This window comes from Vibrio sp. TH_r3, from assembly GCF_033101115.1.
Lineage (GTDB): Bacteria > Pseudomonadota > Gammaproteobacteria > Enterobacterales > Vibrionaceae > Vibrio.
On the sequence record NZ_JAWMPW010000028.1, the window covers coordinates 1 to 41,499 of the forward strand.

At 39.9% G+C, this 41,499-nt stretch carries 32 protein-coding genes and 6 pseudogenes; 20 read left to right on the forward strand and 18 right to left on the reverse strand.

Features of this window, described 5'->3' with window-relative positions:
• Nucleotides 1-96: 96 nt before the first annotated feature.
• From R3X26_RS16475 to R3X26_RS16495, 5 genes are all read right to left on the reverse strand, one after another.
• A complete protein-coding gene (locus R3X26_RS16475; protein ID WP_317718429.1) occupies nucleotides 97-702 on the reverse strand; it encodes a hypothetical protein in 606 nt (201 codons plus the stop codon).
• Entirely contained in the window at nucleotides 699-1,862 is a 1,164-nt protein-coding gene (locus R3X26_RS16480; protein WP_317718430.1) for a tyrosine-type recombinase/integrase, read from the reverse strand. Before R3X26_RS16480 ends, R3X26_RS16475 begins: the two co-directional genes overlap by 4 nt.
• Nucleotides 1,863-3,204: 1,342 nt before the next feature.
• Nucleotides 3,205-4,551, reverse strand: a complete 1,347-nt coding sequence (locus R3X26_RS16485; protein ID WP_317718431.1) for a hypothetical protein — start codon at nucleotides 4,549-4,551, stop codon at nucleotides 3,205-3,207.
• Between the two features lie 59 nt (nucleotides 4,552-4,610).
• Entirely contained in the window at nucleotides 4,611-7,685 is a 3,075-nt protein-coding gene (locus tag R3X26_RS16490; RefSeq protein WP_317718432.1) for a hypothetical protein, read from the reverse strand.
• The gene (locus tag R3X26_RS16495) at nucleotides 7,675-9,294 is read right to left on the reverse strand and encodes a hypothetical protein (protein ID WP_317718433.1); all 1,620 of its coding nucleotides are present in this window, start codon (nucleotides 9,292-9,294) and stop codon (nucleotides 7,675-7,677) included. Before R3X26_RS16495 ends, R3X26_RS16490 begins: the two co-directional genes overlap by 11 nt.
• A 696-nt stretch (nucleotides 9,295-9,990) precedes the next feature.
• On the opposite strand from R3X26_RS16495, the pseudogene R3X26_RS16500 reads away from it, so the two are divergent.
• The 3 genes and pseudogenes from R3X26_RS16500 to R3X26_RS16510 form a co-directional block, all read left to right on the forward strand.
• Nucleotides 9,991-10,374 (forward strand): annotated as a pseudogene (locus R3X26_RS16500) (IS66 family transposase); the annotation flags it as partial.
• Between the two features lie 818 nt (nucleotides 10,375-11,192).
• On the forward strand, nucleotides 11,193-15,563 hold the full coding sequence (locus tag R3X26_RS16505) for a hypothetical protein (protein WP_317718434.1): 4,371 nt from the start codon (nucleotides 11,193-11,195) through the stop codon (nucleotides 15,561-15,563).
• A 538-nt stretch (nucleotides 15,564-16,101) separates the two neighbouring features.
• Nucleotides 16,102-16,300 (forward strand): annotated as a pseudogene (locus tag R3X26_RS16510) (DNA-binding protein).
• A 193-nt stretch (nucleotides 16,301-16,493) separates the two neighbouring features.
• Here the strand turns inward: R3X26_RS16510 and R3X26_RS16515 are convergent.
• From R3X26_RS16515 to R3X26_RS16525, 3 genes are all read right to left on the reverse strand, one after another.
• A complete protein-coding gene (locus R3X26_RS16515; protein WP_317718435.1) occupies nucleotides 16,494-17,849 on the reverse strand; it encodes a Fic family protein in 1,356 nt (451 codons plus the stop codon).
• 1,024 nt (nucleotides 17,850-18,873) lie between these two features.
• Nucleotides 18,874-19,170, reverse strand: coding sequence for a type II toxin-antitoxin system RelE/ParE family toxin (locus tag R3X26_RS16520; RefSeq protein WP_317718436.1), 297 nt, complete (start codon nucleotides 19,168-19,170; stop codon nucleotides 18,874-18,876).
• Nucleotides 19,163-19,384 (reverse strand): TA system antitoxin ParD family protein, encoded by a 222-nt coding sequence (locus R3X26_RS16525; RefSeq protein WP_317718437.1) that lies wholly within the window; start codon nucleotides 19,382-19,384, stop codon nucleotides 19,163-19,165. The genes R3X26_RS16520 and R3X26_RS16525 overlap by 8 nt, the downstream gene beginning before the upstream one ends.
• Before the next feature lie 138 nt (nucleotides 19,385-19,522).
• Between R3X26_RS16525 and R3X26_RS16530 the strand changes: the two genes are divergently transcribed.
• Both R3X26_RS16530 and R3X26_RS16535 read left to right on the forward strand, forming a co-directional pair.
• Entirely contained in the window at nucleotides 19,523-19,846 is a 324-nt protein-coding gene (locus R3X26_RS16530) for a hypothetical protein (RefSeq protein WP_411572429.1), read from the forward strand.
• 299 nt (nucleotides 19,847-20,145) lie between these two features.
• Nucleotides 20,146-20,595, forward strand: coding sequence for a transposase (locus R3X26_RS16535; protein ID WP_317718438.1), 450 nt, complete (start codon nucleotides 20,146-20,148; stop codon nucleotides 20,593-20,595).
• Between the two features lie 146 nt (nucleotides 20,596-20,741).
• Here the strand turns inward: R3X26_RS16535 and R3X26_RS16540 are convergent, their stop codons facing one another.
• A complete protein-coding gene (locus tag R3X26_RS16540) occupies nucleotides 20,742-21,545 on the reverse strand; it encodes a helix-turn-helix domain-containing protein (RefSeq protein WP_317718439.1) in 804 nt (267 codons plus the stop codon).
• Nucleotides 21,546-21,899: 354 nt separating this feature from the next.
• Between R3X26_RS16540 and R3X26_RS16545 the strand changes: the two genes are divergently transcribed.
• From R3X26_RS16545 to R3X26_RS16580, 8 genes are all read left to right on the forward strand, one after another.
• Complete coding sequence (locus R3X26_RS16545) at nucleotides 21,900-23,630, forward strand: nucleoside transporter (protein WP_317718440.1); 1,731 nt, start codon at nucleotides 21,900-21,902, stop codon at nucleotides 23,628-23,630.
• Between the two features lie 12 nt (nucleotides 23,631-23,642).
• Nucleotides 23,643-23,966, forward strand: coding sequence for an L-rhamnose mutarotase (rhaM, locus tag R3X26_RS16550; protein WP_317718441.1), 324 nt, complete (start codon nucleotides 23,643-23,645; stop codon nucleotides 23,964-23,966).
• Between the two features lie 353 nt (nucleotides 23,967-24,319).
• Nucleotides 24,320-25,765, forward strand: a complete 1,446-nt coding sequence (gene rhaB, locus R3X26_RS16555; protein ID WP_317718442.1) for a rhamnulokinase — start codon at nucleotides 24,320-24,322, stop codon at nucleotides 25,763-25,765.
• A gap of 11 nt (nucleotides 25,766-25,776) precedes the next feature.
• Nucleotides 25,777-27,036, forward strand: a complete 1,260-nt coding sequence (locus R3X26_RS16560) for an L-rhamnose isomerase (RefSeq protein WP_317718443.1) — start codon at nucleotides 25,777-25,779, stop codon at nucleotides 27,034-27,036.
• A 77-nt stretch (nucleotides 27,037-27,113) separates the two neighbouring features.
• Entirely contained in the window at nucleotides 27,114-27,914 is an 801-nt protein-coding gene (rhaD, locus tag R3X26_RS16565; RefSeq protein ID WP_317718444.1) for a rhamnulose-1-phosphate aldolase, read from the forward strand.
• A gap of 10 nt (nucleotides 27,915-27,924) precedes the next feature.
• Nucleotides 27,925-29,067, forward strand: coding sequence for an iron-containing alcohol dehydrogenase (locus tag R3X26_RS16570; protein ID WP_317718445.1), 1,143 nt, complete (start codon nucleotides 27,925-27,927; stop codon nucleotides 29,065-29,067).
• Nucleotides 29,068-29,347: 280 nt separating this feature from the next.
• Complete coding sequence (locus tag R3X26_RS16575) at nucleotides 29,348-29,587, forward strand: CopG family ribbon-helix-helix protein (protein ID WP_317718446.1); 240 nt, start codon at nucleotides 29,348-29,350, stop codon at nucleotides 29,585-29,587.
• Entirely contained in the window at nucleotides 29,577-29,861 is a 285-nt protein-coding gene (locus tag R3X26_RS16580) for a type II toxin-antitoxin system RelE/ParE family toxin (RefSeq protein ID WP_317718447.1), read from the forward strand. Before R3X26_RS16575 ends, R3X26_RS16580 begins: the two co-directional genes overlap by 11 nt.
• Before the next feature lie 88 nt (nucleotides 29,862-29,949).
• Here the strand turns inward: R3X26_RS16580 and map are convergent, their stop codons facing one another.
• From map to tnpA, 4 genes and pseudogenes are all read right to left on the reverse strand, one after another.
• Entirely contained in the window at nucleotides 29,950-30,735 is a 786-nt protein-coding gene (gene map, locus R3X26_RS16585) for a type I methionyl aminopeptidase (protein WP_317718448.1), read from the reverse strand.
• Nucleotides 30,728-30,952: a ParD-like family protein gene (locus R3X26_RS16590; protein WP_317718449.1), complete on the reverse strand. Its 225-nt coding sequence runs from the start codon at nucleotides 30,950-30,952 to the stop codon at nucleotides 30,728-30,730. Before R3X26_RS16590 ends, map begins: the two co-directional genes overlap by 8 nt.
• A gap of 359 nt (nucleotides 30,953-31,311) precedes the next feature.
• The gene (locus R3X26_RS16595) at nucleotides 31,312-31,581 is read right to left on the reverse strand and encodes a helix-turn-helix domain-containing protein (protein ID WP_317718450.1); all 270 of its coding nucleotides are present in this window, start codon (nucleotides 31,579-31,581) and stop codon (nucleotides 31,312-31,314) included.
• Between the two features lie 249 nt (nucleotides 31,582-31,830).
• A pseudogene (gene tnpA / locus R3X26_RS16600) lies at nucleotides 31,831-32,130 on the reverse strand (IS200/IS605 family transposase); the annotation flags it as partial.
• 80 nt (nucleotides 32,131-32,210) lie between these two features.
• Here tnpA and R3X26_RS16605 point away from each other — a divergent pair.
• On the forward strand, nucleotides 32,211-33,419 hold the full coding sequence (locus R3X26_RS16605) for a MalY/PatB family protein (protein ID WP_317718451.1): 1,209 nt from the start codon (nucleotides 32,211-32,213) through the stop codon (nucleotides 33,417-33,419).
• Between the two features lie 46 nt (nucleotides 33,420-33,465).
• Here R3X26_RS16605 and R3X26_RS16610 read toward each other — a convergent pair.
• The 3 genes and pseudogenes from R3X26_RS16610 to R3X26_RS16620 all read right to left on the reverse strand — a co-directional run.
• Nucleotides 33,466-33,660 (reverse strand): annotated as a pseudogene (locus R3X26_RS16610) (transposase domain-containing protein); the annotation flags it as partial.
• A gap of 122 nt (nucleotides 33,661-33,782) precedes the next feature.
• Nucleotides 33,783-34,939 (reverse strand): IS3 family transposase gene (locus R3X26_RS16615; protein ID WP_317718452.1). Its coding sequence is split into 2 segments (ribosomal slippage): nucleotides 33,783-34,678 and nucleotides 34,678-34,939, totalling 1,158 coding nucleotides; the frame shifts between segments, so codons are not numbered across the junction.
• A gap of 33 nt (nucleotides 34,940-34,972) precedes the next feature.
• Nucleotides 34,973-36,175 carry a YbfB/YjiJ family MFS transporter gene (locus R3X26_RS16620; RefSeq protein ID WP_317718453.1) on the reverse strand — a complete coding sequence of 401 codons (1,203 nt, stop codon included), beginning with the start codon at nucleotides 36,173-36,175 and terminating at the stop codon, nucleotides 34,973-34,975.
• Nucleotides 36,176-36,277: 102 nt separating this feature from the next.
• Here R3X26_RS16620 and R3X26_RS16625 point away from each other — a divergent pair, with 102 nt between their 5' ends.
• The gene (locus R3X26_RS16625) at nucleotides 36,278-37,117 is read left to right on the forward strand and encodes a LysR family transcriptional regulator (protein ID WP_317718454.1); all 840 of its coding nucleotides are present in this window, start codon (nucleotides 36,278-36,280) and stop codon (nucleotides 37,115-37,117) included.
• 279 nt (nucleotides 37,118-37,396) lie between these two features.
• Here R3X26_RS16625 and R3X26_RS16630 read toward each other — a convergent pair whose 3' ends face one another.
• Nucleotides 37,397-37,546 (reverse strand): DUF6444 domain-containing protein, encoded by a 150-nt coding sequence (locus tag R3X26_RS16630; protein WP_317718455.1) that lies wholly within the window; start codon nucleotides 37,544-37,546, stop codon nucleotides 37,397-37,399.
• Between the two features lie 563 nt (nucleotides 37,547-38,109).
• Between R3X26_RS16630 and R3X26_RS16635 the strand changes: the two genes are divergently transcribed.
• The 4 genes and pseudogenes from R3X26_RS16635 to R3X26_RS16650 form a co-directional block, all read left to right on the forward strand.
• Nucleotides 38,110-38,730, forward strand: coding sequence for a DUF4326 domain-containing protein (locus R3X26_RS16635; RefSeq protein WP_317718457.1), 621 nt, complete (start codon nucleotides 38,110-38,112; stop codon nucleotides 38,728-38,730).
• Nucleotides 38,731-39,331: 601 nt separating this feature from the next.
• Nucleotides 39,332-39,565, forward strand: coding sequence for a 2-thiouracil desulfurase family protein (locus R3X26_RS16640; protein ID WP_317718458.1), 234 nt, complete (start codon nucleotides 39,332-39,334; stop codon nucleotides 39,563-39,565).
• A gap of 99 nt (nucleotides 39,566-39,664) precedes the next feature.
• Nucleotides 39,665-40,246, forward strand: a complete 582-nt coding sequence (locus R3X26_RS16645; protein WP_317718459.1) for a cytochrome b — start codon at nucleotides 39,665-39,667, stop codon at nucleotides 40,244-40,246.
• A gap of 204 nt (nucleotides 40,247-40,450) precedes the next feature.
• Nucleotides 40,451-40,528 (forward strand): annotated as a pseudogene (locus R3X26_RS16650) (integrase); the annotation flags it as partial.
• Here R3X26_RS16650 and R3X26_RS16655 read toward each other — a convergent pair.
• Nucleotides 40,521-41,177: a transposase gene (locus tag R3X26_RS16655; RefSeq protein WP_317718460.1), complete on the reverse strand. Its 657-nt coding sequence runs from the start codon at nucleotides 41,175-41,177 to the stop codon at nucleotides 40,521-40,523. The pseudogene R3X26_RS16650 and the gene R3X26_RS16655 sit on opposite strands and share 8 nt — an antisense overlap.
• Before the next feature lie 130 nt (nucleotides 41,178-41,307).
• On the opposite strand from R3X26_RS16655, the pseudogene R3X26_RS16660 reads away from it, so the two are divergent.
• Nucleotides 41,308-41,469 (forward strand): annotated as a pseudogene (locus tag R3X26_RS16660) (integrase); the annotation flags it as partial.
• Between the last annotated feature and the right edge of the window lie 30 nt (nucleotides 41,470-41,499).

Below are 41,499 nucleotides of genomic sequence, written 5' to 3' on the forward strand. Positions count from 1 at the left end.
ACTTTTGTTGCCATACCAGCCCATCAGCGCCCTGTTTTTACCTATCAAGAGCTAGAAATGCTAGCTCTTGTAAGTGCGCTTTCTAGTTAAAACTCTCTAGGACGACTGGCCTAGTGAGTCATCCCACTGCCAAGGTAGTTGACGATACTGATATCGGTTGAGCTGAAACGATACTGGCTTTTTGATGGTTGTGTAGCTGTAACATTGCCTATCATGCGGTTTGTCGATAATGACGGTTTTTTCGCCATAACAAATATCGCTGCGTGGATCTTGGTAATGTTCATATAAAGCGACAGATAACGCTTGGCACCATTGAAGATGCTTTTCCCACACTATTGATCTATCGATAACTCCCTTCGTTTGTTTAAGGGCGCCATAGTATTTTGCTAGCGTCAATCCTGGAGATTGGGCGTGTACGCGCACGTCGTGAAACATGACTGTATTAGATTGCTTCATACTGCGTGCATACCCATTTAATACGTATTTTAGCTTCTGCTTGTCCATTACACGCTCATAGCATTGCTTGGCAATCGCTTCTAAACGGCGTTGCTGATTTAATGAATTCAACGCCATGTCTTGGTTCTTGCTAATAAGCTTATAAACCGCAGGCAGCTCAGCGCCTAATGCAAAGGCGCGCAGTTGATGATTATCCATTAAGTTTTGATGAAAATATTGGGCGCGATTAAAGGTGTCTCTCATCATGCTGCGCCTCCTGACATCATGTCGTTGAAGGCCAGTCCATCTTGGCGAGACGCATTGGCCACATACGGCGCGTACACGTCAAACAGCAATTTGGTGTCGCTGTGTCCTAGTTTGTGCGAGATATAGAGCGGGTTCTCATGCGCGGCAATGTGCAGGACCGCAGCGGTATGGCGGGTTTCGTACGCGCGACGAGGTGTCAGCCCGGCTTTTTTCAACGTTGGGTGCCAAATATGCTTACTGATGTAGTGCGTATCGAGTCCTTTTCCGGCTTTTGATGCAAAGACAAAGGGACTGTTGTCATCTCGTTTTTCCCACTGGCGCTTGAGCGCGGCGTATAACGTGTCGCACATCTGCAAATCACGACGTGATTTTGGCGTCTTCACATCACCAATCTCTCCATTCACGTAATTTTGTCTCACATGAATCAATCGGTGGTCAAAATCTATGTGTTCCCAATGCAGTCCATGCACTTCACAGCTTCGCATGCCCGTCCAAAAACGCAGTAAAAAGTAATCATGCCACTGCTCATCGCAGCAGTTTAAGAAAGTCCGGACTTCTTCCATCGTCATTGGTTTTGAATCGGCCTTTTCTTCTTTTAGTGATTTGTAGCGGCGAAATGGGTAATCAAAGTGATGCTCTTCCGCTGCAAGGCTAATAATCGCAATCAGTGGCCATAAAATACTATTGATGCGTTTGTTGGTGAGTTTGCGCGCCCCATTGTGTTTTTGAATCTCTTGCAGCGTTTGGCGAAAAAACTCCACTTGCGACAATGACACCTCAGAAACGAGCGTATTGCCAAAGTGCGCAATGAGATAGTGATCGAGGATGTTCCTCACTGTGTGTTGATAACTGGTTTTCCAGTTGCCTTTTTGACGCTCAAACCACTGGTTCGCAAAGTCATTGAAAAAAGGATACAGGTGGTCGGGGTATTTATCGCGCTGCAAGCGTTCAAATAACGCCACTTTTTTACTCTCTGGAAAGTAATCACGGTATTGAAAGGTGCCAAGGTCAATCTCGGCGTTCATCTGTTTGAGTGTGGCTTGAGCCAGCCTTACATTTTTGGGGGTCGCCATTTGTTTGGTGCCTTCGCGAAAGCGTTGGCCATACAAATGAAGATCGAACTGAATGCGCCCGTTAGGACGGATGCGAATATGAGCCATAGTGGCCTCCATTGATGTCAGATCTTAAATAGATCTGTCCCTCACCAATGGAATTCGTTAGAATCGAGCCATCGGCTGGGTTCGGTTTAAGTGCTCGCAGCCGGTACGGGGTAGGGAGGTTGCCGCCTTCCTATCCCAACTGCATGTTTTCTTCGCTCCAATCTGTTTTTCATTGAACAAAGAATCATCAATCACTGTAAAACACTGCTGTTTTTATGTCCAGTACTTTTTTGAATTGATGACTCGTTTTATCCCATTTTTTATGAGCATCAACGTTTTGTCGATAATTCGTCATGTGTCACTCACTACCGGTATGTTTTTGACTGGTTATTACTGTGACCCAATCAACTTGATCGCATTATACTTGAGCTTCTTTTTGCTCTCGTGTGTAACGAGATTGAGGGATGAGGTGATGTCATCGTGAGTGAACGGCGCTCCATAGGCGTCATGTCTGTCCATCGTTGTAGACGTTGTGACTTAGATTGGCGACTATCGAATCTCATCATTCACTGTATAATAAAGCTCTGCACTTGAAGGTAAACCCTACCGCAAGTCTGGCGATATCCTAACCCTTCAAAAGAACATCAAGCCACGGCTTGTGACAATCAAAAAATCACGAAAATAGCACGGATTGAAACCGTATGATCCAAGCGCTTTGCAGCAGTCTGTGATGAATCTTCACCGAGCTTTCGATAACTTTTTTTATCTCACGATCAAAGCCCGATATCGCCCGTTTACGCACTGGCTTAGCAAGTAATCCGATGGTTACAGTGAAAAGCATCACTGTAAGTCTGAGCAAAACAGTGGAAAGACTATTGGTGATTTGAGTGAAGTGATACATTTGGCGACTAAGTCTTTGTATTTAGATGATAATCCCCAAAACATGACCAGTTTCCCCAAACTTTCTAACATTTTAGAGACATTATGGGACAACAAGTCTCCACAAAACCATCTCTTATCTTTTATGTTACTTTTTTTTGTGCATTCTTTTTTCGCTCCACTTCATTAACTGTGGGGAATAAAGCGTCAGTACACCAATTGCGAGTGCGATAACTGATACGAATAATACGAAGCCCATAACCATCACCCTAGTGGTTGTTTTTATCAGTATAAGCTTTTTTAAGTGCTGTCGCTAATGTTTGAAATAGCACACTAAGAAAGCGATAAACAAACGGTAATCTAAGAGGGAAGTCGTATTCCACTTAGTATCAAGATGCCATTATCGTTCTCATGCTGATAGAAACGACCTAATTGGGCACATATTGACCTAACACAAGAGCAAGCTGAGTGTTTAATCGCTCAGCTTGGTATCGTGCGCTTTAGGTAAAACAAAGCTCGGCACTTAAAACATCGCTTCTAAATCTAAGGTGTGGTTCTCTCCTGTTTTTTCTAGTTTAATTAAGCCGTTATCTTTGCGGTACTCTTCCAGTTTTTTATTGATTTCTCGTATTTTCTGCGCATTGTTGATCGGTTCGACAGAAAGGGATTGGGTCGGGATCTGTTTTCTGGCCTCGTCAAAGAACCCCATATACGTTTCAAGGCGGTTGGTTTTATAGATGCTGACTTTCATCTCTTTCATTTCCGTCAGGTTAGCGATTTTAAGGTCGAGAAACTCTTTTAAATGAAATTGTACAATGAGTTGCTCGCTGCTTTTCATGGATAGACTCGAGACTAAAATCGGTTTGGTATGATTTTCTTCTTCAACTTGCGCCACTAAGAACGAGTCTTCTTTTTGAATCACAAAATACCCAATGTCATGAGAGCGAATCTTTTGAAACTCTTGCAAACCTCTAATTTCCGCATTGAACGGCTTGATATCGATAGTAAAAATGGATAATACGTTAGGCGTATCGGCCTTTTTTTGCTTAAAATCATCAAGACTCTCGAGCGACATTTGCCAGCATTGTTCTGATGTTTTGATGATAAGTCGGTTGTTTTCTTGTCGCATAAGGATGTCATTATCCACTGTGTGTTTGATGACGTGCTCAAGAAGATCGACACCATGCTCAGATGAGGTGAACGAATGCCCGAGATCGATATTAAGGTTGGTTTGGCTGATGTCGATTTTGTCATCACGCATGATTTTGAGCTCTTTCGTTTCTGGGTCAAATTCAATCATTTGAAAGGGGACATGCGGTTTTATTTCATGGATAAGACGTTGGCAAGTCGACTTGATGATAGTCTGATAGTCACGTTGAGTATCTGAATGAATAAACTGAACGTGCGCGTCAAGAGGGTCATGGGTCTTAATTTGACGGCGACATGCGCGCGCGAGGATGGCTTGGGTATCATGATTTTCCTTGTTCACAAGCGAGACCTTCCTGGTATCGTAGATAATGATAAAAGGGGGCGATGCTTTTGAATGGCATTCAATGTGCAGTGTCATGAACGCGTCGTCAGTAAGGCGTTGAAGGTCGATGGCCGATTGAAGCCAGTTTTTAAACACATCACCTGAGAGTGAAAATGATCCTAGTGTGTTGACTGCTTTGATATCGTCATTTAAATCCAGTGCGATAAATGAATATTCAGGCGCATGACCTCCCACTATTTTGCATTGGTTTTTTTTAAAATCAAAACAAAAGCTGACACAAAAATCGTCACTTTTATTAATAAGTTGAGCTTGAAGGCGCTGTAAGCTTTTTTGAGCAACTTTGGCGTTGATACGAAGTGGCACTATTCTTGTTTTCATTTAATGTTCCTTTCTAGGCTGATGGCGTACTCACTGGCAATAGGCGGCGCTTTGTCATGTTATGCATGACGCTTACGGTGTGTATGGGTCTGAAAATAGGCCAAATACTCATAGATATGATGCACCGTTTGTTTGGCAAGTGTGATGGTTTCTAAAGGAGACAGTGTGATATGAAGCTCTGTCCCCCCTTTGTTTTTTTTCGTGATAATGATGGTGTCTTTTTTATCGGCAAAGTGTTGTCGGATGTTGGTTTCTTGTCGGCTCGGGTCGGTCTTTCCATTCACCACGAGGGTAAAGGTTGCATGAAAAAACTGAAGTTCGGGAATTTTAAAGGCGTGTCTAAATAGCGTGCCATCCCTTTGATTGGTCGTCATTTTGATTAAAATATGGGGCGTTTCATTGTCGTCAACCCATTCCATGTTGGTGACTTTACGTATGGCTTTCTCCCATTTCTCGCGTGAAACCGCACGCTTATGCTTGTTTGAATACGCCCAAATGGTACTGATGTCTGAAAAGAGGAAGTGATCTTGATTGTCATTGAACTGCTGACAAAACAGCGTTTTGAGTAAATCGTGTTGAACGTTTGGAAAAGGATGACAATCGGGTTGATTTGCTCTTAGCGCTTTATCTGATAATAGCTCCGTTAACAGTGTGGTTAAGTGCGAGGTGTTGACAGCTGAGGATGTAGGACGACGCTTTTGAGGAAACATATCCTTGAGAAGGGCCTCTTCTGAGAATGACAGAGGGTAATGCTTCTTTTCTTCTGTTGAAAGCTGCGCGTAGTAGGGGTCTAATTTTGCGATGCGCCGAGAGAGATCGTTTGATCCTTTCTTTAATCCTAATACCCAACAGAGCTTGGCTCGAGTGTAGCATTGGCTTACTTTTGGGTTGCCTGCTTTTCGATAAAATGGATAAAGCCAATCAATGCCGTGGACATAGTGTTTACGTGTTGTAGCGTAGTGTTTGTGCCCAATCTCACGAGTAATTTCTTCAAACAACAAATTGTCATTGAGGCTTAGTGTGTCTTGCTGTTCTAACCAGTGCTGAAACTGCATTTTTAATGTGTCTTGGGTCATTAAGGCTTGCAGTTTGGTGGGGAGTCCAATGTCGATATCACTGGCATGAGACATAAAATGCAGACCTTGAAGGAGGTAGACAAAGGCGCCAGAATGCCTCAAATGATGAAAGCGGGCATTGTCGCCACACATCGCTTTAATTGCTTTTGTGGCGGGTAACAAGTAATGCAGTTGTCTTGAGTTCGGGCTTTCATTTTCAAAACCAATGAGTGGGGTTTGTGAGGAACGACTGACAATGCCACCACGAGTCGACAGCTTGGGTTTAATTTTTACACACATACGGATGAGCTTGGCAAACTCAGGAGGAAGGTAGACGTGTACCAACCGTGATTGCTTGCTTTTGGGTCTTCCTTCGTTGGTTTGAGTAATATGCAGCGTAAAATATTGATTGTCATCTTGACCATCATGCGAGGGGGTTTTCTTAGCCGCCCAGATATCTTTAATTCGCAGCCTCACGATTTCACCGCGCCTGAGTTTGCCAAAATACGCGAGAATGACCGCCGATGCGCAAAATAAACGCTGAAAAAAATGGCCTGTGGCATTGCTCAGTAAGGCATGAACAATCTGGTGCAACGCATCAATAGAGATGAAATTGGCGTCGACATTGACAGGGACGGTAGGGTTCTGCAGTTCGTTTAAATTGATGTGATCGGTTAAATCTTGCGTCGTTAAAAATTTAAAAAATCGATGGAGTGTTTGCTGGGCGCTGAGTGTGGTGAGCGGGGCATAGGTGCGATGCGCCCAAGCCATGAGTTCATCATGGTTCTGGCTGGCTTCAAAGCTTAATGGGGACGACGCCAGTATCCTCGTAAGTCCGGAGTATTTAGTCAGCGTAGAGTCGCTAAGATGGAGAACTCGTTCCCCACCGTATAAGATAAGGTGTTTCACAAACAAACCCGCAAGTTGCGGCAGGACATTATCCATTTGCCATGTTGTCACCTCGTAGTCGGTTGGTTTGGTTCGGTTTTTCTTATAGTCATTTAATAGCCTCTGGTGAGGCCATTTTTCTTTTTTTCCTGGTTCGATTTTTTCATACCACTTGTCATCCCAAGTTTGGGTATAGATGGCATCGAGCTGTTTTTTTTGATTGGTAATGCACACGCGTTGCAGTTCATAGGCGACGTGTCTTGCCGGGTATGCGATATCTTTTAACAGCGTCGGCACCACGTCGTCTCGGTAATACCAAATGGCTTGAAAGAGAAAATGCAAGTGTGTTTTGGGACAGCAGTAAGTGGCCCTGCTCGTCATTGGCGATGGCCCAGCACTACAGATCAGTTGGTCAACTAAGGCTTGGAGTCGGTTGCTCAGTGTTTTGAGTCTCATGGAGGAATGGGAAAGCGCGGCCGATTTCTGCTCATAAAACGAGCGTAAGGCGCGGTAAACCCAGAGCGGTAAGTGATAACGAGTAAACGAGGCATTGTCTGCGTCTTTATCTTGCTGGCCTTTGATGTGTATTAGCCTTAGATAAAGATGGTTATCAACAATTTCAATACACTCTGGCGAGGTGAGTATGTGATGGAGATACTCAAGCGGCAAAGGGGCGACTTCTAATGCCACCATTAAGGCGACCTGCTCTTGGTTAAGCGGCGTTCTTTCTTTATAAAAAACCTCTAATGACGCGTTGTATCCTTCAAGCAAGCGATAAGCGGTGTGCGCGTGAGAGGTGATGTTCTCAAAAAGCTTGGCATCATGATCGATCAGCTTTCTTTCTTCCGTTTGTGGTATGTCCCACCCAAGCACATGGTAGAGATACAGCAAAATGGCGGTGAGTGCGCTTTGGTAATTCGATTTGAGTTTCGCAGGTTGGTATGCCCATCGTTGTCTGATGGTACTTAATGTTGCCTCCGTTACCTGGCGATGGGTGTCTTGACTGTTTGGCCAGCGGTTTATGACCCACTGGATGAGATCTTCTGAGAGCGTCAATGCGTGGTTTTGCTGCGCGTAATGCACAATGTTGCTAATCGATATTGTGCGTAGTAGAGAAGAGGCGCCCTTTATGTCGGATTCATCGTTGTTGCGATAAACTAAAGGCGTGCTGCCTGATGGGTTATCTGACATAGCACACCTTTTGTAAGTTGAAGTTCGATGCAATGCTATTGATGTGGTGAACGAGCTGTTGACGGTGGAGAGGGAAGAGATGGTCGTTACCAAGATTTTCCCCGATAGTCGCGTGCCCCATAAGCCTATCGATTTGAGCATTACTTAAAGAAAAAGGATGAATCTGTTCGAGCGCGTATTGAGCAAAAGCATGTCGTATCGAGTAGGCGACAAAAGTGGCCCCTTGTTGTTTTAAAAACTGGCGCAAGAGATGGGCCGACACATACTGCGCTTCTTTATTGTCATCAATTAGATACCACAAGACATCTTTCTCTAAGCGCAAGGCCTGAGTGGGTAAAAGCGATGCGAGTTTCTTTTGTAAAATTTGATGTTGAGCGATCTGCTGCGCAAGGTAATCACTGATGAATATTTCACGATAATGCCCCTTATCATACACACTGGCGTTTTTTCCTGGAAAGTAACGCCCAGATTCGATGCTGATGTGGTGAGTTGGACGCGTACCCGTACAAATTAAAAAACATAAAGTGAGGTGATAGGTGCACAGATTGTAATAGGTGAGAAAGGCGTCAAGAGAGTAATGATCGTCAAGTGCTCTAAACTGGGTGAGGATCGCTTTTTCTACTTGGCGAAATAAAGTGGCTAAGGTCACCACATCAATACTACGCTGGCTCCCGACCAAGATAGGGGGGAGCGTTGAACTTGGCTTGGATTTGTCTTTGTGATAGTGAAGCTGTCCAATACTATGGGTTGTTAATGCTGCCGGGACGGTTTGTATTAATGTGGTATCCACCAAGTAAACGCGTTCCGTCCCCGAGCGGTTTTTTGTGCGCCTTTCTACGGTAAATTTCTCTTCAAAATTTAACGCTCTTATCTCAAAAATCAAACGTTCAAGATAACGTTCATGCGCTCGAAATATTTTGGCTCGTATTCGGTCGCTGGTTTCTTGTTGATAGTGCCGAGCATGTTTGTGATGGATGCCATGGTATTGATGTGCCAAGACATGTCGGGGCAATGCGGAGAGGTTATTGTCTTTTTGAATGCAAAGATTGAAATAGTTAATGAGGTTGTCTTTTCTGCCGACCGATCGCTCCAACTCATCTAATCCATGTTGTTTCCAACGTCGCTCTATCATGGTTTTGAGTGCCGCTTTTTCTTGTTGACTTAAAAAGGGGCGTTGGTAGCTACGCTGAGAAATAAACCGCTGAAAAAAAGGATTGAGTCGAGAAGGAACCGGCTGCCATAAATAGACGATGTCATTTTTTATTGGGTAGGCGATAGCGTATTCAACCCAAGAGGTCGATTCGTGCATGACGGTTCGAAACGCATTTTTTTGACACGATTGGTAAGCCGGCTGACGAAAAAGATCAGGCAATGTGTAGTTTGAGATCTTAGCGCTATTATCTTGTTTTCTTAACGAAGCCAGCTCCCCTGTGAGCCACAGATAAATGAAAACAAAAAAGTATTTCTCTCGTTTTTTGAGCGAGATCTGGCTGCGATTTAAATCTTTGAAAATTCGGGCAAGGGACGTGACGGTGAGTTTGGCTTCAGGATAAGGAGCGCCACTTTGTTTGTTTCGATTTTTTCTTTTTTCGTTTGTAATGTAGCTCAATAACTGCCTCGTACCATAATCTTACAGTATGATTTTATATAATATAATACATTTAAATTACTAATGATTAAATAAAACAGGCGATGTATTTTAAGTCAAGAGAAAAAGTTGATTGGCGGAACTTTGTTTTATAAGTGTGAACTAGTACCCATAAAATAAGAGAGGATATCGAGTGAAATGGAGGCCATCGGTGGTATCAAAGAATTTCCCGAGCACTTGATTACTTGAGTAGTTGTATTTGGTGCCCTTGAGGTTCTGTCATGATTTGTTTACCGTGAATCTTTAACGTGTCTCTATTGACGAACGTAAAGAAGACCCAATGTATCGTTGGTTTTGATTGTCAAATACATAGAATAATATGCGCACTAGCTAGCAGGTAATTTTATTTTAAGTTTGATTTTAAATTTGTTTAATTGGCTCAAAATAAGGTATTCCGTTGAGTGTTTATTAGGTTAACTTTCATTACGTTTCCCCTCCCCGCTACTCACTTTCGGATCTTATCGCCCTGAGTCTGGGGGGCTAAATCATACCCAATTGCTGGTTTTTCTTGAGAAAGAACGTGTTATGTTTTGGATTGAGTCAAATTCGACTGGGCGGTTGTCTTTGCTGATGAAGCGGCGTTAGTCTCGAGACTATCGAGCAACAAGTCAGGGAACTCGGGCTGACGCAACGCAACGGCTAGCCTGGCATAAAAAAGCGTCACTTCTTGTAATGAAACCGATCCACGATGGGGGTGAAGCTAAGCTGGCCAATCATAACGTAGAAGAAAACAGTGGACCGGGTAAAGCGGTTAGCAACTTCAACAAACACGATGAAGGGCTGACCGCTTTCTGCCGCCTGGAAGGAGCACAACTCGATAATAACCGGGAGGAGCCGGCGCTAAAACTGATCGCGCGTAACCAAAAAAATGCCATGTTTCACAAAACTGCAAGAGTCGCTGGTGTATTTGAAGGTCTTCGTGATGCTTTTATAGAAGTTTTTCGAGAAAGAGGTGTGGATCACTACACGTTTATAGCGACAGGTTATCACAACAATTTTTATACATCGTGCGACTTGTCTTTTGACATCAAGGTTCAATAGTATGCCGTAATTTCAATGCCATTTACAAACACAAACGCACTCTGATTATCGGGATAAAGATTAAATTAAACTTTCACCAAAACCTAAGACAAAGTTCCCATCCGCATCATAGCCAACCATAGTGTGGCTATGATAGAACTTCATTGCTAGTTTGTTTTTGAGAACTAGTAACCGAGTTGTAGATCTACACTGTCAAGACTGGATATCAAGTTAAGTTACTTTCCATACTCTTAGTCATTCATAAATTTATATTTAGGGAAAGCACAGACACACTTTTGACCAATATTTAGCTAAACGACGCAACATTTCATGCAAAGAGAGCTACGTAAAGATTAATTCTATCTATAATTGCTCGATTAGCGTGTTAATCAATGTCTAGCTCATTCTCAGGATCACCCTTATAAGTGAAACATCAATTTCATTAGTTTCCACTGGATGTCTTTCTTTAACTAACTCTGTTACGAGCTCACTAGCATCCATCATATCAACGAGTAGATAAGCTCGGTGCTTTACTCGAGTTAGCGCAACATAGAACAAACGACGCTCTTCGACATGCTCAAACTTATCTCCTTACGGTAACAGTGTATCCACCGTAGGGCAGACCTTATATCCTTGGTATAATCTACCCAAAGCATAATTGTATGATATTTGAGCGAAATGATCATTTAGTACCAATTAATCGTCCAATTAATGATCTAAATCATAGGTGAGACTATTCAATAGACAAACTAATATGGAGCAACTTGTTTTATATATTTCGCATGTTAATTTAAAGTTTTTAGTCTATTTAATAGAAATATAGTGAGCGTAAGAAGATAATGGTTAATATATTAAAAACGATAAGATGGTTGGCTCTATCCTTAACGCTTACTAGTTTTCATGTCATGTCAGCAAGTGATGATACAATAACATTCTCTAGCCAAGATACGTATGATTGCTACGGATTGCGGGCCACGGTCGGTATCCTGAAGCCTTCGGGTACAGATTTTTCTTGGTCTAATTACCCGGACTCGTACCATTGTAATATTGGTAAGCTTCCCCTCTTCCTAGATGGTTCAGTCGTAATAGATGGCAAACAAATTCAAACAGAAGGTCAGAGCATAACCATAGAGGGCGATCTAACTATTCAAAATGGTGCGACTATCGATCTTGACGGTGGCAACTTAAATGTGACAGGCAATGTCATTCAAAATGGTGGGGCTATTTACTTTAACGGCGGTTCCCTAGTTGTAGGCGCTAACTATCATGTGCATGAACAAATGGGAATTGGGAATGAACTGTATATGCGTGATCAAGAGGACTATTTTAAAGTTGATGGTGATTTTACATTAGACCTTGATTTTATAAATAATTCAAGACTCTTATTACTAGAAGGGACAATAGAAATTCAAGGTAACCTTAATGATGGACATTCTAGAATCTACACTGCGAGTAACCACAAAATATTGTTGTCTGGCACCCAAGGTCAACGTGTATATCATGAAGACACGAGGCGCTCATATTCAATACTTTCTCATCTCGAGATAACAAACACGTCGAGCCAAGGAGTACAGTTTGAAGCCCCTATTAACATTGAACACTCCGTTAGTGCATCTGACGAATCAGTCATTGTGGGCTCCAAAAACATATGGTTGACTCAACAAGCGGTTATTGAGAGCGATTGGCATTATGATATTTCATCATTTGGTTGGGTTTTACAAAATGATCAAACGATAGAAGGTAGCTTTCATATCCAATCAGGAGCGGATATTAATGGACATAGCCTTAACGTCGGTAAAGATTTAATTTTTGAACCTTTTGCCGATGGAGCTTTAAAATTAAGCCAAGGTGAAGTGTTGGTTGCTGGTAACTATAATGTTTTAACTATTGATGATGATGAAACATATTGCAGTATACTAATGTCTACCTCAGACGATTATTTGTTTATTAATGGTAATTTATTAATAAATGGAACTCATCGTTTTCAAATGGGAAATGGGCTACTTGAATTAAAAGGCGATCTTGTTGTTAATAGTGAATTCTCTGCACCTTATATGGGCAAAGTGCTTCTATCAGGAGAAACCAAACAACATATTACAGCCTCTAATTTAAATGGTCGATGGAACGGCATACATACAAGAGTAGGTTACTTAAACACTAAGGACTATGAGTTTGGACTTGAAATTAAAGAATTAATGATAACCAACACTTCTGTCGATGGTGTGTCTGTTGATACCCCTATCGGTGTTAAAGTACTCCACTCTTCAGACACCCCCTTTGTTAACGCAGAGAATATAGCAATACGACAGCTGTTAGAGGCGTCTTGGTCACAAGACCTTAGCATTTCTAAAGGGATGGATCTCATTCAAGACACAACTATAAATGGGAATCTTTACATGCTAGGTGGAGTACTAGATTTAGCCGGCCATAATCTAGTTGTAGAGGGTAACCTGATCCATTCTGGTGGTGACTTAACAATTGAGAGCGGAACACTCGTTGTTAAATCTGACTACCGTATACAGACCGTGGATGAGACTTCAGAAACAGGGTATGGTAAAAGTTCTGGTCGGATTGTTATGTTTGGCTCGGAATCAGATTATATTCTCGTAGAAGGAAACTTCATTACAGATTCCGAAGAATCTCTCAAGTTTTGGGATACTTCTTATCTGTTTAGTGGTGTATTGGAAGTAAAAGGGGATTTCACTAAGTTAAATAATGAGCCCTATAGTTTTTTTAACAATATTACAATACGACTGTCAGGTGATACTCAGCAGCAAGTACTATTTGAAGGAACCAGTGAACAACACTCTTCCTTTTATGTGCTGGAACTTGATAATACATCTGAAACGGGGGTGCTGTTTGATTCAAATATAGAAGTAGATTCTCAATTTATATCTAATCAAACCTCTTTTCAGTTATTAGGTGATGCTAATATCTTCCCCGATTTTGATCAAGATGGTGTTACCGATGAAATTGATGTTTTTCCCAGCGACCAAACAGAATATTTAGATACTGATAACGACTATATTGGTAACAATGCTGATTTGGATGATGACAACGATGGTGTGCCTGACATCATTGATCTATTTCCACTGGATGCTAGCGAATCCTTAGATACTGATTTAGATGGTTTGGGGAACGGTATCGACGATGATGATGATAATGATGGTGTAGCTGATCAAGATGATGCATTTCCCATAGATCCTAATGAGCAATTAGACTCGGATGGTGACGGTATAGGTAATAATTCCGATCCAGATGATGATAATGATGGTGTAGCTGATCATACTGACACAGATCCATTAGAGCCTACAATTGGCGATACACTGGCGCCAATTTTTGGAGAGATAATAGATGTAGTGATAGAAGCCTCAGGAGAGTTTACCTCTGTAGAACTATCACCACCAGCGGTATCAGATAATTCTGGAATTGTTTCTGAGGTAGTACATATGGATAACCTAACAGAACTTTCCGTGGGCTCACATCAAGTTATTTGGTATGCGACAGATAATCAAGGTAACGTAGCTACCGCCATACAAAATATTATTGTCCAAGATACGATGGCTCCTGAACTCTTGGTCTCTAATAAAACGGAAATTCAAGCGGTTGACCGTTTAACTCCAATTGACAGCTCTATGTTTGGTAGTGCGGAAGACTCGGTTGATGGCACATTAGCTTTAAACTTTAATGGAGAACCTGAACTACCCTCAGGCACTCACAATATCATTGTATGGGCACAAGACTCGACCGGTAATATGGCAGAGAAAGAAATACAATTGGATATTCTGCCGTTAATTCAAATTAGTTACCCACCAGTAATTCAACCAAATCAAGAAATCAAATTGTCTTTCGCTTTACTGGGTGATGCCCCGGCTTACCCAGTGACTTTCTCATATAATTTGGATACAGACTTAATACAGCCAAACAGCGGTCAAATAAGCATTGATAACGACCAAAATCGACAAGCAGAGTTAAGCTTGACGGTTGATAACAGCGTTCTAGACAATGCCAGCTATGATTTGATTTTGTCTGATCTGGTAAATGCGGTGCGTGATGAAGCTAATAATGTTACATTTTCAGTCGACATACCCACCACAAACTCTCCGCCGTTAGTTGATGTAGAAATCATTCAAGGTGGCAAGCAAGTACCCGTTGTGTTTAATAGTGAAGGAGAAGTTACAATAAGAGCTATTGTGAAAGACAACAACTCGATGGATACTCACAATGTGACTTGGTATAAGCTTAGTGGTGATGGAGTATACGATACACAGAGCGATAGTGATGATACAACTTTCACCTATATTCCTAATGATTCAACGGGACTTATTGCTTTAACTGTATATGTGAACGAAAACAATACCAGTGAGAAATTCTCAGTAGAACGAACCATTTATGTTCCTGTCGCAAACATGGCTCCTGTATTTGTCTTTGAACAAGACAGCGATGGTGATGGATACACAGATGAACAAGAAGGATATCAAGATAGTGACGGAGACGGTATAGCAGACTACCTAGATAACGATACCCGGAGCTATGTTTTACCTGCTGGAGACAATAACACTTCTATTCGAGTTAGTAATAACCAAAAAATAATGCTTGGTTCCATTGCTCGATCGACCAGTTTGGGGGTTGCAACCAATAGTACTATATCTTTAGACGATATAATAAAGTTTACAGCAGATAATGAGCAACCTATTGAAAATGTACAAGATGAAGGTTTTGATTACATAACGCCAATCTACAATATGGTGGTTACGGATATAGAAAATCAAGGTGACAGTATTAGTATCTTGATTGAGCTTGATTCCGAACTGCCGCCAAATGCTATTGTACGGAAGTATCATTTAGATTTGGGTTGGTATGATTTTGTAGAAGACTCAACTAATAGCATTTATTCATCTGCACTGATTAAAGGAGAGTGCCCGTCAATTGTATTCGATAATTACCAATCAGGTCTTATCGAGGGTTCTAAATGCCTCTTGCTTACTATTGAAGATGGGGGCCCAAATGATTTTGATAGCAAGGTAAATGGTATAGTTGAAGATCCAGTAGTATTGGCTCAAATAACAGATACTGATAATTCCGCTGTAGAAGATGAAGAGATAGTTACCCATAGTTCAAGTAGTGGTGGTTCACTGTCTTTCTATCAACTATTGTTTTTATGTATGCTGATAGGTAGTCGACGCTATCGACACGTAATCAATGATTGATTTTTTCTATTTTTACAACATGATAATTGTGTCGTTCTAAAATACGTTGACGATTTTTGATAAAAGGTCAGAAGGCTTTTTGCTCTGGCTTTTTTTCGCGACGCCGGAGATATAACGAGATTTCGCAGTTAATTTAGGAATAACATTCCTCTATCCAGCGTTTCAACAGGAAGCCCTTGACTAACGTCGCCGTAAGGCGACCTGATGGGCTGGCGGTGACTATCCCTAGATTTAACACCTGTAATGATACGTTCTTAACATCGAGTGATTCGACGACCTCAAGTAGATGCTTTGTGTTCATTTCAAGCTTACACGCGACTTTTTGGGGTCGCCGTCACTCAACATTGTTCAATGTGTAATTACCAGTAGTAAATATTTTGCGATCACAATAGCAATAACGCGATATTCGGGTTCGGAATGCCGCTAAATTAATATGTAACGTAATTGTCACTCGATAAACACTGATATGAGTGAGAATTACAATATGGAACAACATAAACGAGCATGTATAGAACAATAAACCGCAATATACATTGGTATGAGCCGCTCTTTTCTTCGTCAAGCGGGAATGGAAGGGCAAAGTAATATTAAAACCATAGCACCACCATTCATTAAGATTGGTCGGGCTGTGCGTTATCTCAAAGATGATTTAGACCAAATGGTTAGGTAGTCAGACTAAGCGAGAGCATCTTTCCTCGATGGATGAAGGGAATGCATTTCACGTTATTTGGTACTGAGGGCAGCTACATAACAAACTGATTGATTGGCTATCGGTGCCTAAAAGGGCATCGATGGTCTATTTTTTTGCCGATTATGACGGCGTAGGGCTGAACAATTTTCGGCGAGAAGCTAGGAGAAAGAGCAGAGTTTTGGATGATGCCTAACTTGTCGTCGATCCTAAATGTTGGTGACAGACTGGCCTGTTATTCATTACCCATGCAATTGACGCCATTTTTCTAATTGAGATGGTCTTAGGCCATATCGTGCTAATACTCCCTCATGAATTCGTCTTAATTCTTCTAATGCAAGCGCGATAATATTTTGCTTATCCGTTTCTTGTTCATGACTAACAAAGGATTCAATAATATCAAAAGGTTGAGATTCAGGTGTCAGTATGACTTGCTTAACGATCTCTTTTATCTTCGCTCGATATTGCAGGCGCTGTTGGTCCGGTTTTACTAGCTCTTGTTTCACCGCTAGGTATTCTTTTGTTGAACGCTCGTACGCCCATAAATACAGATCACGAAGGATCTCTATTCTATTCATTTCATATACACCAAGTACCGCTTTACTGTAAGCTTCCTTGGGTACATCTAAGAATGTAAGAGGGCACACGTTGGCTTTAAGTAAAGGAATGTTTGCAGCTAAACGAGAAGTGCGTTTATTAATATCGGCAAAAGGTTGCAAGTAAGGTAAATGCACCATAATAAAAAATGACTGCTCAAATGGATCAAAAATTTGATTGGCTTTATTAAGTATTGTCTCAAGTTGGATAGAGAGCACTTCTTCGGATGACATTGGTTTATAAACGCTGCCTCCTATCTCTACCACGTGATTGCGTACTCGACCTTCATCAAACGGATTGGCTAATAAGTTTTCTGAAAGCGCACTGTGCAAATTTAATATTGTGAAACGGTTAAATTCAATGGAATCGACATTATCAATGAGCAATTCAATCGCTGATTTATGATTTAAAATCATCTGTGTCTCGATGATGTCTTTTCCTTGTGCAAACTGGCCGTGCTCAATTAATTCTACCGTATCTAATCGACTATAAGTATTGCCCTCAAGGTGGCTTGATGCCCAAGATAAATCAATTAATAAACGATTATAGATGTCTCTTCCATACGTGCCCGCGGGTTGTGTTGCATAGATGGTTTTTCCCATGCGGTGTAGCTGGCGACGAATAGGTTCAGAAAGGTAGTACGTTTTATTGGGGATGTAGTTATCTAAGAAATCACGTGAATAACCAACGGGAACGCGCTCAAAAGTAGGCTTACTTAGATAAGTAAGAATGTCATGGCTATCAGGAGAAAGTGGGATCGTTTTTGGGAAACCATCATTCTCGTGACGGCTTGCAAGCGTTACATCGATTTTATTAATCATTGCAATGTATTTACGCGAACGTCCCTCTCCAATAGCCTCTATCTGCTTGTCTTTAATAAGTTTATTAAGCCAGCGTTGAAGCGTACGGCGAATTAAGTCTGGATGAGCAATAATAAGATCTGAAATAGACACGGGGTGGGATTGCTGCTCGATATAACGTTGGACTTCAAACCTATTCATGACAGAACCTCTTTAAACTATGACACCTTTCCAAATGGAAGTGTCACAATTATGGCGCATTTATCCTTTAGTGACAATGAAGGTGTCGCTTTGGGTTTTACTTTCTCCATGTGCTCTTTGCGCTTGAGTTCGCGGGTACTGTCAACTTATCTAAATAAGACGTCAAAACTCAACTCACGTCGCCTTATCCTGCATTTTGGATACAACTTACCCTAGTCCATTCGATAAATGATCGTTCACGGAAAAGTCGATAGTGTTTGGCTTGCATCAAATGGCGATCCGGTCGGGGTATAGTGGATGAGTAAAACTGGCCACTAGTATGTAGGTAACTTGAATGATTTTCCTTAGCAGCATTTATCCGGTTTCAGTCTCGTCATTATGAAGCGACAGCACGGGTTTATCTTGAATCCAGAGTGGAGACTTTCACTTTTATGGATACGACCGAATACTGTTTTTATCGTTAAGGGACATATTCCCACAAATATGAATTTAAGTTGAGTTGGGTAAGGTCAGCTGTAGTTTCAGGGTGGGTTTGTGTGTTAAGTCAGGTTCAACCGGCAGTGGTATAAAGTTCGGTGTCATCGCCTGCTCGACTAAAAACTGTTTGCGCCAGGTATTGAGTTGAGTGGAGCAGATCCGTAATGCCTTGGTGATCTGACCGACTCGATACTTTTCAAGTAGCTTAACCGCTTGCTGACGAAGTTCATCAGGGATATTGACGTGTTTACTGGCGCGGGTTTTTCGCCAGTGCTCAATGTCCTCAGACCATAGCCTAAGATGCTTCGCATCTTAGGCTATTCCCCTCCCTGCTGCTTCGCAGGGAGTACCCTAGCCATTAAGGATGGGAACTATTTGTTCCCATCTGTTCTTTTCCTATTCAGGTTGAATAAACTAGTACCTTGCAACTCTAAACATTATGCCCAAAAATGTTTCAGTATGAGTTAAACTAACAAACTTATGCCCATTGTGTTTTACGTCGGTTTTTCGCCAATGCATTCAGTTTAGCTAGTTCGATATGATTCATTCAGATTGAGTAAAACAATTTGACATCACGATAGAAGTTTTCGTGTGAACCGAGTGCTATCAATTCAAGGGTAACAGTGCCATCTTGATAACTGTAACCTAGCAGGGTCAACTGTTTTACCATCTTAAATTTATAGACTCTAAGGAAGGATAAATCGCCTTTCTTTTGTTCACCTAAAAGCGGATTCTCGATCAGTGCTTTGACGGTATTATCGAGATCCACTTTTTGATTTTGGTGCAGTTTTTTGACTGTTTTTTTGAAAGATGGAGTTTGAAGAACCTGCGTTATTTTAGCCAAAGTTGTAAGCCTCAAGTTTGCCAGCTTCTTTTTCAGCTTTCGCAATAATGGCTTGTCTCACAAATTCATAGGGTAGATCAGGATTGTCTTCCATCATTTCGCCAATTTTAGCCCAATGCTCAATTTGTTTAGGCGTGGTACGATTCAAGGCTTTAGCCATTATAGCTGCTTTATCGACGAGTTCTTGATCAAGACGTATGCTTGCAGTTGGCATGATATAATCCTCTTGTAAGTTTTAAATAATTGTAGCGCAATGCTACATAGGTAGCAATGTGAATCATAACAAAGCGTTCAAGAAGGACAGCCAACGCTTGGCAGTTTTGGTTTGGTTGAGCATTTGAGGTTACGGTTGGTGAATTTCAGTGCAGTTGTTTGCTATCGCACTTTCGCCTTATATCCCCGCCCTCATTGGACGAGGGTTTACGGCGATATTGCTAAGTTGTTTTGTGATTCTTATCGTTTATCAAATGTTAAACGTGAGAAGTTAGTTGAAACTATGATTGATAGGATTCAGACCTTAGTTGATTTTATGCAAAGTGAAGCTGAGAACGGTAATGAGGCATTTATTGAAAATATCAGTAATGGACATCATCTTGCTTATTTAGCTGACATCGAATATCTGAAACTAAATCATCAATCCATTACAAATAGTCTATTTGGTGAAAGGTGCTTATAACAAATGCATCAACACGATTTACTACACTCGGCGTTGTCAGTTTGCCTTTAGTTTCAGTGCGACTTGAAGTCGTATAAAGCGTTGTTCACCGCTTTATGAGTGAATGTATGATACTCCCCACTTTTGCAAGTAATAATATTGTAAGCTATCTTCCCGTAAGCTCACAACAAATGGGGGAATTCTCAATGCGTAGAAAATCATACTGGTTTGGTGTGAACACCGATTCCGGAAAGTGACTAAAAGTGTTCACGTAAAAACCGGAATGACCGTTCACAGTAAAGCCAGAATAGGTGTTCACAATGGTCCGGAATCACCGTTCACGATGCGCCGGAATATGCACTCTGCTTTTGATAACTTCTTTCATCCCAAAATTAAGCGCTAAATACCCAAACTTCAAACGTAGACACGGCAAGCAATCTAGCTATCACTGTGTTGGTGTTAAGGTTCTTGATGGTGCGATTAAACTACCCAAGATGACCCCAGTTAAAGCCAACATCCATCGTGAGATCATTGGTCAGGTTAAAAGCATTATTCTCTGTTTGAGTAAAACAGGTAAGTTTTATGCGTCCATTCTTATGGATGATGGCGTTGAAACGCCTAGCTTGATTCACTCAATCGATAAAGTCATTGGTATTGATTTGGGGTTATCACATTTTGCTATTCAATCGAATGGCAAGAAAGAAGCCAACCCACGATTTGTAAAACGTGCGGAGAAGGATCTCAATGCCGCTCTTAATATCCGTGATTAAAGGTATTCTAGAATTAAAAGCGACTGGACAGTCGTTTCTGCTTATGGAAGCCGCATAAGACTCGATACTATCGAGCACTGGCTAACGAAATAAGAAGCATCGCCCAACGGGCGGTGAGTAGTCACAACATCGCAACGTAGACTAATTTAGTTTTTATATAAAAGTGGGTGAGTCATGCGAGCCTCTCTTGGCGTTTGATTAAAAATTTGTTTAAATTTAGTAGAAAAATAATTACTGTCCTGATAACCAACTTTAAAAGCTATATCCGTAATGGATTGATCTGTATAAAGAATTTCAGATAACGCTTTGCAAGTACGTGTGTAATGCAAGTATTGATTAAAGTTCATTCCTGTCAATTTTTTAATACTGTTAGTTAATTGACGTGAAGAGAGTTTTACCGCTTCAGCAACCTCATCAAGTTCTTTTACGTCTGCATAATTTTGTTGAATTTGTGATAAAGCATAAATGACTTTGTCATTGGTATTTAACCAGTCGACATTCTTTATTTTGCCTCTCCACAATTCAACAATAATTTGCTGAAAAATGAATTGAGCGATCATTAGTGATTCTTCATTGTTTAAATGCGATTCTATATGTAAACGTTCAATTAACTTGCGGACAGATTGTGCAGTGTTTTCATTGATAAACCAACCAGTGTCTTTGTCTGATTCATTTGGTAAAAATCGTTTAACATCTGAACATAATTGGAGTTTATTTTTTTCAAATAATATATTACTCAAGTATAGGTCATCGACTGTATCGAATAAATGACGGTCCTCTTTTTTTACAAAGCAGACATAGTTTTTGCTGAGATTCATGGGAACATCATTCATTACATGTGTACCGCTGCCCTGCGACACAATAATTATTTCTTCAAATGAATGTGCGTGCTCAGGATAAGGTTCTTGAGGAGAGCGTAGTTCAGTGGTAATCGGACTGCACGAATTCATGAAAAATTCTCTCGACTTTAGATAGATCATTTTAACCTCTACTTTTAATGTCGTTTGAATCTATAAGCTTTAACTTAGCTTTTCCTCGCGGAATATCTCACTTTTCACTACTCTTTTAGTGATATGTTCAAAAATGTGAAGGTAGAGTTGCACACCTTAAAAAACTCACCAAAATATCGATTCCTGATGTGAATTATCCAAGGTTTAAATTTGTCAGGTTTGTAAGCTACTTCTAATCTCCCTACATGCTACATGGATAATGTGCGGTAATTCAGTGGGAAATTAACAAAAACGACACTTAAATAATTAAGTTAAAGGTATAAAAATAAGCTTACAAATAGCAAGGAGACATTCATGTCTGTAACGATTACCTCTACAAAATCTGAAGAAATAAAAGTAAATGAAGGTACACTTAATGAATATGAACAAGAGCGAGTGCCCAAACATAAACTGCTTGGCTGGCGGCATTTTCTTGGTTCTTATTCTGGTGAACACGTAGCGGGGACTGAGTTTGTTATCGGTGCCGCTTTTGTTGCATGGGGTGCCAGCACTTTCGACATTTTGGTGGGCTTACTGGTTGGTAACTTGATGGCTGTATTAACCTGGGCTCTTATTACTGCACCTATAGCAACTCAATCTCGATTAACCGTTTATGAATACCTACGTCGAGTAGCAGGGCCTGGATTTAATAAAATTTATAACGTGGTCAATGCTGTATTGTTTTGTGCTTTAGGAGGGGCGATGATTACCGTATCAGCGTCCGCTGTGCGTATTTTATTTGATATCCCAGCACAAACACATTGGTATCCAAATAGTGCAGGATTTGTTGCAGTTGCTCTCGCTGTAGGAGCGATTGTTGTTGCTATTGCGGTACTGGGTTTTCAAAAATGTGCCCAGTTCGCGACAGTATGCTCTCCATGGTTATTAGTTGTTTTTGTCACTGGCGGTATGGTAGCTCTGCCTGCATTAAGTAACGTTGGTAATGGTGAAACTTTCACAGGTTTTGGTCAATTTTTAACGCTAGCAGATCAATACATTTGGACAGGGAAAACACCAGACGGGTCACCATCAATGACATTTTGGCAGATTGCAGCTTTCGCTTGGGTATGTAACTTAGCAATGCATGGGTCTCTAGGTGATATGGCTTTATTACGTTTTGCTAAGAGTACAAAATACGGTTACTTCTCTGCGTTTGGCATGTTCTTTGGTCACTATATTGCGTGGATTTGTGCTGGTGTAATGGGTGCCGGAGCGATGTTACTTATGCAAACAAATATGTCTAACTTAGATGCTGGAGGTATTGCCTATGCTGTGCTTGGTGCAACAGGTATTATCGCAGTTATCATTGCTGGTTGGACAACATCTAACCCAACGATATACCGTGCTGGTTTGGCAATTCAAAGTATTTTCCCAAATAAATCACGTGCGTATATCACTACAATTGTTGGTGTGATAACAGCGATTATCGCTTGTTTTCCATTTGTATTTACACGCTTACTCGACTTTGTTGGGTATATGGGCCTACTTTTAGCTCCAGTTGGCGCTATTATTGTGTCGGAGCACTGGGTATTTAAAAAGCTTGGTCTAACTCCTTTGTGGTCTAAGTACCAAGGTAATGAATTAAATAAAGCAGCACTCATTGCTTGGATTATCGGTGTGGTGTTTGCTGTTACCTGTGAGCAATTAGGCTTCTTACATTTATTCTTCTTATTTGTGCCAACTTATTTGCTATCTATGGCTATTTATATTTTGTTAGCTAAATCAATGGGTGCTGCTGAAGACTATCGTGAGCAGGAAGCGGAATATAATAAAGAGTTAGAGGAACGAGAAGTTTATCATGCAAAACAAGCCAAACTTGAAACTAAACAGCAAACTGAAACGAAGACAGCAAGTATGCTCGAAAAAATCACAGGATCTATAGCTTTGGCATCTCTAGCTGCTATGCTTATTTCGGCATTTACAGTCTGGGGGGCAGGCTCCGATTATCAAATTGCATTTGAATCTTTCAAGGCATTCGCTATTTATCCCACTGTAACTTATTTTATTACCGCAACGACTTGGATCATATTGCGTGACAAGGCATAGGAGAGATCACTTATGAATGACGTTATTCGTAAAGCTTTTGTCATGCAACTAAATGAAGACTGTAAGGCAGAGTATAAACGACGACATGATGAAATTTGGCCTGAATTAGTGGACGTTTTAAAGTGTCATGGTGGCCATAACTATTCCATTTTTCTTCATGAAGAAACGAATCAACTATTTGGGTATGTTGAAATCGAGAATGAAGAGCTTTGGCAACAAGTTGCCAGTACTGAAATATGTCAAAAATGGTGGTCATATATGCAAGATATAATGGAGACTAATCCTGATAAATCTCCACAATCTATAGAGTTAACTTCAGTATTTTATCTGGCCTGATATGTCTTTTACTGTCACTGCAAAACCTCGCAATTTAGCGAGGTTTTTTCTTTTTTAACATTAGCTTAATTTCGACAATTACCATATAAAGTATCGATTTATTCTTTAGGATATTACGAATCTCTTGCTTAAAAGTAAGTGTGAAATAATAGATATTGTATCTTCACAATGCTCACATCAGTAATTCTCAATTCAAAATTATCCAGCACAAATACACAAGTTATCAAAAGTTTGAAATATCGCATTAGCTTCTTGAGGAAAACGCACGAAATACGTTTTTTATGGAGAATTTCTGAAGTTATTTAGTTGAAAAAAACGATGTAATACGACTAAAGAACAACGGAGTGGTATTCATGAAAAAAGCGGTGATTGCAATAGATCTCGGGGCGTCAAGTGGACGTGTCATGGTTGGTCACTTAGACAACGAAAAAATTGAACTCGAAGAGTTTCATCGTTTTCTAAATCAACAAGTAATGAACGATGGACAATCATGTTGGGATCTTTATTTCATATTAGAAGAGATAAAGATCGGTATTAATAAAGTGCTCTCTTCTGGTTTAGATATTATTTCATTGGGTATTGATACGTGGGGCGTGGATTTTGTTTTATTGGATAAGTCTGGCCATCATCTGGGTAATTTTGTTAGTTATCGGGATGAGCGTACTGAAGGCACAGTAGATAAATTACTTCAAGATAGTCAACTTACACGTGAACAGATTTATCACCAAACTGGTATTCAGTTTTTACCATTTAATACACTCTATCAGTTAAAAGCCATTACTGATGAGGAGCCAGAATGGTTTTCTGATATAGATACATTGTTATTTATTCCCGATTACCTGAATTACAAGCTTAGTGGAGTGAAACATTGTGAATATACCAATGCTTCCACTAGTCAATTATTGGAATGCAAAGAAAAAATTTGGAATAAGCCATTAATTAATGCCTGTGGTGCAAAAATAGAGTGGTTCCTACCCCCTATGATGCCTAATCAGATCATCGGCCAATATCAAATCGGTGATGTTCAAATTCCTGTGTGTTCTGTAGCAAGTCACGATACCGCTTCAGCAGTCGCTGCTACCCCTATTGACCATGAGTCAATGGCCTATCTCAGTTCTGGTACTTGGTCTTTGGTGGGAGTTGAAAGCTTTGAACCTTATACAGGTGAGGTCGCCTATCAGTACAATTTAACTAATGAAGGCGGCGTGGATGGGCGCTATCGAGTTTTAAAAAATATTATGGGTTTATGGCTGATTCAGCGGCTTAAAGCAGAGAACCCATCGATTACATTTTCAGATATATCTATTTTGGCTCGTCAAGGTGAACCGTTTAAGTATATTTTGAATCCAAATGATAACGACTTCTTGAACCCACAATCGATGACATGTGCCGTCAAAAATTGGTTTAAAAAACGCGATCTTGAAGAACCTGAAACACTGACAGACATCATTCGTTGTATCTACGACAGTTTAGCATTGGCGTATGACAAAGTAATAACTGAACTTGAGGAAGTCACTGGAAAACCAATTACTGAGTTACGTATCGTTGGTGGTGGGACACAAGACTTATTTCTAAATCAACTTTGTGCAGATGTTTGCCAAGTTAAAGTATCAACCGAACCAACGGAAGCTTCCGCGTTGGGTAATGTCATTAATCAATTTATCGCATCCGACTTGATCAATTCGTTGGAAGAAGGACGAAAAATCATTGGTGCCTCTTCAGACGTGAAGAGTTTTACTGCAAACCCTATTGAGGGATTGGAACAAATCAAATCTCAATTCCAAAAAATAACTAAATAAGGTACATAACAATGAACAAAGAGCAGATAATTTCAGCTTATGAACAAGCAAAAGAGACGTTCAAAAAATATGGTGTTGATACCGATGAGGCACTAGAACGACTAAATAACACCCCAATATCTATGCATTGCTGGCAAGGTGATGATGTTCGCGGTTTTGAATCTCCTGATACAGCGCTAAGTGGTGGTATTCAAGCTACAGGTAACTATCCAGGGGCGGCGAAAACGCCAGAACAGTTACGAGCAGATATGGAAAAAGCCTTTTCTTTAATTCCTGGTAAGAAGCGTGTAAACCTACATGCTATCTATATCGATGCCGATGAGTATGTAGAGCGTGATCAGATACAACCTAAGCACTTTACCCGTTGGGTTGAATGGGCAAAAGAGAAAGATTTAGGTTTAGATTTTAACCCAACATTGTTCTCACACCCTAACGCAGATGATGGTTTGACATTATCTCATCCTAATGAAGAAATACGTCAATTTTGGATCGACCACGTAAAAGCTAGCCGTAAGATTTCTGAATATTTTGGTCGAGAACTCGGCTCTGCGTCATTCATGAATATTTGGATTCCAGATGGTATGAAAGATCAGCCAATTGATCGTTTGTCACCTCGTGCTCGTTTAGCTGATTCTCTGGACAAAGCACTTGCTGAGAAAATAGACCCGGCGTTTCATAAAGATGCAGTGGAAAGTAAATTGTTCGGTATTGGTGCGGAAGCATATACAGTTGGCAGCAATGAGTTTTATTTAGCATATGCAGCAACTCGCGGTACTGCATTATGTTTGGATGCTGGCCATTTTCATCCGACGGAAGTTATTAGTGACAAAATCAGTGCATGTTCATTGTATGTGAATGACCTACAATTGCACGTCACTCGCCCAGTTCGATGGGATTCAGATCATGTTGTTTCTTTCGATGATGAAACTCAGGCAATTATGCGTGAAATAGTTCGTAACAATCTGTTGAATCGTGTCGCTATTGGCTTAGATTTCTTCGATGCATCAATCAATCGTGTCGCTGCTTGGGTTATCGGTACTCGCAATGCACAAAAAGCACTTCTTAAAGCTTTGTTAGAACCCGTAGAACAATTAAAAGAAGCCGAAACGTCATTTGACTACACTACTCGTCTAGGCTTAATTGAAGAAACACATTCTTTGCCATGGGCTGCAGTTTGGAACTATCAGTGTTTGCAAAATGAAGTTCCAGTCGGATTTGATTGGATCAATGACTTGAAAGAGTACGAAGCAACAATTCTGAAAACCCGCTAATTAAACTCGTTCCACAGTTCACAAGTCAGATTATGTATCTGGCTTGTTTGGTTAAGTAGATATCAAAAGGCAAAACTATGATTCAATTAAACGATGCGGTCATGCGTGAAATAGAGAAAGTAAGTGAAGTATCCCAATATCTTTGGCAACGGGAATGGGCAGAACGAAATGGAGGTAACATTTCTGTTGATGTGACAGATTTATTTGACGAAATACCTAAAATTGGTATTTCAGAAAAAAAACTGTCACTACAGTTACCATTAGAAAGTGCTAACCGGATTTATTATGTAAAAGGAACTGGCCAGCGTATTCGTGAATTACGTGATCCAGATTATGCAGGCTGTGTTCTTAAAATTAATTCAACGGCTAATGGCTACCAAATTTTATGGGGGGGTAAAGCAAGTGATGATTTCGCTCCAACTTCTGAATTCATCAGTCATATTAAAATATTAGTAGATAAACACAAAATTGGGTCTGACCATAAGTCGGTTGTTCATACGCATCCATTAGAATTGATTGCTCTTTCTCATCATCCAGAGATATCTAAAAGTAGTGACATGTTCACACATACTTGTTGGAAAATGCTACCCGAAGTACGAGCATTTGTACCACGTGGTATTGGTATGATCCCATACTGCCTGCCTTCTTCAGAAGAGATGGCTGATGGTACAACAGCTGCACTATCCGATCACGACGTTGCTATTTGGGAAAAACATGGTGCAACAGCCTCTGGAGCAGATGTACTACAAGCATTCGACTATATTGATGTTGCAAATAAAGGTGCCAAGTTATATTTGATGTGTATATCTGCTGGTTATGAGCCTGAAGGTGTGACGAAAGAAAATATGGCAATATTGAAACAAGAATTTAACCTATAAGGCCTAGACTATGAGTGTGTTTAAATTAGCTTTTCCAAAAATTAATTATTCAGGTGTTGGGGCAATTGAAACTTTGATTGAGCGTCTATCTGATGAACATAGTAATGAAAAAGGCATCCTTATTTGCGATCCCACATTGGTAGATCTTGGTTTTGCTGATCAATTACTCGACAGTGAACTTGACTTAGTTCTGTTTAAAGATGTGCGTCCTAATCCAGATACAAATACAGTGAATACTGCGTATGAGGTGTATTGTCGTTCAGATGCTCAGTACATCATTGGCTTTGGTGGTGGTAGCTCTATTGATACAGCAAAAGCGATTAAAATTTTATCCGCTAATGATGGCCCCATAGCTATTTATAACGGTGTCGAAAAAGTCAGACTTCTTGGTGCTCCAATGTATGCTATCAATACAACGGCAGGAACTGCGGCAGAAGTTACGAGTAATGCAGTAATTACTGATACAGACACGCATGTAAAGCACGTAATTATATCAGACAAAATTATACCAGACATATCCGTTAATGACCCTAGCGTAATGCTAGGTTTGCCTAGTAGTACAACAGCAGCGACAGGTATCGATGCTTTGACACATGCTGTAGAATCTTTTGTATCTGTTGGGGCTCACAAATTAACAAACTACATTTCTTTAGAAGCAATCAACACTATCGCACAGAGTTTACCATTAGCTGTTGATGATGGTTCTAATGTCGAGGCTCGCGAAATGATGGCATATGGTCAGTTTATAGCTGGCTTGTCATTCAATAATGCGGGACTTGGAATGGTTCACGCGATGGCGCATCCTGCCGGCGCTCACAAAGATCTGCCTCATGGTGTATGTAACGCAATATTATTACCAATTGTAAGTGAATTTAACCGCCCATATTGTGTAGAAAAATTTGCGCAGATCGCTAAAGCACTTGGAACCGATACGTCAAATATGACTGTAGAGCAAGCTAGCCTCGCCGCGATCGATGGACTCAATTCACTTAACCGCCGTGTTGGTATTCCGGAAGGCTTTGGCCAATTAGGTGTAACTAAAGCAGATATTCAAAACTGGGTGGACGATGCTATGGCTGACCCTTGTGCTGGAGGTAATCCACATCCAATGAGTCGCGAACAAATCATTGAACTATATGAAAGTGCTCTTTAGATTTAATAGGGTTATTCTGTCTGCGCCTCATGTAACACTGAGGCGTTATTAGAGAATATTTTCTGCCCTATGGCCCCTTGTGTCAGACTCTGTCTCTTGCTCCCCTTGTATCAGACTACTTGTTGCCTCTAATTTTCATTAGAGGCTGCTATGGTCGGAGAATTTCGCAAGGTTTGTTAAAAGCTCAATGGAATGAATATAAATAAGGTTGTATTTTATTTTATGATAAATGAGAGTTTTTGTATTACAATGTAATTAATGTAATACAAGGAAACTTACCATGCCATCTATGTCAGTCAGAATTCCTGAAGATATCGAACAAAAACTAACACTACTTGCAGAGTCCACGGGGCGAACAAAGTCATGGATTACCAACCAAGCAATTCAAGATTACTTAGTTCGTGAACTTTGGCAGATCAATGAAATCAAAGATGCATTGCATGAAGCCGACTCAGGACAGTTTGCTAATAAGGACGATGTACAAGACTCATTTTCTAAGTGGGGCGTAAATGCAGATTAAGTGGCTTAAAAAGGCCTTAATCAATTTAGAACAGTCCGCGGAGTATTTACACGAACATCATCCACAATCATCACGTGAATTTGTTCAAGAAGTCTATGATTTAACAAACCTTCTAAAAACCAACCCTGCAATCGGTCGCCCAGGCCGAATATTTGGAACAAGAGAGCTTGTTCTAAATAAGTTTCCTTACCTAATACCTTATCGAGTTAAAGATAACTGCATTGAGATTTTAAGAGGATTTCCTACTCGCATGTCTAAACCAGGATTTTGGTAGGAATATTGACGTAAATAACGGAAAACGCCTCCTTGTGCAGCGAAGCTGTTAGGGCGGGGAGTGTCAGCGAAAGTTTCACGGTCAACCATTACATCGTTGGCAGGCTCTCGCCTTCTCTCAGCGTGAGAACCTCATAACCTGTACGAGTGACCAATACTGTATGTTCCGATTGTGCAGAGAGTTTTTTATCTCTAGTAACGACCGTCCAACCATCTTTTTTGGTTTTTATCTTCGCGCGACCTTGATTCACCATTGGTTCAATAGTGAATATCATTCCCTCTTTTAATGTGAGTCCACTATTTGGATGACCGTAATGGAGCACCTGTGGTTCTTCATGCATTTCACGACCTATTCCATGTCCACAATACTCTCTTACAATACTGTATCCATGGGATTCTGCATATCTTTGTATTGCATGACCAATGTCACCAAGTCTTGCTCCAGGTTTTACGTTCTTAATACCTTCCCACATAGCGTTATAAGTTGTTTTTACTAATTGAATAGCAAGCGGCGAGGCTGAAGGCATGACATACATTTTGCTTGAATCTGCAATGAATCCGTTCTTTTCTAGAGTAATATCTAGGTTGATAATGTCAGCATTTTTTAAAATCTCAGCCTGTTTAGGTACTCCGTGGCACACTACTTCATTTATCGATGAATTTAATACATATTGATAATCATACTGTCCTTTGCTTGCAGGACGAGCGTTGAGTTCATTAACAATATACTGTTCAACTTTATTATTAATTTCCATCGTAGAGATGCCTGGTTGGACGTATTCGTCAAGCATCTTAAAAACCTGCGCAAGTAACTTACCTGATTCTCGCATCAAAGAGATATCTTCTTCGGATTTAATCATGACCTGACTATGCATCAGAGTGCTCTTCAGATGCTGGAATATTTGAGGCCGAAACATTCGCAGATTGCATGAGTTTCGTCATGATTTGATTAAATGAAAGCTGAGGATGTAGCTCGGCTAACATACCCATTTTGATCCAAAACTCTGCTTGCGAATTGATTGAACGTGACATGACCGAACTTGCTTTACGAAGTTCTTCATGCAGCTCTTCTGAGATTTTAACAATACCCATTAATATATACTTTACATACAAAACGTATACGTATTGTATTGTCAAGGCGCTATCGTGTCAAATATGGTAACACTGCTGGCCACTAAAATACTTAATTCCTAAATATAATTCTACCGTCCCGTTAAGCACAATTTTTTCTAACTCTGCAAAGTGATTAACATCTCGTTCCCGTGAACTACCCAGAGTTCTACGGGGAGAGCTTTAACGAGCAGTCTGAGTTAAATAAACTTTACTTTCAAACTTTGCTGGAAGAGGAAAGTGAGAGAAGAGTAATGATCGGTGCTTTCAATCCATTTTGAGAGTATGTTATTGCTTGCACGTGCAATGGTTTGGTAACCAATGTGGCAGACCAACAATCTCTAGTAACAACTAAAGCACGCGGGTTTCCAAGATAACAGATCTTTAGATTTGAACTGCGATGCTTTTTGATCAATAGTGGTATAAGTGTTAATCGGATAATACTCACGCGTAAAAGTACGATAATACTTTTCTTCGTCTATTTTGGTATTCCAAATGTTACGCGCACAGTCTGTCCACAGACGTAATACTAGTTTTTGATTAGATGTAGGGTTAACACGTAGCTTGATGCAATTGAGCACGATCTCGTTCACTAATTGGTTTCTATTCACCCTAAAGTGGTTGTATCGAATTTGGTTAACGAACTAAAAGAAAAATTGTCATATATACTAAGACGGGAATATTGGGACGCATAAAGACAACTTTTGGGGGCGATCATTTTTGGCCGCGTAGTTATTGTGTCATGTGATGTTGCGAGTTTGGGCGTTGTTAAGCAGTACATTGAAAACTCAAAAACACCATGAAATGAAAGAGGCATAAAAATCTCACGCGCTTTAAGTCAGTGCAAAGTTCGTAGAACTTTAATCTGGTGTTGATTGGCTTTCGACACATGCCTTGAGTGTTTTGATTATTGTCCCTTCTTCTGTACAAGCAAAGTAAGAACGTGACCACAGAGCCGCACTTTTGATTTGTCTTGTAAGATGTGTATTCTGCAATATCAGTATTCTTGATGAAATAGACTTAAGGTTGTTGACCATTACACTCACTGACAATTTTGGTGGGTACGCTATCAGTAAGTGAACATGATCCTGTTCACCGTTCATCTCAATCAATTCACACTCAAGCTCTACATAAGCCGATTCAAAAGCGATGCTCAAACGGATATGTGTCTTATCTCACCGTCTTTCTCGGACGATGGTTTACGACTCAAATGTTAAATTATTAAATGGAGATATAATATATGCATGATTTTGACGAACTGATTGATCGTAAGAACACCAACAGCATGAAGTGGTTAAAACCGATTACCAATATTGAATGCTCGCAAGAGATAATTCCTATGTGGGTGGCTGATATGGACTTTAGAGTTGCTCAACCTATTATAAATGCAATTCAAAAGGTTACTGAAATTGGTATTTTTGGGTACGCAACAGTTAATGATAGTTGTAAGGATGCAATTATTCAGTGGCAAGAAAATAAATATAATTGGTCACCAGAAAAAGAGTGGATAGTTCATACTCCTGGTGTTGTTACTGCGTTAAATTTAGCCATCCAAGCGTATACTACCGAAAAAGATGAGGTTCTTATTCAAACACCGGTTTATATTCATTTCCATCAAGATGTAGAAACTAATAGAAGGAAAGTAATTGAAGCTCCGCTTAAATTGGTTGGAAATCGTTACATCTATGATGCAGAACAATTTGAAGCCGCCATTACACCTAATACCAAATTATTCATATTGAGTAATCCTCATAATCCGACGGGTAACGTTTGGAGCGATGAAGAATTAAATAGCATGGTTGAAATATGTGTTAAGCATCATATTATTATTGTTTCAGATGAAATTCACCAAGATCTTGTTTTGTCTTCAGATAAAACACACACAACTATTTTTAACTCCCATCCAGAAGCAAAAAACATCAGTTTGGTTTGTACTTCGCCAAGTAAAACATTCAATATCGCTGGATTACAAATATCAAATATTTTTATAGCTAACCATAACTTGAGAGAAAAATTTCAAACCAAGAGTAAAGAAAATGGTATTTACCTTCTAAATAACTTTGCTGGTGTAGCTTGTGAAGCGGCATATCGAGAGTGTGATATGTGGTTAGACAATGTCAAAACCTATATAATTAAAAATAAAACAGTATTATCTAATACACTCAAAGAGACCTCCTTACCAATAAAAATGATTGAATCTGATGCTACCTATTTAATATGGTTAGATTGCCGTGAGCTTGGTATGGATAATGATGAACTACACCAGTTTTTTTTAATTCAAGCAGGAGTATGGTTAGATGAAGGAAAGAAATTTAGTGAGTTAGGGAATGGTTTTATGAGGATAAATTTAGCGTGTCCTACATCCCGTTTACAAGATGCTCTAGCGCGAATTATCAACGCATTACAGTCATTACCTACACGACCAGAAGCAGAATTAACTGTCAATTAATCCACGATATAATGTATCCGCCCCACGAACCTACGGGGCGAGATAATTAGTGTTTGAAGTTCCAAGGTAATAGCGAGTCGATATCAGGATCTGGTTTCGCTAACTCTTTCATGCATTTGAGCAGGTAATCATAGAGGATAAGACCGTTCGCTTTTGCTGTTTCGATGATGCCGTAAAGAATGGCACTCGCTTGTGCACCGTTGGCGTTATTTGAGAACAACCAGTTTTTTCTGCCAATCACAGGGCGCAATCGAAACACTTAAGGCATATGTCGAAAGCCAATCAACACCAGAGTAAAGTTCTACGAACTTTACGGCGAAATTGCTAACTTGTTTGTAATGATCCACTAATACTGGAAAGTTTTTAAGCCGCTTTTTTCATCTGAACATATTGTTCATGCGGAGTAATATAGTTTAATCCGCTGTGTCGTCGTTTGTAATTGTAAAAAGCAATATAACTCTCTACTTCAGATATTACTGCTTGGTGATTGATAAAACTCAGCATATTTAAATGCTCCGACTTTAATGTTCTAAAGAAACGCTCCATGACTGAGTTATCCCAACAATTGCCCCTTCGACTCATACTTTGCTTTATATTTAAAGCACTTAGACGATTTCTATAAGCATGGGAACTATAGTGGCATCCTTGATCGGAATGAGCCATTAATTGAGTTGTATTTGGCTTTTTCCTGATAATCGCCTCATCCAATGCCGCAAGGGTTAGTTTAGTATCAGGTGAGCGAGATAACGCATATCCTACGACTTCTTTTGTTGCTAGATCGATTACGCACGCCAGATAACTCCACCCTTGATGTGAGCGGATAAAAGTCACATCAGTGACCCAATGGGTATTGTAAGTATCTGGATTAAATTGACGATTTAGCAGGTTGGGTGCGTATCTTTTTTCTCCCCCTGCATCAGGATAATAATGTTTCTTTTTCGGATAACGAACATAAATATTTTGCTCTTTCATTAACTTAGCAACCTTATACAGGCTTACTGTGACCCCTTTGCTTACAAGTTCTTCCCTAATTCTACGTTTACCATAGGTGTGATTTGATTCACTTGATATTACTCGGATTTGATGACGAAGTTGAATATCACTCCGTTTATTTATCTTTCTGTAATAAAAATTGCTCAATGGCACTTTAAGTACTCGACACAACTCAGAGACAGTATAATTAGGATACGCTTTCTTCATTTGCCTGGCGGCATCTTGTTTTAGTTGTCTCGTATGAACAAAGCGCTGGCTTTTTTTAATATATCGATGTCTCTATTCGCTCTATCTAATTGTTTTTCCAGCTCTTGTATTCTTTGTTGTTCAGACGTTATGGCTTTCTGGTTTTGAGGGGTAATACCTTGCTTTTCGGCTTTATATTGTCTTTTCCATCTAACCACAGCAGAAGAACATGCCCCCGATATTTCTTGTATTTGTTGATTAGAATATCCATCTTCAACCATCATTTTTGCATATTCTAGTTTTTGTTGGTCGGAAATAATTACTCGTTCTTTTCGTTTCATAATTTGGCCTCATTTATCATATGATTATAAGGCTTAATTAGTCTCCAGGATAATCGTACCATTACAGTTCAAGGACTGATTCTCTACCTGTAACAATTTAAAGATAAAGATAGTTCCAGTCATCATTACACCAGCGGATAAATATAGACCAGAATCATAGTTACCGTAAGCTTCAACAAGATATCCGGTAGATACTGGTGCAATGATTTGAGCGACACCATATGATAAAGTCATTGTCCCCATAAACTTCGCCGGGTTACTCGGATAAAATTTGCCAACCATAGTCAATACTATGCTCACACAGGCTATGAAAGTGCCACCAAATAGTAATGCGCTCATTATTGCGATAAACAATGAGTCATTGATTGCAGGGAGAATAATCCCTATTGTTTGGATAATGTATGCAGCTAGTAAGGCCTTTAGATAACCTATCTTAAGCGTTATTTTATCCCATATCAAAGCCGCTGGCATGGCTGCAAAGCCGACCAACAGAAATGTAAGGCCACCTTGTCCCTGCAAACCTTCCACGTTCTCTACTATGTCTACAATAAAAGTAGAACTAACTGAGTATCCATAACCTGCACAAAAATAGGCTAACATCATTAGTACTTTAAAATTGTTGCTTGGAGGGGCATCTAAAATTGGTTTTATAATTCGTCTATCGTTACAAGGATGTGGGATCCACAGCCAAGCTGGGATAGTAAATATGATAGCTATTGCGGCTAACGATAACCATTGTTGTTGCCAGTTAGTTGACAAAGCTAGTAAGGCTTCAACTAGCAAAGTGGTCACAATGATACTTATGCCGACCCCGGCAAAATGAATGCCTAATTTAGCTTGAAATCCCTTATTGACCAACCACTTTAAGATTAGGCCTGAGGCGATAATAAACCCACCAGATGCACACGCGCCAGCTATAAAACGAAATAGAGCCCAGACAATAATATCTGTAGTTATCACCATGGCGAAAGATGTGACGACACTTAATACTAAGTAAGCTCTGAGTAAATTATATTTATAACTTAAGTTATGCATTTTGGATGCTAATAAAACGCCCGTCATATAACCCATAAAATTAGATGTAGCCAACCATCCTCCACCTATTTCAGTTAACCCTGCGCCATCTTGCATTATTGGCAATAACAAACTATAGGAGAACCTAGCGACACCAACCGTTACGATTAAACTGCAAATTCCAGCAAAATATACTCGGCTTTTTGTTAGTTGAGATAACATCTCGTATTCTCTTCGGATAAATAATATTAACAAGGCTACATTAAGCTGTTAGTCTCAAATATTGAATTATTTAGAATAAACCCTTCTTAAAAAGAGAACTATATGGAAATTTTAATATTGAAGACGTTCAAAACTGTTGTAGATGAAGGAAGTATTAGAAAAGCTGCTGAAGAGCTCCATACGGTGCAATCAAACATCACTAACCGAATCAAAAAATTAGAAAGAGAATTGGATACAAAGTTATTTAATTTAATTGGAAGGAATTTACAGTTAACACAGAATGGCCAAAAACTGTATCAATACGCTAATCAGATCTTACTTTTAGAATCTCAAGCAAAATCCGCAATTTTACATAATAAGAGTTATGAACTCAGGATAGGTATGCCAGAGACGTTTGCAGCGGTTCATATGCCTCTAGCATTAAAACAACTCAAGCAAAATTATCCACTTATTCGTCCTAAAATTTATACCGATACCAGTGAGCGATTAGTAAGTTCTGTTTTAAATAATAAAGTGGATTGCGCTGCTATTGGTAATGCGCCTGAGCATGATGGTTTGAATGTTATACCAATTGTACGAGAAGAGTTAATGATGGTAACACCCACTGGAAATGAGCACGATCCCGTTTTGTTTGTTCGTGATGAAGGTTGTGGTTACAGACAACATGCCTTGTTGTGGCAACAAAAATCGGGTAGAGGAGCTGATGAGTTAATGGTTATGAGTAGTGCTGATGGGATATTAGGCTGTATTTCTGCAGGTTTAGGTTACACCATTATTGGTAAGAATATGGTTGTTGATAGCCGTTACCATAAATCTATTGTTATGACACCCATCAGTCATGAACCGACACATGTTCAATTATCGATAGTTTATCGTAAAGATAGCCCATTGGAAGTAGGGATAAAAACACTTACGCAATTTCTGATTAATAAAGAATTATAAGAATTGACTCGAACACACCATCTTTCTGAAAGTAAGCAATGGTATAGACACAAGCTCATTCATTAATAATGCTACATTTTAAATATTCAGCTTATTACCTATTGGAATGACACAACTGCTGAAGTGACATGTCTTGTTTGGTAGGTATTGCTCAACCGAGACACTGTCTTCTCCAGGATCAAGCCGTTGGCGATGACTTTTATGACCCGGTTGAAATCCTTGCTTTTTTCCAAATTTCTTCCGATTATGTGAAGTATTCTTGGCTTTGTTATGCAAAGGCTATTGTGATGACGGCATAGAAGAATGTCGACTATTTTGATTTAACCGGTCGTCAAGTTCTGCCAGCTTATTCCATAAAAAATGGATGATATCTTTCGCTTTTTCAGGCGAATCGAAATCTGGCGGTGGAGGTAGTGTTTTCTTATTCATATCTTCAGATCGCCACCATAAAAAGATTATTCAAGTTGGATGTGGGATCAAATTGACCCGTCACAGAATTTTAGGATCAAGGCCTCGCGGCTGAATAGTTACGATTAGACAACTTGCACAAGTTGTGTTGCAAATTCATAACTGAAGACCAAGTTGTTTGTGTTGGGTCGCTACAGGTAAAGAACATGTTCCGTAATCCAATACTAGCAAAAAACATCGCTGATGCGAGTTGGAGGGAGTTCGTCCGCTAACTAAAATACAAAGCAGAATGAGCAGGACGTGCTTCTTCAGAGATAGATCGCTTCTTCCCTAGCTCAAAGCGCTGTAGTTATTGTGGTTTCGTACATGAATCAATGTCGTTGAATATTCGCGACTGGACTTATTCAGAATGCAATACGCACCACGCGACCGCGATATTAATGCAACCAAGAATATAGAAACCGTCGGACTGACGGGGGGAGAAATCAGGTCAAACTATCCCTACCAAAATTCTGGTTGAGACATTCGAGTATGGAATACTTTTAAATATCAATAATTTATTAAAAAATAAGGCATTTAAAATAATGAATAGTGTATTGGTTTTATACCCTAACGAATTTAATTGCCAGAGTAAGCTTACTCGTAAATTAGTGAAGATCACTAAAAATATGAGTGTTTATAATCTTGTTTCAATCGATGACGCTAAGGGATTGTTAATGCAGTATTCGCATGAATATGGAATCGATTTTACTTTATTAAAAGATACTGATTTCTCTAATATTGAGTTTACTCATGCGGTTGTGTTTGATGATGGTGAATCATTTACTAAAGAAATCCACGAGATAAGTGAGCTGGCGATACCACTGCGCTTGATTAAAATTGCGGTCACACGGGTTATTAACATTAAAAATGGAGTAGGTTATTCAGAACAGAAATCAACGCCTAACTATGAATATATTGGCCGAGGATCTTACTGGGGAAATCCGCATTCTATGTATGAAACGATGGAAGACAGTGAAGAAGACCCTAGAGATGCAGTCATACGTATGTATAAATATGATTTTGATTACAACAAATTCCTTAATATTGAGAAAAATAAAGTTTATGAATTGGCCGGTAAGCGCTTAGGTTGTTTTTGTAAGCCTTATGCTTGTCATGGTGACGTATTGGCCGACTTTCTCAATCAGTGGGACGACGGAGAGTAAGATAAAGATTTATGAGATATATACATACCTTACACTCATAAAAACGACAACTAAGAAGATTGTAGTGGGATTCATCTTATTCGTATCAGTTATAGCACTCGCAATTGGTGTGCTGACTTTTTATTCACCACAGTTAATGAAGTGGAGCGAGAAAAGAATATAGCCTTGAATTGACAACTTTAATACATGCCTATTTTTTGAATTGATATGCAAATGTGTGGCTTAACATTAGTTGAACGTAATGAATGATATTATCCATTTATAATCATAGGTGCATCATCGAAAGTGTTGCGGTTCTGATATTTGAAAGACCAGTAGTTATCCGTAGGGGAGGTTTTTTCCAAAGCTTGTAAAATGTTTTTGTCCAAAAATGAGTTGATTCACTAGTTCGGCTGAGAAGGTTCTGCCCTATTCAAACTTATCAGATAAAATAGGCATTTCCGTAATTAGGTCACATTTTGCAGTCTGGTGTCCTTTTATACAGCATAACGTATTGATTATCATTTGATCTAATATGAAAAGGCTGCATGATAGGAGTATGCACGGCGGCTAGAAGCCGTATAGAAAGCGTTAGCTATTTTTCCTACATAAAGGAGTTCCAGTGGTAAAAGTTCTCGTTAGTTCATGTTTGGTTGGAAACAACGTTAGATACAATGCGAGCTGTTTATCAATCCCAGAGTCTGAGTTGCTCTGGCTCAAGTCAAACGTAGAACTAGTGATTTTTTGTCCCGAAGTATCAGCAAGTTTACTTATTCCTAGAGCACCTGCTGAAATCATTACTGGGAAAGGTGGTGATGTGCTTGATGGCTTGGCAAACGTTGTCCCGAATTGTTGAGTTCACTGAACGTTTTAATCAGTGAGTTGTTGAACATAACAAAAATAGATTGGATAGAGGCTTGAACCTCGATTTAACATTATATGCTTGGAGTTATATATGATTAAAAATACATCTACAAATTATGGCAGTGTAGCCAAATGGTTCCATTGGTTGATCGCGCTTTGTTTCCTCGCCGCATATGTGATTATTTACTACAAAATATGGTTTTTGGATAAAGATGATGTACTATCTCGCCCTAGCCTAAATATTCATATTGCAATTGGATTTAGTGTGCTTTTATGGGCGACCTTACGATTAGGGTGGAGGTTTTTTAACGTTCAACCTGAAATGCCACCAATGCCAAAATTGCAGACAAAAAGTGCTCATTGGATGCATTGGATACTGTACTTCTTTATGTTTGCAATGCCAATTTCAGGTTGGTTTGGTTTCGGCGGTTCAATTGACTACGGAGTTTTCCAAGTACCGACATTTCGTGAAACAGGTTTAGGGGAGTGGATTTTGGCCTTGTTCAACACTGATTGGGATACTTGGGAAAAGAAGTGGGACTTTTTCCACAAAAATATCAGTGGTGCGTGGGTGCTTTGGATTTTGATTGCGTTTCATGCTGGGGCGGCCCTGTATCATCACTTCGTGCAAAAAGACGATACTCTCACGCGCATGTTGCCAAGCAAAAAGTAGATTAAATTTCAAGATGTTATCTTAATGATGCTTTTGATTATTGCTTAAATTAGCTTTAACGGATGAGTTGCTTCATTCATTAACAATACGATTTGCAATATCTTAGCTCATCCGTCAAATGCTAAATTAGTAAAACCACTGACTTATTAGTGTCCATTTCCTTCCAACTACAATCGTGATGACCAAATAAAGAAGGAGGTCATCATGGTGGTTTTCAACAAAACAAAACGAAGTGGCGTCAAAAAGCCTTTTCGGCTTGAGGGAATTTGGCGGATCATAACCTGAGATTTTTCTCCGCACGTTTTACAAATCGTGGGTTGGCTTCTTTCTTGCCATTCGACTGAATAGCAAAGTGTGACAATCCCAAATCAATACCCGTCACTTTATCGATTGAGTGAATCAAGCTAGGGGCTTCAATACCATCATCCACAAGGATGGACGCATAGAACTTGCCCGTTTTACTCAAACTGAGAGTCATACTTTTAACCTTACCTGTGATCTCACGATGAATGTTGGCATCAACAGGACTCATCTTGGGCAGCTTGATGGCGCCATCAAGAACCTTAACACCAACACAATGGTAGCTAGATTGCTTGCCGTGTCTACGTTTGAAGTTTGGGTATTTAGCGCTTAATTTGGGATGAAAGAAGTTATCAAAAGCAGTGTGTAGGTTAATGACAGATTGCGGCAAGGCAATCGAGTCATATTGTTTAAGCCAGTGGTATTTTCGTGATCTCTTGGCAACGGCAAGCAGTGGTTTTATGTCCTTTTTAGGGTTCAGTGTTACGCCATGTTTCCGGTACATATGAGACTTTACATGTAGAGCTTTATTATACGCAAAACGCACCGCGCCAAACTGAGCGATTAAAAATTCTGCTTGTTCTTGAGTTGGGTAAATACGTACTTTGGTTGCTCTTAACATTAAACTCATTAACTGTATAAATAACCAGTACTATACATCTCAGATATGCCCTGTCTATATTAAAGTGCTATCGCACTTTCGCCTTATATCCCCGCCCTCATTGGACGAGGGTTTACGGCGATATTGCTAACCTGTATGGCACTCAATGAGGCGAACCAAAGCGACATTAGTCTATGCAAAAACGAAAAATATTCGAGCGGTGCAGCTTTTACTGGGACATACAAAGGTAGATAACACGATTAGCTATCTTGGTGTTGAATTAGAAGACGCATTGTTACTTTCAGAGGGCACTGATTGTTAGTCGAAAGGAACCCTATTTTTTAGGGTTTCA

Bases quoted from the DNA above. Each gene is read 5' to 3' on its own strand.
- R3X26_RS16580 (WP_317718447.1), top strand. From the start codon at position 29,577: ATGCAGATTAAGTGGCTTAAAAAGGCCTTAATCAATTTAGAACAGTCC.
- map (WP_317718448.1), bottom strand. From the start codon at position 30,735: ATGCATAGTCAGGTCATGATTAAATCCGAAGAAGATATCTCTTTGATG.
- R3X26_RS16525 (WP_317718437.1), bottom strand. From the start codon at position 19,384: ATGCCAACTGCAAGCATACGTCTTGATCAAGAACTCGTCGATAAAGCA.
- R3X26_RS16505 (WP_317718434.1), top strand. From the start codon at position 11,193: ATGGTTAATATATTAAAAACGATAAGATGGTTGGCTCTATCCTTAACG.
- R3X26_RS16475 (WP_317718429.1), bottom strand. From the start codon at position 702: ATGATGAGAGACACCTTTAATCGCGCCCAATATTTTCATCAAAACTTA.
- R3X26_RS16480 (WP_317718430.1), bottom strand. From the start codon at position 1,862: ATGGCTCATATTCGCATCCGTCCTAACGGGCGCATTCAGTTCGATCTT.
- R3X26_RS16590 (WP_317718449.1), bottom strand. From the start codon at position 30,952: ATGGGTATTGTTAAAATCTCAGAAGAGCTGCATGAAGAACTTCGTAAA.
- R3X26_RS16630 (WP_317718455.1), bottom strand. From the start codon at position 37,546: ATGAATAAGAAAACACTACCTCCACCGCCAGATTTCGATTCGCCTGAA.
- R3X26_RS16570 (WP_317718445.1), top strand. From the start codon at position 27,925: ATGAGTGTGTTTAAATTAGCTTTTCCAAAAATTAATTATTCAGGTGTT.
- R3X26_RS16515 (WP_317718435.1), bottom strand. From the start codon at position 17,849: ATGAATAGGTTTGAAGTCCAACGTTATATCGAGCAGCAATCCCACCCC.
- R3X26_RS16625 (WP_317718454.1), top strand. From the start codon at position 36,278: ATGGAAATTTTAATATTGAAGACGTTCAAAACTGTTGTAGATGAAGGA.
- rhaM (WP_317718441.1), top strand. From the start codon at position 23,643: ATGAATGACGTTATTCGTAAAGCTTTTGTCATGCAACTAAATGAAGAC.
- R3X26_RS16575 (WP_317718446.1), top strand. From the start codon at position 29,348: ATGCCATCTATGTCAGTCAGAATTCCTGAAGATATCGAACAAAAACTA.
- R3X26_RS16635 (WP_317718457.1), top strand. From the start codon at position 38,110: ATGAATAGTGTATTGGTTTTATACCCTAACGAATTTAATTGCCAGAGT.
- R3X26_RS16485 (WP_317718431.1), bottom strand. From the start codon at position 4,551: ATGAAAACAAGAATAGTGCCACTTCGTATCAACGCCAAAGTTGCTCAA.
- R3X26_RS16560 (WP_317718443.1), top strand. From the start codon at position 25,777: ATGAACAAAGAGCAGATAATTTCAGCTTATGAACAAGCAAAAGAGACG.
- R3X26_RS16535 (WP_317718438.1), top strand. From the start codon at position 20,146: ATGGTCCGGAATCACCGTTCACGATGCGCCGGAATATGCACTCTGCTT.
- R3X26_RS16645 (WP_317718459.1), top strand. From the start codon at position 39,665: ATGATTAAAAATACATCTACAAATTATGGCAGTGTAGCCAAATGGTTC.
- R3X26_RS16545 (WP_317718440.1), top strand. From the start codon at position 21,900: ATGTCTGTAACGATTACCTCTACAAAATCTGAAGAAATAAAAGTAAAT.
- rhaD (WP_317718444.1), top strand. From the start codon at position 27,114: ATGATTCAATTAAACGATGCGGTCATGCGTGAAATAGAGAAAGTAAGT.
- R3X26_RS16490 (WP_317718432.1), bottom strand. From the start codon at position 7,685: ATGTCAGATAACCCATCAGGCAGCACGCCTTTAGTTTATCGCAACAAC.
- rhaB (WP_317718442.1), top strand. From the start codon at position 24,320: ATGAAAAAAGCGGTGATTGCAATAGATCTCGGGGCGTCAAGTGGACGT.
- R3X26_RS16655 (WP_317718460.1), bottom strand. From the start codon at position 41,177: ATGAGTTTAATGTTAAGAGCAACCAAAGTACGTATTTACCCAACTCAA.
- R3X26_RS16620 (WP_317718453.1), bottom strand. From the start codon at position 36,175: ATGTTATCTCAACTAACAAAAAGCCGAGTATATTTTGCTGGAATTTGC.
- R3X26_RS16540 (WP_317718439.1), bottom strand. From the start codon at position 21,545: ATGAATTCGTGCAGTCCGATTACCACTGAACTACGCTCTCCTCAAGAA.
- R3X26_RS16605 (WP_317718451.1), top strand. From the start codon at position 32,211: ATGCATGATTTTGACGAACTGATTGATCGTAAGAACACCAACAGCATG.